Origin of the sequence: Curvibacter gracilis ATCC BAA-807 (assembly GCF_000518645.1) — a bacterium.
Taxonomy (GTDB): Bacteria; Pseudomonadota; Gammaproteobacteria; order Burkholderiales; family Burkholderiaceae_C; genus Curvibacter; species Curvibacter gracilis.
Window position 1 is genome coordinate 1 of the sequence record NZ_JADZ01000014.1, and the last position, 53733, is coordinate 53733.

Sequence of the window (53733 nt, forward strand, 5' to 3'; positions counted from 1 at the left end):
GTGAGGTTGCCCCTGAAAATCGGAGTGCATAACCGGTCTTCAAGCGGCAGATTTTTGCTGCGCCGCCAACCAGCGTTTTTCGTACTGCATAGGGCTCATGTAGCCCAATGTCGAATGTAGTCGGGAATGGTTGTAGAACCCGATCCATTCCAAAATCACCTGCCTTGCTTGAGCTCTGGTCGCGAATTTTTGACCATGAACACACGCTGTTTTCAAATGTCCCCAAAGGCTCTCGGTAGGGGCGTTATCCCAGCAATTCCCCTTGCGACTCATTGAACTGACAATGCCCCGGCCCTTGAGTGTCCGTTGGAAATCATCGCTGCAATATTGACTGCCCCTATCGCTGTGAAAGATCAGGCCCCTGGCAGGTCGGCGACGCCAACAGGCCATCAGCAACGCATCCTTGACCAGGCTAGTTTGCATGTGCGTTTGCAGGCTCCAGCCCACCACCTGACGACTGTGCAGGTCCAGCACTGCTGCCAGGTACAGCCACCCCTCGTCCGTGGCGATATACGTGATGTCGCCGCTCCACAGTTGGTTGGGTGCTGGTGGAGTGAACTGTCGCTGGACCAAATCGGCTGCCACCGGCAAACGGTGTCTGCTATCGGTGGTGACCACGAATTTGCGCTTCGTCTTAGCTCGGATGCCGTGTTGTTGCATCAGCTTGCGTACCCGGTCTTTGCCGACTCGGATGCCCCTGACTGACAGCTCCTTGTGCATGCGTGGCCAGCCATATTCACCCTTGACCTCGGCATGGATGGCTCGCATATGGGCGAGCACAGCCTCGTCGCTGTGAAACCGCGTGGGCCCATCGTGGCCACTCTTGCCAGCCCGGTCCCAACTGAAATATCCACTGGGGCTGACTTGCAGGACCTCGCACATCAGCGTGATCGGCCAGCGTTGCCTCATCGATTGAATCCAGGCGTACTTTGCAGCACATCCTGTGCAAAGTACGCCGCCGCTTTTTTTGCAATATCTCGCTCCATCTTCAGGCGTGCAACTTCTGCCTTCAGTCGGGCAATCTCTGCCTGTTCAGGGCTCACCACTGCTGCGGGCTTGCCATCTGCCGATACCCCAAGCTGCCCCTTTGCGTCTGCCCGAACCCAGTTGGTCAAGCTAGCGCTGGGCATGCCCAAGGTCTTTGCCACCACGGAGGCTGGTCGTCCGGCCTTGACTTGCCTGACAGCTTCTTGCTTGAACTCCAAGGTGTACTTGGCTCTGCTCATCACTCCAGCGTTCATCTCTTCTGTCCTTTCCCGGCATTCTCCGGGCTGAGCTATGAACTCCGAAATTCGAGGGCAACCTCATCGCTATTGCCACCGGGCACGAAACCTGATGAAGATTTCATGCGATGGCTTGCAAGAGACAATTCCGATTGGGATGAGCGATCCTGCCTGGTCAACCCAGATCGCTGTGCGCTTTGGACGGTAGACCTTGACGGGGATGGTCATTCGGAAGTTGTTCTGCTTTGGGAGCATGACAATGGGGTGACCGCGAAAGCCTACGTGCACGATTCAACCGAATGGAAAGCGCTTGGGTACCTGCATGATGGCCCCCGCACCCTGGCGGAATGGACGCGAAACATGGACGCCGAAGAGTTGAAACGCGTGCCCAAACGTTGGCCTGACCTGCAACTCGGTGCGGTGACGATCAAACTCAGCCAATGAGCCGTCCGATAGGTGCATCTCTTTGCACTTCCGTGGCCCCCAAGTGGTGACGACCCTGGGAGCAGTGGCTGGCGCACTGCGCGCAAAGCGGCATCGAGTGCTTGCAATGGTTTGCCAAGCGGCTGCGCAAATACTGGTCGGTCATTCTGGCGCGGTTGCGATGGCCCATGCACACGAGCCAACTCGAAGGGATCAACAAGCGCACCAAGGTCATCAAGCGCACGGCACAGGGCAACCGTGGCGTTGAGTGCTTCCCCCTCGAGATCAAAGCAGCATTGCCCGGAAATGCGTGAAGAAGCAAAAAAAATCCGGAGGAGCCTGCACTCGTCCGGATTCATCAATGGTCCCCTCGACAGGAATCGAACCTGTATCTAGCGCTTAGGAGGCACTCGTTCTATCCATTGAACTACGAGGAGTGGACCGCCGGGGATTGTAGGGCCTGCGGGGGGCGGATTCGGGCAACGGGCAGCTTGGGGCTCAGTCGTAGCTCAGCGTGAAGATCAGGTCGACGGCGCTTTTTTCGCCGGTCTGGGCGCGCAGGGTGAAGCGGCGGGTGAGGTCGTAGAAGATGTAGAAGGTGCCCATGGTGCCGGCCAGGCTGCGTTCGTACGACACGTAGAAGTCTTTGGACAGGCGTTTGCCCAGGGTGAGGGCGGCGCTGGTGACGCCGGTGTCGGTGTTTTTCACGCCGCTGAACGAGACCTCGTCCAGGCCCAGGGATTGGGCCAGGCCGTCTGACAGGCCTCGGCCGCCGCCCAGCAGGGCCAGGGCGGCCTGTTGCAGCAGGGCCGATTCGGCGGCGCCGTTGGCAGCGGCGCGGCCCAGCACCAGCCAGGCCAGTTTGTCGGCGTCGGCCATTTCGGGCTCGGAGAACAGGCGCACGCGGGGGGACAGCACGGTGCCGCTGATCTGCACGCCCACGCGGGTGGAGAGGTTGGGGCGGATGGCCAGGATGTCGAGCGAGGGGTTGTCGTAGGCGCCGCTGAAGCGCAGCACGCCGGTTTCGATGTTGAGCTGCTGGCCGTAGGCCTTGTAGGTGCCCTGGTCGGTGCGCAGTTCGCCGTTGATCTGGGGCTCGGTGCTGCCTGGGGCCAGGCGCAGCTTCAAGGCGCCGCGCAGCCGGGTGTTGAGGCCGCGGCCCTGCACGCGGAAGTCGTTGCCCAGGTCGAGGCTGACCTGCACGTCGGCGGCAGGCAGGGCGCTGGGGGGCTGGGGCGCCGCTGCCGAGGTCTTGCTGGCGGCCTGGCCGGCACCATGGCTGCCGGGCTGCACCAGCACGTCGGCGCCCAGGCTGGGGGCGGTTTCGTCGGGCAGGATGAACAGGGCCTGGTCGGCCTTGAGATCGCCGCTCACCTTGAGCTGGCCTTGCTCCAGGCGGGTGTTCAGCTCGCCCGACAGGGCCAGGCGGCGGTCGGCGCGGCTGGACACGCGCAGGCGGTTGGCGCGGGTCTGCAGCTGCAGCAGCAGTTGCTGGCCGTTCCATTGGGCACTGCCCTGGGCGCTCAGGCTGCCGCCGTCGCCCCCGGCGCCCGGGGCGCCGCGCAGGGTGAATTCGGCGATGTCGATCTGGTGGCCGCTGAGCACGGCGCGCAGCTTGCCGTCGCGCAGCTCCACGCCTTCGACCACCGAGCGCAGGGCCAGGTCGCTGGCGCGGATCTCGCCTTGCCATTCGGGCTTTTGCAGCGTGCCCTGGAGGGTGGCCCGGGCGTCGAGCGTGCCGCGCATGCGCCAGCCCGGCGGGGCCAGCACCGACCACACGCCCAGCTTGGGCAACTGGGCGTTCAGCGAGCCGGTCACGGGGGTGTCGGGGGGCCAGCTCAGGCCTTGCGGGCCCTTGCTGAGGCGGGTGCCAAAACGGGCCTGCAACTGGCCGGCGCGTTCGCTGTCCCATTGCACGGCGGCGCTCAGGGCGCCGTCGTCCAGGCTCAGCGTGGCCTCGGCCACGCGGGCGCCGGCGCTGCGCTGGGCCTCGGTGGCCTGCACACCCTGGGGCAGGTCGTCGGCCTGCAGGCGCAGGTCGCCGCGTTGGCGGCTCAGGCGCAGCTGGGCTTTCAGGCCGGGGTCGGCGCTGGCGCTCCAGTCAGCGTTCAGCAGCAGGTCGCCCGAGATGCCCAGGCTGGCGCTGCTGGCACCCTGGGCCAGGGCCATGAGTTGCTCGATCCAGGGCAGCGACAGGTCTTGCACCTGGCCGCTGGTCTGCCAGCGGGCCTGGCCCTTTTGCTGGGCCCAGCGGCTGTTCTGCCAGCGCAGGCTGAGGTCGGGCACGCCGGCGTGGGCGAGCCGGGCTTCGCCCGGGGCGAGCATCAGTTCGGTCAGGTCGGCCTGGGCCTGGTGGCTCAGGCTCAGGGTGGCGGGCGCGCTCAGGCGCAGGCCCCAGGGCGGGGCGGTGGCGCTGTCTTGCAGGTTCAGGCTGAGGTCGTCGAGGCGGGCGGCCCAGTTGAAGCTGGAAGGCGTGTTGCTTGGTGTGTTGCCTGGTGTGTTGCCGGTGTTGGGCCCGGCATGGGCGCTGAGCTGCAGGCGGGCCTGGCGGGCGCCTTGGCGGGCTTCGCCGCTCAGGCTCAGTTCGACCGGTGGGGTGCCCGGTGCGCTGCTGTTGCTGTTGCCCGGCAGGGTGCCTTTCAGGCGCAGCTGCAGCTGGCGCAGGGCCAGGGCAGGGCGCTGATCGGTGGCGGCCCAGTCGAGGCGGGGCAGGTCGAGCCGGGTGCTCAGGCTCAGGGCCTGGCCGCGGCGGGGGGCGGGCTGGCCTTGCCAGGCGGCCAGCATGGCGCCCCAGCCGCCTTGCCATTGGCCGTCGAACTGGCCCTGCCCCTGCTGGGGCAGCAGGGCGGTTTGAGCGCCCAGGCCGGGCAGGCGGGCCAGCCAGCGGCCCAGGGCCCCGGCATCGGCCAGTTGGGCCTGCCATTGGCCCTGGCCCTGGTCGGCGCCCAGGTGGCCTTGCAGCGAGGCGTTCAGGCCCGGGGTTTGCAGTTTCAGGTCGGCCCGGCCCTGGTGCTGGCGGGTGTGCCATTGCAAAGAGCCGTCCAGCCGGGCTTCGGCCAGTTCAAGCCGCAGTTGCTCCAGCTGCAGTTCGCCGCCCTGCCAGCGCCCCTGGGCGTGCGCCAGGCGCAGTTGCAGGGCGCTCCACAGGGCCTGGGCTTGCGCCTGCGGGCTGGCTGCCGCGGCAGGGGCGCCGAGGCGGGCTTTGGTGGTCTTGCCGGAGGACACGGCCTGGGCCTGGGCCACGGCAGTCGTGGAGGACAGGCTGGCGCGTGGCGTGCTGCGGGCGGGCGTGCTGCCGGCCTGGGGGCTGAGGTCCACCTCAAAGCCCAGGGCGTCGTTCTGGCCGCCCAGGGCGCGCAGGGCCAGGTGGCCGTTGAGCGGGGCGGGCGGGGCGGCGCTGTGCAGGCGCTGGGGCGAGACGCCTTGCAGCGTGGCCTCGGCCAGCCACGGGGTGGCGCTGTTGGCCTCCCAGCGGCCTTTCAGGCGCAGGGTGCCGCCGCCCACGCGGGCTTCCACGGGGTCGATCACCCAGGCGCGGCCTTGCTGCTGCAGGCGGGCGCTGATCTGCTCCAGCGGCAGGCGTTGCTGGTCCCAGGGGCCGGGCAGGGCGTTGCTCAGCGCCAGCCGGGCCTGCCAGGCGGGGGCCTTGCCGTCGCCGGGGTGGATGTCGACCGTGCCCGACAGGGCGGTGCTCGGGGCCTGGGGCCACAGCAGGCTGAGGTCGATGCTCTGCAGGTGGGCCTGGGCTTCGGGCAGCACCTGCTCGGCCCAGGGGCGCAGGCGGGCCTGCACCTGGGCTTGCATCTGCGCCTGCACTTGGCTCGGAACCTGGCCCGGCGGTGTCGAGCGGCCCTTGCCCGTGGGCGCCGTTCTGGCGCTGGGCAGGGTGGCCTCATCGGGGTCCAGAACGGCTTCCAGGGCGATTTCTGCGGCGGGGCCCGACAGCGTGCCCTGCAGGCCGGCGCGGGCCAGCAGTTGCGCCGGAGCCGGGGCGCCCAGGCCGGTGGGGATCTCGCCCTCCAACTGGGCCTGCAGGGCCATGGGGGCGGCGCCTTGCAGGCTGATCTGGCCGCTGTAATGGCCGGCGGCCACGGCCAGCTCGGACCACTGCAGGTGGTGCTGTTCGCCGTCGTAGTGGTAGTGGCCGTCGATGTGGCTCAGCACCAGGCCACCCTGGTCGGGCAGCTGGATCTGGCCCAGTTGCAGCGGGGTGTCGATGGTGAGGGGCAGGGTCAGCTCGGTGAGCGGCGGGCTGGGTGGGGCCTTGCCGTTGTCGCGCAGCTCCAGGCGTTCGGCGCTGAGTTCGCTCAGGGCCAGGTGGCGGCTCAGCAGGGCGCGCCAGTCCCAGCGGATGTGCAGGCCGGTGAGGGTGGCCCGGGTGCCGGGCTGGGCCCATTGGAGCTCGGCGATCTGCCCCCCTTCGCGCAAGGTGCCGCTGACGCCGCTGAACTGAAGTTGCCGGTCGGCGGGCAGCCAGCGCGGCAGCAGGTTCAGCGTGGTGGCCAGCGAGCCTTCGCTGCCGCTCCAGACCCAGGCGACAGCACCCCCGGCCAGGGGCAGCCCCAGCAGGCCTGCTGTGCACAGGGCGGCCACGCGCAGGCGGCGTGCCCAGGGCCGCGGGCCCGGGGCTGAGTGGTCTGGATCTGGGGTTGGGTGGGACCCGTTGGGGGGCTGGGCGCTCATGCTGACCTTCAGAAAGTGAAGCCCACGGCCAAGTGCAGGCGCAGGCGGCGGGTGGCAGCGCCCCAGGCCAGGTCGACCTCCAGCGGGCCCACCGGGCTGCGCCAGCGTGCGCCCACCCCCACGCCCACCTTGGCGCGCAGCTTGCTGGCCTCGTTGGCCACGGCGCCGGCGTCGATGAACACGGTGCTTTCGAATTCGGTGGCGCGGCCATTGCGCACGATGGGCTTTTGCCACTCCAGGCTGCCCACGGCCAGGTAGCGGCCAGGCTCCAGGCTGCCGTCGGCTTGCACCACGCCGATCTCGCGGTAGCCGTAGCCGCGCACCGTGGTGTCGCCCCCGGTCAGGAACAGCTGGGTGCTGGGCAGCACCACGCTGCTGCGGGCCCCCACGGCGCCGCCTTCGGCACGCCAGGCCAGGCGCGGCGCCTGGGCCGCGCTCGGGTAGGCGCTTTCGTTGAAGGGGATGAAGCCCAGCACCCGCGCGCGGCTGCGCAGGAAAGGCGAGCGCTGGCTGCCCAGGGTCAGGCCCGGGCCCACTTCAACGGCCAGGCCGTAGCCGCGGGTGGGAAAGGGGATGTTGTTGAAGTTGCGCTGCGTCCACGCATAGTTGGCCGACACGCTGGAGGCGCTCTCGGCCGGGCTGCTTTGCGTCAGGGTGTGGTCGTACTGCAGGTAGAAATTGCGGTCGTAGTGCTCGTCGGTCTTGGCCCGCCCGGTGCGCAGGGTCAGGCTGTTGACGGGGGCGGTGCTGCCGGTCTGGCGCTGCAACTGGCCCGAGGTGACCCAGCGCCAGTTGTCTTTGTCCGGCTGGCTGGTGAGTTCGCTGCTCAGGGTTTTGGTGTCGCGGTCCAGCGAGAGCTTGGACAGGGCCTTCCAGTCCAGCCAGGGCAGCTTGCGCTGGGTGAATTCGGCCGACAGGCGCCCGCCGCTGTCGGTGCTGGCGCCCACGCCCAGCACCAGCTTGTGCAGCTTGGCTTCGCGCACCTGCACGCGCACCGGCGCGGCCTGCGGATCACCGCTGGTGTCGAGCGACATGAATACGGAGTCGAAGTAGCCGCTGTCGGCCACGCGCTGCTGGGCCTTGAGCAGGTCGGCCTGGGTGTAGGTGCTGCCGGTGGGGATCTGGGCCAGGCGGCGCACCAGCTCGGCGCTGTGGTGCTGGGTGCCTTCGACCAGCACCTCGCCAAAGCGGAAGTCGGGGCCCGAGTCGAGGGTGAGGCTGAGCTCGGCCTGCTGCGTGTCAGGGTCGATGCGGGCCTGGCTGTCGACCAGGTGGCCGGTGGGGTAGCGAGTGGCGGTGAGGCGGCGCAGGGCTTCGGTCTTGGCACTGTCCCAGCCGGCCTGGGTGAAGATGCTGCCGGGGCGCAGGCCCCAGGTCTCGGTGAGGCTGCGCTGCACGGCCTCCAGCTCGGGGTTGTGGGCCACGTCGCCGCTGAGTTGCAGTTGGAAGGCGCTCACGCGCACCGGCTCGCCGGGGGTGACTTCGATCAGCACCTCCCAGGGCGTGTGCTGGGCCACAGGGGCGTCGGATGCGGGTGGGCCGCCGGCCGTGGGGCTGGCCGCCGGCTCCTGGACCGAGATCTTCACCTCGGCTGCGAAATAGCCCTGGGTGGCCAGCAGGTTGCGGGCGTTGTCCTGGGCGCTGACCAGCAGGCGGTCGAGTTCGTCGCGGTCCAGGTCTTGCAGGCCGCGGTACTGTTGCAACTCCAGGTGGCGCAGCAAGGTGTCACGCAGGGGCTCGGGGGCATGCACTTCGAGGTGGAAGGCCGGAGGGGCTGCGGTGCCGGAGGCGCTTGTGGAAGCGCCTGCAGCGGAGGTCGTCGGGGGCTGGGCATCGCCTTCGGCACGCGCGGGTCGTCCCAGGGTGGCCAGCAACAGCACCAGCACCGCGCACGTCCACCCCATCAAAAAGGCCGGCTTGAAAGCCGGCCTGCCTCGCCTGTACCAGAACATGCGCCTATTTTGACAGCATGCGCATCGCGTCTTCTAGGCCTTTGAGTGTCAAGGGGTACATGCGCTGGTTCATCAGCTGCTGGATCACCGCGATGCTCTGGCGGTATTGCCACACGCCCTGGGGCTCGGGGTTGATCCAGGCAAAGCGTGGGAAGGTGTTGGTCAGCCGCTGCAGCCACTCGGCGCCGGGCTCTTCGTTGTTGTACTCAACGCTGCCGCCCGGCTGCAGGATTTCATACGGGCTCATGGTGGCGTCGCCGATGAAGATCAGCTTGTAGTCCTTGTTGTACTTGCGCAGGATGTCCCAGGTGGCGAACTTCTCGGAGAAGCGGCGCTTGTTGTTCTTCCACATGTAGTCGTACACGCAGTTGTGGAAGTAGTAGAACTCAAGGTGCTTGAACTCGGCCTTGGCCGCCGAGAACATCTCCTCGACGCGGGCGATGTGCTCGTCCATGGTGCCGCCGACGTCCATCAGCAGCAACACTTTCACGTTGTTGTGACGTTCTGGCACCATTTTGATGTCGAGCCAGCCCGCGTTGGCGGCGGTAGAGCGGATGGTATCGGGCAGGTCGAGCTCTTCGGCCGAACCTTCACGGGCAAACTTGCGCAGGCGGCGCAGGGCCACCTTGATGTTGCGTGTGCCCAGCTCCTGGGTGTCGTCGTAGTCTTTGTAGGCGCGCTGGTCCCACACCTTGACGGCGCTCTTGTTGCGGCTTTTTTCCTGGCCGATGCGGATGCCCTGGGGGTTGTAGCCATTGGCGCCAAAGGGGCTGGTGCCGCCGGTGCCGATCCACTTGCTGCCGCCTTCGTGGCGTTCCTTCTGCTCTTCGAAGCGCTTTTTGAGCGTTTCCATGAGCTCATCCCAGCCCATCTTTTCGATCTTGGCCTTGTCTTCGGGGCTGAGCTCCAGCTCCAGGTTCTTGCGCAGCCACTCGAGGGGAACGTCTTTGGTGAAGTCGGTCAGCATCTCGACGCCTTTGAAGTAGGCGGCAAAGGCGCGGTCGAACTTGTCGTAATGCTTTTCGTCCTTGACCAGGGTGAGGCGCGACAGGTAGTAGAAGTCGTCGATTTTCCAGGCATCGTCCGATTCGGGGCCCACCACGTGGGCCTGCAAGGCCTCCAGCAGGGTGAGGAACTCTTTCACCGAAACAGGGAGTTTGGCGCTGCGCAGCGTGTAGAAGAAGTCGATCAGCATGGACGGCTCCAGGTCAGGGCACGGCAGCTCACTTGCCGCCGTGGACCACCGCAGGCGGTGGGGGTGTTTGCGGGTAGCGCTGCTTCAGCAGGTACAGCAGCTGGGCCTTGGCCTCGGGCCATTCGCCGGCGCTCATGCTGTACATCACGGTGTCGCGCACCGTGCCGTCACGGCGCAGCGCGTGGTGGCGCAGCACGCCGTCCTTGCGCGCGCCCAGGCGCTCTATGGCCTTTTGCGAGGCGTGGTTGAAGTTGTCGGTGCGCCAGCCCACCAGGGCACAGCCCAGGGTGTCGAAGGCATGGCTCATCAGCAGGTACTTGGCCGTGGTGTTGACGTGGGTGCGCTGCACCCGTCGGGCGTACCAGGTGTAGCCGATCTCGACGCGGCGGATGGCCGGCACGATGTCGTGGTAGCTGCTGGTGCCGATCAACTGGCCGCTGGCCTCCTCGATCACGGCAAAGGCGAAGCGGTTGCCGGCTTCGCGCATCTGCAGCGCGGTCTCGATGTAGGCGCGGGTCTGGCCGGGCTCGGGCACCGAGGTGACGCGGATGTTCCACAGCTCGCCATCGGCGGCGGCGGCGGCCAGGCCGGCCTCATGGGCCAGGCTCAGGGGCTCCAGGCGCACACCGTTCAGGCGCAGGGTGACGGGTTCGACAAAAGACATGGTTTCTCCGGGGCCATGCGGGCGCCGCACTGCGGGGGCAGGGCGGGCAGCTCGGGAGGGTTCAGCGGTTGCGCTGGTTCATGAAGACCAGCTTTTCGAACAGGGTCACGTCCTGCTCGTTCTTCAGCAGGGCGCCCACCAGCGGCGGCACACTGACCTTGGCGTCGGCGCTTTGCAGGGCCTCGAGCGGGATGTCTTCGGCCACCAGCAGCTTGAGCCAGTCGAGCAGCTCGGAGGTGCTGGGCTTCTTCTTGAGGCCCGGCAGGTTGCGCACGTCGTAGAAGGTCTTCATGGCCGCTGCCAGCAGCTCGGCCTTGAGCGTGGGGAAGTGCACGTCGACGATCTTCTTCATCGTGTCGGCGTCGGGGAACTTGATGTAGTGGAAGAAGCAGCGGCGCAGGAAGGCGTCGGGCAGTTCCTTTTCGTTGTTCGAGGTGATGAACACCAGCGGGCGGTTCTTGGCCTTGATCAGTTCACGGGTCTCGTAGCAGTAGAACTCCATGCGGTCGAGTTCGCGCAACAGGTCGTTGGGAAACTCGATGTCGGCCTTGTCGATTTCGTCGATCAGCAGGGCCACCGGCTGCTCGGCCGTGAAGGCTTGCCACAGCACGCCCTTGACGATGTAGTTCTCGATGTCCTTGACGCGCTCGTCGCCGAGTTGCGAGTCACGCAGGCGACTGACCGCGTCGTATTCGTACAGGCCTTGCTGGGCCTTGGTGGTTGATTTGATGTGCCATTGCAACAGTGGCAGGCCCAGCGCTTCGGCCACTTCCTCGGCCAGCATGGTCTTGCCGGTACCGGGCTCGCCCTTGACCAGCAAGGGCCGCTTGAGGGTGATGGCCGCATTCACGGCGAGCATCAGGTCTTGAGTGGCGACGTAATTTTGTGAGCCTTGGAATTTCATGGACAAGTGTTCGCTTAACAGATGTGTTGCAGAAGCGGGGCTCGATATAATCAATCGTTGATTTTTCTCAATCCCCTCGGTACCCAATCATCCATTTGATTGTGCTCGCAAAATGAACAAGATGTTGACAACGGTATTTGCCCTTGCTGTCGCTTCCGTGACCGCTTTTTCGTCGACCGTCCACGCTCAGGAGGTCAAAGCAGATGTCAACGCCAAGGTGGCGATGTGCATCGGTTGCCATGGGATTGATCGCTACCAGGCGACCTTCCCCGAGGTCTACAAGGTGCCGCGCATTGCCGGCCAGGGCGAGAAGTACATCGCCGCTGCCTTGACCGCCTACAAGAAGGGCGACCGCAAGCACCCGACCATGCGCGGCATCGCCGACTCGCTGAGCGAGCAAGACATCGCCGAGATCTCGGCCTACTACGCCCAACTGGGCCGTGTCGAAGGCGCCACGCTGCCCGACAAGCCCAGCCGCGAGCCCAACGCCCAGGTGGCCGCCCTGCTGAACAAGGGCGCTTGCGTGTCCTGCCACGGCGCCAACTTCGCCAAGCCCATCGACCCCTCGTACCCCAAGATCGCAGGCCAATACAGCGACTACCTGTATGTGGCGCTCAAGTCCTACCAGATGAGCAACAGCCCGGTGATGGGCCGCAACAACGCCGTGATGGGGGGCGTGGCCAAGCAGTTCTCGCACGCCGAACTCAAGGCCCTGGCCTCGTATGTGAGCACGCTCGACGGCGACCTGAAGACCGTGCCTGAGTCGCGCTTCCGCTGATCCAGCCTTGGGCGTTTCGCGCCCTGGTTCTGAAAACAAAAAGCCGCTGAATCGTCAGCGGCTTTTTTTTGCCTGGGTCAGGTCTGAAGACCCGCAGGTTTGTTGGTTGGGGCTCAGTCGCGTGTTGCGGCGCGTTGCACGCTGTCGATGTAGGCATGCCCATCGGGCGGGCGGCCGCTGCGCTGGCTTTCCCACAGCATGCGGCCCAGGAACTCCATGGTTTCGTGGTGGGCGCCGTGCAGGGAGTCGCGGCGTGCGGTCAGCAACTCGACCGCCTGGCGGATGCCGCGCGGCTGGTCGATGCTGCATTGCTCGCTGATTGACAGGTGCATCGAGAGGTGCAGAAAGGGGTTGGTCTCGCCTTTCTGGCTGTCGTACACGCGGGCCACGGCCGCGTCGGCATCGGCCAGGTCGGCGTGGTATTCGGGGTGCTCATCGATCCACTGACCGGCCAGGGTTTCGATGGCCTCCATGGCCAAGCCTTGGCGGGACTTGGCATAGACCGAGCAGAAGAAGCGACGGACGTCGTCTTGAGAGGGGTTGAACATGCGCCCAAGCGTATCACCCCGGGCGATGCCCCCACGCCCGCTGGGGGCCGGGCTCCATCTCCGGTGTCAGGTGCGCGGCGTGCCCACCATGCGCGAGATCGACTGGGCTGCCTGCAGCAGATGGGGCAGCATGCGGTTCTGCATGTCGAAGGCGTTGCTGCGGTTGGCCTGGCCGCTGATGTTGAGGGCGGCGATCACCCGGCCGTTGCGGTTCACCACCGGGGCGGCCATCGAGATCAGGCCTTCTTCCAGCTCCTGGTCGACCAGGCACCAGCCCTGGTCACGCGCCTGGCGAACCCTGGCCAGTACGTCTTCGACGCGCGTCAAGGTGTGTTGTGTGCGGGCTTCGAGCGTCGCGCTCGCCAGGCGGCGCTCCACCTCCTCGTCGGGCAGGCTGCCCAGCAGAATGCGGCCCATCGAGGTGCAGTAGGCCGGCAGGCGGCTGCCCACGCCCAGGTTGATGCGCATGATCTTGTGCGTGGGTACCCGCAGCACATACATGATGTCGGTGCCCTCGAGCACGGCGGCCGAGCACGACTCTTTAACCCGCTCGACCAGTCCCTCCATCACGGGCTCGGCCAGGTTCCAGATCGGCATGGACGACAGGTAGGCGAAGCCCAGGTCCAGGATGCGTGGCGTGAGGCGGAACTGGCGCCCGTCCGTCTCGACATAACCCAGGGTTTGCAGCGTCAGCAGGATGCGCCGGGCGCCGGCGCGGGTGAGCCCGCTGCGGCCGGCGACTTCGGTCAGGGTCTGGTGGGGGGCCGCCGAACTGAAGGTCCGGATGACTTCCAGCCCTCGCGCAAAAGACTGCACATAGCTGTCGCCAGGGCGTGGGGCGGCTTTCTCGTTGTCAGCTGTCATTGCCATGGTGTTGTCAATCTCCTAAAATTCATTCTACGAACCAATGTTCTTATTGTGAACAATTTACATCCCAGTTGTCATCCATGAGCCGATTGGTGTGAAATTTTTCGGTCATGGGTGCTCACATCTGATGATTTTGTCCGTCTGGCCGCTAGGGTATGCCGTTTGGGCCTGTCTATGCCACTACCGTTTGGAGATATTTAAATCATGATTGACAAGATCGCCTCGTCAGTGGCAGAGGCTTTGCAGGGGGTGCAGGACGGTGCCACCGTGCTGATCGGCGGCTTTGGCACTGCCGGCATTCCCCTTGAATTGATCGAAGGCCTGATCGACCAGGGGGCGCGTGATCTCACCGTGGTCAACAACAACGCGGGCAATGGCGACACCGGCCTGGCGGCCTTGCTGCAGGCCGGACGGGTGCGCAAGATCATCTGCAGCTTTCCACGCCAGGCCGACTCCCAGGTGTTCGATGGCCTTTACCGCCAGGGCCGCATCGAGCTGGAGTTGGTGCCCCAGGGCAATCTGGCCGAGCGCTTGCGCGCAGCGGGGGCGGGCATCGGGGCCTTCTACACCCCGACCGGTTTTGGTACCGAACTGGCCCTGAACCCGGATGGCAGCCCCAAGGAGACCCGGGTCATCAACGGCCGTGGTCACGTGCTGGAATACCCCATCCATGGCGATGTGGCGCTGATCCAGGCCGAGCGCGGCGATCGCTGGGGCAACCTCACCTACCGGCAGGCGGCGCGCAATTTCGGCCCCGTGATGGCCACTGCCGCCCGTTGTACGGTTGCCACAGTGCATGAGGTGGTCGAGTTGGGCCAACTCGACCCCGAGGCCATCGTGACCCCGGGCATCCACGTGCACCAGGTGGTGCCCGTGCCCCGCCGCGTCACCACGGCCGGCGGATTCAAAACAGCGGCCTGAGCGGAGAACCAGCCATGACCACCACCTACCAGCCCCGCAGCAAAGACGAACTGGCGCGCCGTGTGGCCGCCGACATCCACGACGGCGCCTACGTCAACCTGGGCATCGGCATGCCCACCCGCGTGGCCAACCACATTCCTCCAGGCCGCGAGGTGATCCTGCAAAGCGAGAACGGCATCCTGGGCATGGGCCCGGCGCCGGCGCCAGGGCAGGAGGACTACGACCTCATCAATGCCGGCAAGCAGCCGGTCACGCTGCTGCCCGGCGGCGCCTTCTTCCACCATGCCGACAGCTTCGCCATGATGCGCGGCGGCCACCTCGACATCTGCGTGCTCGGCGCCTTCCAGGTCTCGGCCACCGGCGACCTGGCCAATTGGAGCACCGGCGAACCGGGGGCCATCCCCGCCGTGGGCGGTGCCATGGACCTGGCCATCGGTGCCAAGCAGACCTGGGTGATGATGGATCTGCTCAGCAAATCGGGCCAGAGCAAGGTGGTGGCGCAGTGCACCTACCCCCTGACCGGCCTGGCCTGCGTGAAGCGCATCTACACCGACCTGGCCACCCTCGAATGCACCCCCCAGGGCCTGCGCCTGATCGACGCCGTCGATGGCCTGGGCCGCGAGGCGCTGCAAGAACTGATCGGCCTGCCCTTGCTCGATTGAGCCCGCCGCCCAACGGCCCCGAAACCCCAGAATTTCAACCCCGGAGACCAGAAAACCATGACACAAGCCTTTATCTGCGACGCCATCCGCACGCCCTTCGGCCGCTACGGCGGCGCGCTGTCCAGCGTGCGCACCGACGACCTGGGCGCCATCCCGCTCAGGGCCTTGATGGAGCGCAACCCCGGCGTCGACTGGGCGGCCGTGACCGACGTGATCTATGGCTGCGCCAACCAGGCCGGCGAAGACAACCGCAACGTGGCCCACATGGCCAGCCTGCTGGCGGGTCTGCCCATCGAGGTGCCGGGCGCCACCGTCAACCGCCTGTGCGGCTCGGGGCTGGACGCCATCGGCACCGCAGCGCGCGCCATCAAGTCGGGCGAAGCGCGGCTGATGATCGCCGGTGGGGTGGAAAGCATGAGCCGGGCACCGTTTGTGATGCCCAAGGCCGAAAGCGCCTTCAGCCGTGCCAACGCGGTGTACGACACCACCATCGGCTGGCGCTTCATCAACAAGCTCATGAAAGCCCAGTACGGGGTCGATTCGATGCCTGAGACGGCCGAGAACGTGGCCACCGATTTCGGCATCGAGCGCGAGGCCCAGGACCGCATGGCCCTGGCCAGCCAGATGAAGGCGGTGGCGGCGCAGAAGGCCGGCGTGTTCGATGCCGAGATCGTGCCGGTGACCATTCCCCAGAAAAAGGGCGATGCGGTGGTGGTGAGCCAGGATGAGCACCCCCGTGCCACCAGCCTGGAAGCCCTGGCCAAGCTCAAGGGCGTGGTGCGCCCCGATGGCACCGTGACCGCTGGCAACGCCAGCGGCGTCAACGATGGCGCCTGTGCGCTGCTGCTGGCCGACGAGCGCAGCGCCGCGCAACATGGCCTGACCCCGCGCGCCCGCGTGGTGGGCATGGCCACGGCCGGGGTGGCGCCGCGCATCATGGGCATCGGCCCGGCGCCGGCCACCCAGAAGGTGTTGGCCCTCACCGGTCTGAGCCTGGCGCAGCTCGATGTCATCGAGCTGAACGAAGCCTTTGCGGCGCAAGGCCTGGCGGTGCTGCGCCAATTGGGCCTGCAAGACGACGATCCCCGCGTCAACCCGAACGGTGGCGCGATTGCGCTGGGCCACCCGCTGGGCGCCAGCGGGGCGCGCCTGGCCACCACGGCGATCAACCAGCTGCACCGCAGCGGTGGCCGCTACGCGCTGTGCACAATGTGCATTGGTGTGGGGCAGGGCATCGCCGTGATCCTGGAACGCGTGTAAGGCGCGCTCAGGTCATTTCGGGGCGGGGTGGCGCGGGCTGGGTCGGCAGGCTCAGAGCCGCCGCCAGCCCGGCAGTTGCCAGTCGCGCCAGAGCGCCAGGCCCCTGAAGCCGGCCGTGCAAAACGCGCACAGCATCAGGGCCGGTGACTCGGGCACCTGGGCCTGTACCAGCCCCAGGTAAAGCCAGCCGCCGGCAAAGGCGCACACCGCGTAGGGGCGGTGGTCATGAAAGGCCTTGGGGATCTCGTTGCACACGATGTCGCGAAGCACCCCGCCGAAGACGCCCGTGATCACGCCCATCATCACCGAGATCAGCCCCGGCATGCCCAGGTCATTGGCCATGTCCACCCCCACCCCGGTGAACAAGCCCAGGCCGATGGCATCTGGGAGTTGGATGGCACGTTCGGTGGGCTCGAAGTGGCGCCGCTTCAACAGCAGCAGTGCCGCCAGGCTCAGGCCCAGGATGCCCCACACATAGCCCACGTGCCGCACCCAGAAAAACGGGCGCTGGTCCAGCAGCAGGTCGCGCAGCGTGCCGCCGCCGAATGCGGCCAGAAAGGCCACCACGCACACCCCCACCGGGTCGAGCTTCTTGCGGGCGCCTTCCAGCACGCCGGACAGGGCAAAGGCCAGGGTGGCCGCCAGTTCCAGCACATGCCGCAGCCAGGGCTCCCAAAATGAGACGGTGTTCATGGCCGGGCATTGTGCACCGGCCCATCAGGGGTGGCTGGGGCTGGCCGCTGTCATCGCCAGCGGCTAACATGCGCCGCATACCCAAGTCTTGGAGACCGAAATGACGGTGGTTGTCGTCGCCAATCCCAAAGGAGGAGTGGGCAAGTCCACTCTCAGCACCCAGGTGGCTTCCTACCTGGCCAGTCGGGGCCAGTCGGTGGCCCTGGGGGACATTGATCGCCAGCAGTCGTCACGCCTGTGGCTCAGCCTCAGGCCGGCGGCTGCCGCGCCGATCTCGGTCTGGGACGTCAAAGATGAGGACAAGGAACTCTCTCGGCCCCCCAAGGGCGTGCAGCATGCGGTGCTCGACACGCCGGCCGGCCTGCATGGCGGGCGCCTCAAAGAGGTCATCCGCCTGGCCGACAAGGTGATCGTGCCGCTGCAGCCCAGCATCTTCGACATGTACGCCACGCAGGATTTCCTGAACCAGCTGGCCGACATGAAGCGGGCGCAACGGGTGGAGATCGGCATCGTGGGCATGCGGGTGGATGAACGCACCATTGCGGCCGAGCGCCTGCATGAGTTCGTGGACCGCCTGGGCCTGCCCGTGCTGGCCACCCTGCGCGATACCCAGAACTACATCCATCTGGCTGCCAACGGGCTGGGCGTGTTCGATGTGGCGCCCGGCCGCGTGGCCAAGGACCTGGACCAGTGGCAGACCCTGTGCGAATGGTTGAACCGCGAGGCCTGACCCCTCTGCGCTGGGTTGTCGCCTGGCCGACAAGGGCGGCCCAGGGCCGCCGCTAAAGTGCTCGCATGAAAACCTTCCAGACCCTTTCCGACCTGGCCGCTTGCGTAGGCCAGGAAGTAGCCATCAGCGATTGGGTGACCATCACCCAGGAGCAGGTCAATCAGTTTGCAGAAGCCACGGGCGACCATCAGTGGATTCACATCGATGTCGAGCGGGCCAAGCAGGGGCCTTTCGGTGGCCCGATTGCCCACGGTTTTCTGACCCTGTCCTTGCTGCCCCGCTTCTTTGGCGAGACGCTGGCCGTGACCGAGGCCCGCATGGGCGTCAACTACGGGCTCAACAAGGTTCGCTTCCCGGCGCCTGTGCCGGTGGGCAGCCGCCTGCGGGCCCGTCTGCGTCTGCTGGAGGCCTCTCCGATCGACAACCAGGGCTACCAGTTTGCCTGGGAGGTGACGGTCGAGCGCGAAGGCGGCAGCAAGCCGGTGTGCGTGGCCGAGTCGCTGGCGCGCCAATACCCCTGATCCCTCGGGGCCGCATTCAGGCTGCCGGGTTGGGCGCGGCCTGGGCGCCCCCGAAGCCGTTCTGCCGCCAAGCCTCGAACACGGTCACGGCCACGGCATTCGACAGATTCAGGCTGCGTTGATCCGGTCGCATCGGCAGACGCAGGCGCTGCGCCAGCGGAAACTGCTCGCGCAACTCCGGGGCCAGGCCACGGGTCTCGGCGCCGAACACCAGCCAGTCGCCGGGTTGAAAGCTCAGCTCGAAGGCCGGGCGTGAGCCGCGGGTGGTCAGGGCAAACATGCGGTCCCGGGCGGGTTGCTCCTGGGCCAGAAAAGCCTCCCAGCTGGCATGCCGGCGCAGCTCGGCGTACTCGTGGTAATCCAGCCCGGCGCGCCGCATGTAGCGGTCTTCCATCGAAAAGCCCAGCGGCTCGATCAGGTGCAGGGTGCAGCCCGTGTTGGCCGCCAGCCGGATGACGTTGCCCGTGTTGGGCGGGATTTCGGGTTCAACGAGAACAATGTGAAACATCCCGCCATTGTCGCGCCCCCGGTGCGCCGTGGCGCAGGCTCGGGTCTTCAGCGGGGCGCAGGCGTGCGTGCCAGCACGCAGGCATGCACCTCACGTGCCCCGCCGGCCTGGCGCAGCACCCGGGCCGCGCTGTGCAGCGTGGCGCCGGTGGTCATCACATCGTCGATCAGCAGCACGCGACGGTTCTTCAGCAGCGGGGCCTGGCCTGGGTTGAGCGCAAAACTGTGGCGAAGGTTGCGCAGGCGTTGGGCGCGCGTGAGGCTGGCCTGTGCAGGGGTGTCCTGCAGTCGCCAGAGCAGATCGAGCTGCAAGCGATTCCGGGTGTCCTGGGTCTCCTGGCTCAATTGCCGGGCCAGCAGGGCCGCCTGGTTGTAGCCACGCTCGCGCAGCCGGTGGCGGGACAGCGGAATGGGCAGGATCCAGTCGGCCTGCTGCAACGCTTCGGCCACGCCGGGGGCCTGCATCATCAACTGGCCCAGCATGCCCGCCCAGGAGGGGTCGTCGTGGAACTTGAAATCGGCGATGCAGGCCGACCACGGAAAGGCATAGTCCAGCGCCGCGTGGCAACTGGACAGGGTGGGCGGGTGCAGCAGGCAGGGGCCGCAAATCGGCTGGCCCGACAGCACATGGATGGCGCAGCGGCGGCAGCGCGGCACCGGGCGCGCAAAGCGCCGCACGCATTCTTCGCACACCCGTTGTGCGGGCCAGGCCCGGCACACCGCGCACTGACTCGGAATGCGGGTCATCGCCGCCTCTAAAAGCCGCACAAGCATGGACTCAATATACTCGCGGGCGCATTGTCGAGAGCCCGCATGAACCACCCGTCACCCCCCACCATCGCCCCCTCAGCCGTGCAGCGCTGGGGCCGTGTCGCCAGCCAGGCCTCCCCCTGGTTGCATGAGGAGGTGGCCCGGCGGATGGAGGAGCGCCTGCAATGGATCGTGCTGCAGCCCAAGGCCTGGCTGGACTGGGCGCCCGCCCGTGGCGGGTTGGAGGCGCACCAGCGCCTGCTGGCGCGCTACCCCAAGGCCGCCTGCCACGTGCATGAACCCTTCGCCATCGATCAGGCCCAGGCCCGACAAAGGCATGAACCTGCCTGGTGGCAGCCGGCCCGATGGGTGGGGCCCTCGTCGCATCTGGGCTTGCCGGCGCCGGGTGGGGTGCAGATGGTCTGGTCCAACATGGCCCTGCACCTCAGTGACCAACCCCGGGCCTTGATGGATGCCTGGCATGAGTCGCTGGAGGTGGGGGGCTTTCTGATGTTCTCCTGCCTAGGCCCCGACACCTTGAAAGAGCTGCGCGCCCTGTACGCCGACGCGGGCTGGCCCGAGCCCGGGCCGGCATTCACCGACATGCATGACTGGGGCGACATGCTGGTCGAGGCCGGATTTGCCGAACCGGTCATGGACATGGAGCGCATCGTGCTCAGTTACGAGTCGCCTGAGCGACTGCTGCAGGAGTTGCGCGAGCTGGGTCGCAACCTGAATCCGGGGCGTTTTTCGGCCTGCCGCGGTCGCACCTGGCTGGCCGAATTGAAGCGCCGCTTGCAGACCCATGCGGCCCTCACCGAGCCCGCGCCGGGCCGCTTGAGCCTGACCTTTGAAATCATCTACGGCCATGCTTTCAAGCCGGCGCCACGCATCCGATTGGCGCCCGAAAGTGCTGTCTCATTGGAGCAAATGAAGACAGTGTTGCGCCAGGGCAAAAAGAATTTGCCGCCTGTTTGAGAATTATCAAACCCTGCTGGTCTCTCGGGTAAACTTGGCCCGGGTTTTCTCAGGGCATTTTCCCGTGCAACCGTTTCATCGGGGGCTTGACGCATGTCAGATCTGGCATTTCGTTTTGCTCGCACCTCGGGCGGGGAGGTCGACTGGCGACTGCGCCGCAATTGTTCCGTCACACCGGTGCAACTGGCCTGGTTCTACGGCTCGATCTGTCTGGTCTCGACGGTGATTGCGGGGCTGTGCTGGCACCTGGGAGCGAAGCTGGTGATGGTTTTCACGGGCATCGAACTGCTGGTGGTTGGTGTAGCGTTCATGGTGTTCGCACGTCATGCCACCGACGGCGAACGCATCCTCCTCAAAGAGGGGCGTTTGCTGGTGGAGTTGGAGCAGGCAGGGCGCCTGGTTCGGACAGAGTTCAAGTCCGACTGGGTGAGGGTGGAGCCCAAGGGCGGGCACCGTTCCCTGATTGAGGTGTCCGGCCAGGGGCGGACGGTCGAAGTGGGGCGCTTTGTGCGCCCCGAATTGCGTCCGGTGCTGGCCAGTGAGATTCGAAGGGCTTTGCGAACCTTGTGACCTTCGGCGCCGCGGTTCGCTGGCACGGTGGCGTCAATTACATAGAGGCAATGAAGAAGTGAACACGATGAAGAGCATTTCCAACAAGTTGGCTTCGCTGCTGCTGACCGCTGGCGCCCTGATCGGCACCGCCGCTCATGCGGTCAATGACCTGCCCGGCGGCCCGGCCGTACGACAGCTCAATCTGGCCCCTCCGGTGACCCGGATCGCCGAAGAGCAGCATTTCCTGCACTGGATGATGCTGATCATCTGCGTGGTCATCTTCGTGGCCGTGTTCAGCGTGATGTTCTATTCGATCTGGAAGCACCGCAAATCGGTCGGCTACAAGCCCGCCACCTTCCACGAGTCGACCACGGTTGAAATCATCTGGACCATCGTTCCCTTCTTGATCGTGATCGGCATGGCCCTGCCTGCCACCAAGGTGGTGGTGGCCATGAAAGACACCTCCAATGCCGACCTGACCATCAAGGCCACCGGCTACCAGTGGAAATGGGGTTACGACTACCTCAAGGGCGAAGGCGAGGGCCTGTCCTATATCTCCACCCTGGACGCCACGCAGCGCGCCATGTCCAACAACGGCGCCAAGGGTGACATCCCCGACAACTACCTGCTCAAGGTCGACAACCCGCTGGTGGTGCCGGTGGGCAAGAAGGTGCGCATCATCACCACGGCCAACGACGTGATCCACGCCTTCATGGTGCCGGCCTTCGGCATCAAGCAAGACGCCATCCCCGGCTTTGTGCGCGACACCTGGTTCCGTGCCGAGAAGGCCGGCGACTACTACGGCCAGTGCGCCGAACTGTGCGGCAAAGAGCACGCCTACATGCCCATCCACGTGAAGGTGCTGGCCGCCGCCGAGTACTCCCAGTGGGTGGAAGCCGAGAAGAAAAAGGCTGCCGCCAAGGCCGATGACCCGAGCAAGGTCTGGACGCTGGACGACATCCTCAAGCGGGGTGAAAAGGTCTATGCCTCGAACTGTGCAGCCTGCCACCAGCCCAACGGCAAGGGCGCAGGCCCGATCAAGCCGCTCGACGGCGCGGCCGTGGTGCTCGACGCCGACCACGCACGCCAGATCACAGTCCTTCTGAATGGCCAGAACAACGGTGCCATGCCTTCCTGGAAGCAGCTGTCGGACACCGACATCGCCGCTGTGGTGACCTACACCAAGAACAATTGGTCCAACAAGACGGGTCAGCTGGTGCAGCCTGCTGAAGTGCTCGCACTGCGCGGCAAGTAATCCGACGTCGCCCCTCCAGATTAAGACAAGGAAACATCATGAGTGCAGTTCTCGACCACCACGATCATGCGCACGACGATCACAGCCATGGCGCCCCGGCCGGCTGGCGGCGCTGGGTTTTTGCGACCAACCACAAGGACATCGGCACCCTGTACCTGCTGTTCAGCTTCACCATGCTGATGATCGGCGGTGTGCTGGCCCTGGGCATCCGCGCTGAGCTGTTCCAGCCCGGCCTGCAGCTGATGAACCCCGAGCTGTTCAACCAGCTCACCACCATGCACGGTCTGATCATGGTGTTCGGCGCGATCATGCCGGCCTTCGTGGGCTTCGCCAACTGGATGCTGCCGTTGCAGATCGGCGCCTCCGACATGGCCTTTGCCCGCATGAACAACTTCAGCTTCTGGCTGATGATCCCGGCCGCCCTGATGCTGGCCGGCTCGTTCTTCATGCCCGGTGGTGCGCCTGCTGCCGGCTGGACGCTGTACGCCCCGCTCACCCTGCAGATGGGCCCCTCGATGGACGCCGGCATCTTTGCCATGCACATCCTGGGTGCGTCGTCGATCATGGGCTCGATCAACATCATCGTGACGGTGCTGAACATGCGCGCCCCCGGCATGACCCTGATGAAGATGCCGATGTTCGCCTGGACCTGGCTGATCACGGCCTACCTGCTGATCGCCGTGATGCCCGTGCTGGCCGGCGCCATCACCATGACCCTGACCGACCGCCACTTCGGCACCAGCTTCTTCAACCCGGCTGGCGGCGGTGACCCGGTGATGTACCAGCACATCTTCTGGTTCTTCGGCCACCCCGAGGTGTACATCATGATCTTGCCGGCCTTCGGCATCATCAGCCAGATCGTGCCGGCCTTTGCCCGCAAGAAGCTGTTCGGTTATGCCTCGATGGTGTACGCCACCTCGTCGATCGCCATCCTGTCCTTCATCGTGTGGGCCCACCACATGTTCACCACCGGCATGCCGGTGACCGGCCAGCTGTTCTTCATGTACGCCACCATGCTGATCGCCGTGCCCACCGCCGTGAAGATCTTCAACTGGATCGCGACCATGTGGCAGGGTTCGATGACCTTCGAGACCCCGATGCTGTTCTCGGTGGGCTTCATCTTCGTGTTCACCATGGGCGGTTTCACCGGCCTGATGCTGGCCATGGCGCCGATCGACATCCAACTGCAAGACACCTACTACGTGGTGGCCCACTTCCACTACGTGCTGGTGGCCGGTTCGCTGTTCGCGCTGTTTGCAGGCTTTTACTACTGGTCGCCCAAGTGGACCGGTTTCATGTACAACGAGACCCGCGGCAAGATCCACTTCTGGTGGTCGCTGATCGCGTTCAACGTCACCTTCTTCCCGATGCACTTCCTGGGCTTGGCTGGCATGCCCCGTCGCTACGCCGACTACCCGATGCAGTTCGCCGACTTCAATGCCGTGGCTTCGGTCGGTGCCTTTGCCTTCGGTCTGGCCCAGGTGTACTTCTTTGTGTTCATCGTGCTGCCGGTGATGCTGGGCAAGGGCGACAAGGCCCCGCAAAAGCCCTGGGAAGCCGCAGAAGGCCTGGAGTGGGAAGTGCCCTCGCCGGCGCCGTTCCACACCTTTGAAAACCCGCCCAAGCTCGATGCCACCGCTTCGCGCGTGATCGGTTGAGCATATTCACTGACTGACCCGCACCATGACCCCCGAACAAAAGAAGAACAACCTGCGCCTGGGCCTGATCCTGGCTTCTGTGGCCGCGGTGTTCTTCATCGGGTTCATGGCCAAGATGGTCTTGCTCTCGCACTGAACGGACTCGCATGAGCCGCCTTGAAAACACCCGCATGGTTGGCAAGCTGGCCGTCGTGGTGGCAGGCATGTTCGCCTTCGGCTATGCCCTGGTGCCCATGTACAAGGCCATCTGCGAGGCCACGGGCATCAACATCCTGGCCTTGGTCGAGCGCGAGGTGCCGGGTGGCGGGCCCACCGGGCGCAACGTCAAGCTGCCGGCCAACACCCAGGTGGATACCAGCCGCACCATCACGGTCGAGTTCGATGCCAACTCGCGCGGGCCCTGGCAGTTCAAGCCGGCCCAGCGTTCGCTGCAGGTTCACCCAGGTGAGTTGACCACGGTCATGTACGAGTTTCAGAACGTGCAGGACCGCCGCATGTCGGCCCAGGCCATCCCCAGCTATGCACCGCGGCAGGCAGCACCCTACTTCAACAAGGTGGAGTGCTTCTGCTTCAACCAGTACACCCTGGAGCCCGGTGAAAAGAAGCAGTGGCCGGTGGCTTTCGTGATCGATCCCAAGCTGTCCAAGGACGTGAACACCATCACCTTGTCCTACACCTTCTTCGAGGTGGGGGGCAAGACGCCGCCGGCACCCGAGGGTCAGGCGGCCCAGGTTTCTTTGATGCCTGCAGCGGCTGTTCAGGCTGTGGGGGCCGGGTCATGAACCAGCCCCTCGGTACACCGTCGCCGCGGCAACGCAAAGGGTCCTGGCTGCGCACCGTCCAGGCGGTGGCGTGGTCTTTCGTGGGCATTCGCAAGAACAGCGACTACCAGGAAGACACCGCCAAGCTCAACATCTTCCACATCCTTGCCGTCGGTCTGGCTGGGGCTGTCCTGTTTGTGCTGGGCTTGATTGCCCTGGTGCATTGGGTGGTTCAGTGACCGACATGGCTTGTTCCAGAAATTCAATCAGAGTTAGAGAGAGACAGGAGCAAAAATGAGTTCGACAACGCATGGTGGAGCCCCTTATTACTTCGTTCCTCACGAGTCACGGCATCCCGTGCTGGGGGCGATCGGCCTGTTCTTTGTGATCCTTGGCGCGTCCAACTGGATCAATGGCGGCGATTGGGGTCAATACTCCCTGGCCTTCGGCTTGTTGTGGTGGTTTGTGGTGCTGTATCAGTGGTTCCGCGACGCCATCGCTGAGAGCGAGGGCGGCCAGTACGGACACAAGATCGACCTGTCCTACCGCTGGAGCATGACCTGGTTCATCTTCTCCGAGGTGATGCTGTTCGGCGCGTTCTTCTCCGCCCTGTGGTGGGCCCGCGCCCACTCGGTGCCGGCGCTGGGCAACCTTGAAAATGCATTGTTGTGGCCCGGGTTCCAGGCCGCTTGGCCGGGCACCGTCGCCGGCGCCACCGCATCGCCGGCCGGCACCATCGATGCCTTCCAGACCATGACCCCGTTCTGGCTGCCCACGATCAACACCGCGCTGCTGCTCACCTCGGGTGTCACGCTGACCATCGCTCACCACGCCATGCAGGCCGGCCAGCGCAGCAAGACGATCGCGTTCATGTGGACCACCGTGCTGCTGGGCGTGGTCTTCCTGTTCGTGCAGGGCTATGAATACATGCACGCCTACAGCGAGATGAACCTCAAGCTCAGCTCGGGCGTCTACGGCTCCACCTTCTACATGCTGACCGGTTTCCACGGTTTCCACGTGTTCGTGGGGGCCCTGATGCTGTTCTTCATCACCCTGCGCCTGCAAAAAGGCCACTTCACGCCCGAGCGCCACTTCGGCTTTGAGGGCGCTGCCTGGTACTGGCACTTTGTGGACGTGGTCTGGCTGGGCCTGTACGTGCTGGTCTACTGGATGTGACAAGCCCTCAAGCTGACAAAGAAGCGCCGCAAGGCGCTTTTTTGTCGCCGCTCGGGCTCTGAGCACCCACTGCGTGCTGGGTGTTTGACCGGGCCGGCGTGGTCAGGCACAGGGCGCGCTGCGCCTATGATGCTCAACGGCCGGCAGGGATGCCGGTCGGCTGAATCCAGCCCATTTTCCAACTGATCAGAATGCATGCGAACAGCAGCACCGAAAAGCCGACGCGAAACGCCAGCGCCCGTGCCATGTTCGGTTTCTCGCCCGGCTGGCGCTTGCCTTTGAGCATGAAGAACAAGGCCGTTCCCAGGCTGAGCAAAATGGCGGCAAAAGCCAGAATGACGAGGTATTTCATGAAGGCGATTATCCCGTGAAGCGTTCCGGCGCGTGGCCCCGCAGCTTAGGCAAAACCCAGCTCGACAAGCGCTTTGTCCTGATCACGGCTGCGGCGCTGTTGGGCGTGCTGCTGACGCTGGCCCTGGGCCGCTGGCAACTGGGCCGCGCCGCAGAAAAAGAACAGCTGCACCAGGCCATGGTGAGCCAGGCGGCCTTGGCACCCCTGAGCTGGCAGGACTGGCTGAAGGCCAGCCGTGCCGGGCAAGACCTGAACTACCGCCGCGTGATGCTGCGCGGCCAGTGGCTGGCGCAGCACACCCTCTACCTCGACAACCGCCAGATGAATGGGCACCCCGGCTTTTTTGTGGTGACGCCCCTGGCCTTGCCCGGCAAGGCGGGCGTGGTGCTGGTGCAGCGGGGCTGGGTGCCGCGCAACTTCCAGGACAGGGCCCGCGTCCCAGAGGTGCAAACGCCTTCGGGCGAGGTCAGCCTGCTGGGGCGTGTGGCGCCCCCCCCGGCCCGCCTGCTGGAGCTGGGGACGGCCGCTGCCACCGAGGGGTCTTCCCGCATCCGGCAGAATCTCGACCTGAATGCTTTCAGCGAAGAGATCGGGCTGCGCCTGCAAGCGGGCTCCATGGTTCAGATCGATGCCAGTTCGGACGGCCTGCAGCGCGACTGGTTTGAACCCGGTGCCGGCACCGAGAAACACTACGGTTACGCTTTTCAATGGTTCGGCCTCAGCGCCCTGATTGCCACTCTTTATGTCTGGTTCCAAATTGTCCGACGCAAACCCCGCCCGTCCTGATCTGTCGCCTCTGCCGCATCCGCAGCACCTGCCCGATTCGCCGCTGGGCATGACGGTGCATTCGATGCCCACGCCCGAGCAGATGGCCGGCGCGGAGGGTGCGCGCACACGCCTGGGCCGCCTGAAGATGCTGGCCGTGCTGCTGGTCTGTGCGGCGCCCGTGCTGGCCTCCTACCTCACCTACTATGTGATCCGCCCCAGCGCCCACAAGAGCTATGGCGAGCTGATCGAGCCCCAGCGCGAGCTGCCCGCTCTCACGGCCCAAGGCCTGGAGGGGCAGGCTGTGCCCTTGCCCTCGCTCAAGGGGCAATGGCTGTTGATCAGTGTGGCGGGCGGTGCCTGTGACGAGGCCTGCGAAAAACACCTGTACCTGCAACGCCAGCTGCGCGAGAGCCTGGGCAAGGACAAAGACCGGCTCGACTGGGTCTGGCTGGTGCCTGACCAGGCCCCAGTGCGTCCGGCGCTGTTGCCCGCCCTGGGCCAGGCCACCGTGTTGCGCGTGCCCCCCGAGGGCCTGAACGCCTGGCTCAGCCCCGCGGCCGGCCAGGCCCTGGCCGACCACCTGTACCTGGTCGACCCGATGGGCCATTGGATGATGCGTTTCCCGGCGCGGCTCGACCTGGCCGGCGCCGCCAAGGCCAAGCGTGATCTGGAGCGCCTGATGCGCGCCTCCGCCGGCTGGGATGAGGCGGGGCGCTGAGACCATGAACACGCTTGCGCCCGCTTACGACCTGTCACCCCTGCTGCAGGTGATGCTGATGGGTGCGCTGGTCGCGTCCGGCCCCTTGCTGTGGTGGTGGCTGCGCCACCGCGGCAGCCACCCGCAGGGGCGATTGCAGGCCCTGACCCTGGTCACCCTGTTTCTCACCTTCGATCTGGTCTTGTTCGGCGCCTTCACCCGCCTCACCGATTCAGGTCTGGGCTGCCCTGATTGGCCGGGCTGCTACGGGCACGCCAGTCCCCTGGGGGCGCAGGCGCCGATTGCCCAGGCCCAGCAGGCCATGCCCACCGGCCCCGTCACCCACGGCAAGGCCTGGGTGGAGATGGTGCACCGCTACCTCGCCACCGGCGTGGGCGCCTTGATCGTGGCCCAGTTGGCCCTGGCCTGGCGCCGCCGGCGCGAGATGCGCCGCCAGGGGCGGCGTGGCCCGGGTCTGGGCTGGCCTGTGCTCACCCTGCTCTGGGTCTGTCTGCAAGGCGCTTTCGGGGCCCTGACCGTGACCATGAAACTGTTCCCGGCCATTGTCACCCTGCACCTCGCGGGTGGTCTGATCTTGCTGGTGCTGCTGGCCGTGCAGGTGGCGCGCAACGGCCTGGCCGAAGGCACGCTGCGACCCGTCGCGGTGTCCTCAGGTCTTTACCTGCTCACGGCGGCTGCGGCCCTGCTGCTGACGGCCCAGGTGCTGCTGGGCGGCTGGGTCAGCACCAATTACGCGGTGCTGGCCTGCAGCAGTTTCCCCCAGTGCCAGGGCCAATGGTGGCCCGAGATGGACTGGACGGGCGGCTTTGAACTGTGGCGCCCGCTGGGGCAGTTGGCCAATGGCGAGCAGCTCACCTTTGCGGCCCTCACGGCGATCCATGTGGCCCACCGGCTGGCCGCTGGCGTGGTGTTGCTCTGCCTGGGCGTGCTGAGCTGGCGTCTGTGGCAGGTTCCCGCCTTGCGGGGGCAGGCCCGCTGGCTGGCCGCCCTGTTGCTGTTGCAGGCCCTGACGGGCCTGAGCAACGTGGTGCTGGGCTGGCCGTTGGTGGCCGCCGTGGCCCACACCGGCGGTGCCGCCGCCCTGGCCCTGGTGTTGACGCGGGTGCTGACCCTCAGCAGCCCCCGTGGTGCCTATTCCTCTTCTGTATCCCTGAGCGCATCGAGACTGTCTGCATGAGTGTCGCCCCTTCTGTTTCCTACCCCTCCCTGGCGCGGCAGTTCTATGCGCTGACCAAACCCCGGGTGGTTCAACTGATCGTGTTCTGTGCCTTGATCGGCATGGTCCTGGCCGTGCCCGGCGTGCCCAGCCTGTCGGATGTGGGCCTGGCCGCAGTGGCCTCGCTGGGCATCTGGCTGGTGGCGGGCGCGGCGGCGGCCTTCAATTGCCTGGTTGAAAAAGGCATCGATGCCAAGATGAAGCGCACCGCCTGGCGCCCCACCGCCAAGGGTGAGTTGAGCGACCGCCAGTCGCTGGTGTTCTCGGCCCTGCTGTGCACGGCCGGCTCGGTGCTGCTGTATGTGTGGGTCAACCCGATCACCATGTGGCTGACCTTTGCCACGTTTGTGGGCTATGCGGTGGTCTACACCGTGATCCTGAAGCCGCTCACGCCGCAGAACATCGTCATCGGCGGGGCCTCGGGCGCCATGCCCCCGGTGCTCGGCTGGGCCGCCATGACGGGCGATGTGAGTCCTGAGGCGCTGATCCTGTTCCTGATCATCTTCCTCTGGACGCCGCCCCATTTCTGGGCCCTGGCCCTCTACCGGGTCGAGGACTACCGCAAGGCCGGCCTGCCCATGCTGCCTGTCACCCATGGCAATGAGTTCACCCGGCTGCAGGTGTTGCTGTACACCTTTGTGCTGTTTGCGGGTTGTCTGATGCCTTTTGTCTACGGCATGAGCTCCTGGTTCTACCTGGTCGCGGCCGTGCTGCTCAGTGGGGGCTTCATTGCCTATGCCTTCCGCCTGTGGCGCTCCTATTCGGATGATCTGGCGCGCCGCACCTTCCGTTTTTCTCTGATCCACCTGAGCCTGCTGTTTGCAGCCCTGTTGATCGACCACTACCTGTTCTGATGCCATGAAGAAACGACAAGCGCTCCAATGGGGCTTCACCGTGCTGGGGGCGGCCCTGGCCGCCAGCCTGATGACGGCCTGTGCCCCGGCCAAGACCGAGTTCAAGTCGGTGGACATCACCGGCGCCGAGTACGCGCGCGACTTCAAGCTGCCCGACCAGAACGGCCAGGTGCGCACCCTGGCCGACTTCAAGGGCAAGGCGGTGGTGGTCTTTTTTGGCTACACCCAATGCCCGGACGTCTGCCCGACCACCATGTCGGAGATGGCCGAGGTCAAGCGTCAACTGGGTGCCGATGGGGAGCGCCTGCAGGCCATTTTCGTGACCGTCGACCCGGCACGCGACACCGCCGAACTGCTCAAGGCCTACATGGGCAATTTCGACCCCACCTTCATCGCGCTGCGGCCCGAAACGCCAGAGCAACTGGCCGCGCTCGCCAAAGACTTCAAGATCTACTACAAGAAGGTCGAGGGCAAGACCGAGTCCAGCTACACCATGGACCACTCGGCCGGCAGCTACATCTACGACCCGCAAGGGCGGCTGCGTCTGTTTGCGCGTTACGGATCGGGCCCGCAGGCCCTGTTGTCCGATCTGCAGGCCTTGTTGCGCGCCTCCTGATCGGTGGGATCAGGCAGGTTGCTGCCGCAGCGCGGGCCTCAATCGGCCTGGATGCGCTGCTTCTGGATCACCTCGCCCATGCTGCGGGTGTCCGCCTTGACCCGGTTGGCCAGGCCCTCGGCCGAGGTACCGGCCACCTGCCAGCCCATCTGGAACAGCTTGTCGCGCACCTCGGGGGTTCGCGCAATCCCGCTCAGCAGGTCTGACAGCCGGGCCACGATAGTCGCTGGCAGGCTGGCCGGGGCAGCCACGGCGTTCCAGATCTCCAGGTTGAACCCCGTCACACCCGACTCGGCCAGGCTGGGCACTTCGGGGGCCAGCGAGCTGCGGGTGGACGACGTCACGCCGATGGCCCGCAGCTTGCCCGCCTTCACCTGGGCCAGTGCCAGGCCCGGCGGCAACAGCGCAAGCTGAACCTGGGCGCCCAGCATGGCCGTGATCACCTGCGGGTTGCCCGGGTAGGGCACGTGCACCGCCCCCAGGTGGGCGCGGGCCTTCAACATCTCCATGCCCAGGTGCGCCACCGTGCCCACCCCGGGCGAGCCATAGCTCCATTGCTCGCCTGCTTTGCGCGCGGCCTCCAGCACCGCTTGTGGGGTGGCGCCGGGCAGGCTGGCGGGCGCGGCCAGGATCAAGGGGGCCGTGGCAATCAGGCTCACCGGCGCCAGGTCCTTGAGCGGGTCGTAATGGATCTTCGGGTTGAGCAGCCGGGCAATCGTCATATTGCCGTTGATCATCAGGCCCAGGGTGTGGTTGTCGGTGGCATGGGCCACCGTCTCGGCGGCAATGTTGCCACCGGCCCCCACCCGGTTCTCCACGATCACCGGCTGCCCCAGCGCCTTGGACAGGGGCTCGGCCAGGGTGCGGGCCATCAGGTCGGGCGACGATCCGCCAGGAAAGCCCACCACGATGCGCAGCGTCTTGTTGGGCCAGTTGGCCGGGGTCTGGGCCAGGGCGGGCAGGGTCAGGCCGCCCAAAGTCAGGCCCAGGGCCTGGCGGCGTGAAATGGAAGTTGGCATGGCAGCGGCTCCGCGCATCACAATTCAGTACAAGGGCCCTCAGTGTGCCCCATGACGGGGCACCGTCGACCCAGCCGGCCCGCACCGTGGGCCCAAAAACAAAAAGCCGGACGGATCCGGCTTTTTGGGGGGCAGGTGGCTGGGCGCTCTTCAGGCGAACTCGGCCAGCGCCTTCTTCATTTTCTTCATCGCCGCCACTTCGATCTGGCGGATGCGCTCGGCGCTCACCTTGTACTCGGCAGCCAGCTCGTGCAGGGTCATGCCGCCCGAGCCGTCGTCATTGACCTTGAGCCAGCGCTCTTCCACGATGCGGCGACTGCGTTCGTCCAGGCCATTGAGCGCGCTGGCAATGCCATCGCTGGCCAGCACATCACGCTGGCGTGATTCGATCATGGCGGTGGGCTCATGGGCCGCATCGGCCAGGTAGGCGATGGGGCCAAAGGCCTGGTCCGAGTCTTCGGACGGGCTCGGGTCCAGCAGCACATCGCCACCCGCCATGCGGGTCTCCATCTCCATGACCTCTTCGCGCTTCACGTTGAGCTGCTGGGCCACCACGTCGATCTCGTGTTCGCTCAGCGTGTCGCGGTGCGTGCTGCCTTCGTCCATGGCGTCGGCCTTGAAGCCTTGCTTCATGGAGCGCAGGTTGAAGAACAGCTTGCGCTGGGCCTTGGTGGTGGCCACCTTGACCATGCGCCAGTTCTTCAGGATGTACTCGTGGATTTCGGCCTTGATCCAGTGCAGCGCGTAGCTGACCAGACGCACGCCCTGATCCGGGTCGAAGCGCTTGACGGCCTTCATCAGGCCCACATTGCCTTCCTGGATCAGGTCGCCTTGCGGCAGGCCATAGCCCAGGTACTGGCGCGACACCGACACCACCAGGCGCAGGTGCGACAACACCAGCCGGCCGGCGGCCTCGACGTTGTTGTCGTCGCGCAGCTGGCGGGCGTACTTTTGTTCTTCTTCGAGGGTGAGCATGGGCAGGCGGTTGACGGCCGAGATGTAGGCGTCAAGATTGCCCAGGGCAGGCACCATGGACCACGGGTTGGCCGGGGTGATGGCAGTGGCTGCAGCGGTCATTGAAGTTTGGATTTTCATACCAGAAATCCTTTCCATGGCGGAATATTAGCACTCTCTGTGATTGAGTGCTAAATCGAAAGTTCCCGCCCTGTTGAGCGACTGGGCATCCTTCGTAAATGGGGTGAAAAATCGCCTGTTCAAGGGATGGCCGTGGTGCGGATCCCTGGGTTCTTCCGGCATCCTTCCCCCAATGATGAGCTTGCAGACGGCCGAAAATGGGCCTAAGTCATTGATTTTAAAAGGGGCCAGAGCCCTTTGGCCTTGGCTTCCACCTTGCAGGTGGTCCTGTGCTGATGCTCGTCGTTCAGAAAGCACTCAAAATCGGACGTTCCCAAACCCATGTGCCATGGGGTCTGGAAAGGCCAGGCCGGGCGATTGGCCACCCGACGCAAGCCCAGCTCATCACATTGGCGAAAGAACCTCGTGCAGCAACCCAAGTTCAGCCTGCTGGCATGCCCGCAAAAAGGCGTGGAGATGGTGTTTGCCGACACCGACCACCGCTTTGGCAGGCACACCCACGACCAGTTCGGCATCGGGCTCATCGTGCGTGGCGCCCAGAAGTCGTCCAGCCAGAGTGGGCAGGTGGAGGCCACCGCAGGCGACATCATCACCGTCAATCCTGAAGAGGTGCACGATGGCTCCCCACTGGGCGAGGGGGGCCGCGCCTGGCGCATGGTCTATCTGGACGCCGCGGTCATGCAAGGCCGGATTGCACAGCTCCATGAGGCCGGCATCCCGGCCCGCATGGAGTTCCAGCAGCCGCAGATCCGCGACGCGGCCTTGGCACGGCGGTTTGAACAGCATGTCGAAGCCGCCATGGACTCCTCGCCTGGCTGGACGCTGGCGCTCGACGAGAGCCTTCTGCTGTTGCTCAAGGACTTGCTCAGACCGGCAGCCTGCCCTCCGTCGCGCCTGCACCAGAGTGGCATCGCTCGGGTCAAGACCTGGATCGATGGGCAGCCCGCCCACCCCTGGAGCCTGGCCGAATTGGCCCGGCAGGCCGAGCTCAGTCAGTTTCAATTCATCCGCCACTTCGACCGTGCCACCGGTCTGACCCCTCATGCCTACATCCTGCAAAGGCGCATCCAACTGGCCCGCCGCATGATCCGGCAGGGCGGGGGGCTGGGCGATGTCGCAGCGGCCTGTGGTTTTGCCGACCAGAGTCATATGACACGCCACTTCGTGCGCAGCTTCGGTCTGTCGCCCGGTACCTATGCCCGGGCTGTTTCCGGCACGGCGCGGCGCCGCAATTTCGTTCAAGACCCGGGGTGTTGACGCCATCCATGATGGCCTCCTTCTGCCGGCCATCCCTGTCACAGAGATGGTTGGGCCGCTTCACCCACCGCAAGAGGACATCTGTGAACGCTGAATTCCTGATCACATCGCTGCTCGTCGTGGCATCCCCTGGCACCGGGGCCTTGGTGACACTGAGCGCCGGCCTGTCGCATGGCACGCGGGCCGCCCTGGTGGCGGCACTCGGCTGCACCCTGGGCATCATTCCTCACATGCTGCTCGCCATCACGGGCCTGGCCACGATCCTGCACACCAGCCCCTTCTTGTTCGAGTTGATCAAGTACGTGGGGGTGTTGTACCTGTTGCGCATGGCTTGGCTGGTGCTGAGGGACCGCAGCCTGCTTTCCGTGGCGGGCGAAGTGAGGCGACGCAGCCACCTGGAGGTGATCCGCCACGCGGTGTTGGTCAACCTGCTGAACCCCAAGCTGACGATCTTCTTCTTCGCCTTTCTGCCGCAGTTCATTGCACAGGAGGATGCTTCACCCCTGCTGTCCATGGTTTGTCTTTCGTTGGTGTTCATGGCGATGACCTTGGCGGTGTTCGGTGCCTACGGTTGTTTTGCTGCCGCCGTGCGCGACAGGGTGCTGGCCAGCCAGGTGGCCATGCGCTGGCTGCGCCGCAGCTTTGCCGCCGCCTTCGTCGCCTTGGGCGCCAAGCTGGCCCTGGCACAGCGCTGAGTTCCTGACAACCCGGCTGTTGCCGACCGGGCCGAGCGCAAAGGTTTCCAGAACCCCCAGGTCCAGCCCCGCCCTTGGGCATACTTCGAAGCCCCGCAGCGAAACCGGCAACCGGGCCATGCGCTTCGCCTGCGGACCCACGCCGCCACACCGCACCCGCCATGTTCACCTTTGCTCTTGATCCCCAGGCCTTGTTCCTTGAGCGCAGCCGACAGTTCGCAGGCTGGGGCATCCCCTGGCCGGTGATCCGCCGCATGCAGGCGCGAATCGCGGATTGCTGGGACGAAGGCCCTGGCGGTTGGGCGCACGAATGGATTCAGGAGGCTGAAGCGGCAGAGCGTCAACAGCGATTCATGCTGGCCGCCCTTCTCTATGGCGCGGCACGTTTTCCGTCCATCACCAGCCCCCTGCGGGCGCAGGCTCTGCAGTGCCAGATGGCCTGTTTCGAGCGGGGCATGCAGGGCCTGCCCGTGCAGGTGGAGCGGCGGCTGGTTGGGCTGCCCGCTCACCCTGCGATCACGGTGCCCGTGCATCTGTATGCCCCCCGGGCCGGGGGCGAGCGGCCTCTGGTGCTGCTCTCGGGTGGGGTCGACACAGGCAAGGTGGAGTTGCATCGTCTGGCCTGTCTGCTGACCCGCTTGGGCCGCTTCCGGGTCGCGGCCGTCGACATGCCGGGCACGGCTGAGAGCGGCATGGCGCTGACCGCCGATGCGCATCTCATCTACCAAGGGCTGCTGGGCGCGCTGGCACCCACTGGGCGCAGGGCCGTGTTGGGAGTGAGTTTCGGCGGGCATTGGGCGGCCAAGCTGGCCTTGCTGGAGGCGGTGGATGCGGCCGTCAACTTGGGAGGACCCACGGTGGTGTTCGAGTCAGGCAGCGCCTTTATGCGCAGCCTTCCCAACGGCATGCCGGGCATCATCGCCAACGCCCTGGGGCTGACGGGCATGCCGGGCGAGACCGCGATGGCCGAGCTCATGCAGCCGTTCTCTCTGCGGGCCCAGGGCCTGCTGGAGCGCCCCCGGTGTGCACCGATGCTGGTCATCAACGGCGAGCATGACCAGTACATTCCGCAGCAAGACAGCACGGTGCTGGCGCGTCATGCCAACAACCGGGTCTGGCTCATGCGGGGGATGAGCCATTGCGCGGCGGAAGGGCTGATCCGGATACTGCCCGCCGTCGTGGCCTGGTTGCGCGTGCAATTGCTGGGTGAGCCGCTGGGTGCACGCCTGGCCCTGTCCCTGGCAGAGTGCTTGCTGCCGCCTCGGTTGGCCAGCCACTGATCCCGGCCCGGCATCCCGTATCCGGCGCGAGGCCGCGGTTCTGTCCCCGCCAGGCTTGGACAAACTTGTGGACAAGCCGTGCCCTGTGCGTTGAATCAGTGTCTAAGTGCTTGATTTGAAAGAGATGTGCTTGCGCTGCCTGTTTTTTGGGCAGCGCGAGAGAGACAGGCTTCAGCGCGCTGACTTCAGCACGTCCCGGTACATGGGCGCGAGGATGGCCAGCAGCCGGTTCTGGGTGCGAAAAGGCACGCCTTGCTCGTCCATGGCCTGTTGCAGGTCTTCGACCAGGGCGTTGAAGTGCGCCATGGTGAGGGCCAGGTCCTCATGGGCATCTTTCATGGAGTTGCCTTCGTAGTGGCAGGGCCCACCCGTGAGTTCACACAGCTGATCCGTGATCTGGCCCTGCAGACCCTTGAGTTTGATGCCCTTGAACTTGTCGGCGATGCGCGGGTTGGCTGCCGAGCGCTTGAGCATGCCGGCCACCACGGCGTCGATGCCGGCGCGCTCCCCCAAGGCCTGGTACAGCCCGGCATCGGCGGGCCGGGCGGGCACGTAGCGGTCGGGTTCGGCGCTGGTGGCGGAAGCGGCCAGCAGCAGCAAGCTGGCCAGGGCAAGGGGCAGAAATCGTGGGGGCATGGGGGTGTCCTGAGAGGTGGCTGCAGGACCGGCTCAGTAGCTGACCTGGCCCGACAGGTACCAGCCGCGTTGCCGGCGCTGCTCGGTCACGCCGGGCACGATGCGGCCCAGGTCCACGTAGGCGGCGGTCAGCGACACATGGCGTTGCGGAGCCCAGGCGATGAACAGGTCTTTCCAGTCGTCCTGGCGCAAGGCATTGCCCAGGCCGGCAGCGCGCCCCAGGGCTTCCAGGTTGTTGGGCATGAAGCGGTACTCCGCGCCCACGGCCAGGTCCTTGCGCAGCAGGTAGGCCACGCTCAGTTCGGGGTTCAGGCTGGCACTGTTGCGCCCCGGGGCGGCCGAGCCGAAGCCCAGCAGCCCGCCCTGGTTGGCCTGGGTGTAGCGCAGCGTGGCGTTGAGCAGCAGCCCCTGGGCCAGCCACAGCTTGGTGGCCGAGACATACACATCGGTGCCCGAATTGCGCACGCCCAGGAAGTTGAACACCGGCTGCAGCGAGCCGGCCTGGGTGTGTTTGTACTGCAGGCCCAGCGCCACCTGGGGCATCAGGGTGTCGCTGTCCAGGATGGCATCACCGGCCAGCCGCAGCTTGGCGCCCAGCACGTCCATCTTGAGGTGCGGGCCGGGTTGCACATCAAAGCCCAGCGCATTGAGGGCGGTGGCCGGCCCGGCTGACAGGTCCTGCTGCCCGACCGACAACTCCAGCTGATTGCGCAGGTTCAGCGTCAGGCCATAGGTCTTCAGGCCGTAGTCGTGGGTGGCCAGGTGGTTGACGTTGGCGCTCAGCCCGATTTCACCGTCGGTGGCCTGGGTGCCGATCACGGCCCAGGGCACGATGCCGCCACCGGCCGCCCCCTCCACGGTCGAGACCCCGCCGGTCAACAGCAGCTTGCCCGATTCCGCCTGGGCGCCCCCCAGCAGCGCCAGCGACAGCAACAGGCCGAGGGCGGCTTTCAGATGCGGGCGGAGGTCTGGCATGTCGGTGCAAGGCGCTCAGGGCAGGGCCGAGGGGTTGGCGAAATAGGCCGAGGAGTAGGTCTTGAACTGCCCGCCATCGTTGGTGATGTTGGTCTGGGTGACTTCGCCAGGGCTGAAGACCACGCCCACGCCCCCGGCCGCCACCATTTCGTTGGCATGGGTCAGGAAGTAGCGAACCCGGTTGTCGCGCCAGGGAGACTTCGTGCTGGCAGTGGCTGCGGGCACGCCCATGGGGGTCTGCCACCACAGCAAGGGGCGGCCCAGGCCTTGGAAGTAGCTGTTGGCCAGCGAGAAATGCTCGGTGAAGTTCGGTGAGGTGGTGTTGGTCTCATCCCAGTACCAGCCACTGCCCGAGCGCACGCAACTGCCCACGCTGGATTGGGCCTCGAAGCAGCCGGCATCCCGGTCCAGCGTCTGCATCACCACGAAGTCGGCTTGCCCGGCCCCGAGCTTCTGCATGTAGCTCACTTCGGTGGCGCGCAGGCCCGAGAACAGCGAGGGCGGAAACCCCACATAGGCGTTCGGGGCGTACTGCCGCGCTGTCTGAAGCAGGCAGGAGGCCATGCCGACCACCGTGTTGGGCAGGCTGGCGCAGTCGGGGTTGGTGTTGACGTAGACAAACATCTTCGTCGGGTCCGGATTGGCCTGTTGGGTGTAGCCCCAGAAGTCCGGTTCGAAGTTGACCAGGGCGGGCTTGCCATAAGTGGCCAGTTGCTGGAACAACAGCCGGGTGTTGTCCCAGTAATCCTTCATGAAACTGGTGTCGGTCAACCCGGTCAGCACCCCGTCGCCGCGGGTGGCCATCTGGTAGAGGGTGAACATCGGGATCGCCCCCATCTGGTCGGCATTCTGCGCCACGATCTGCACATAGGCCCCCGACGGGCTGTTCCAACTCGGCCAGGAGCCGGTGCCGGCACCGACCAGGTACTGGTCATAGATGTCGGGGGTGATCTGCTGGGTCTGGATCGGCGACTTGTCGATCGATCCCAGGCCCACCAGCAGCCGCTGGCTGCGACCCAAGGCCTTGGCCAGCACGCCAGCGCGTTGGGCCAATGCGGCTTGCTGGATCAGGGTGTGGCCATCGGTGCTGCTCGTGCTGCCCGAGCCGCTGCTGCTGCCACTTCCGCTGCTGCTGCCGCTGCCGGAACTTGAACTGCCCGATCCGGAACTGGTGCTGGACGAGCCCCCACCCCCGCCGCCACAACTGGCTGCAAACAGGGCGGCCGTCAGGGCGATCAGACGGAGGGCTTGGATGGAATGGCGTGTTGGCAAAGACATAGCCTCCAGTCTACTGAAAGCTACCGCACAGTGGCATGACAAGCGCATCATTGCCACCCTGGTCAAGTGTGCTTTCTGTGTCCCAAGCGCGCCACAATCCGAGCGCCGACCAGGAGCCTGCCGATGTCTGACACCCACCCCCATGATTCTTCTCCCGCTGTCGATTTGAACGCCAAGCCCTTGTGGTGCATCACCACCACCGTGGGTCAGGCCTCCGATGCCAGCGCGCTGGCAAGCCAGGTCCTGGCGCAGCGCCTGGCCGCCTGTGTGCAGGTGGAGGCCTTGCAGTCGCATTACCGCTGGCAGGGCCAGACCCTGGCCGAGCCGGAATGGCGCCTCACGCTCAAGACGACCGCCGAGGCCGGTCCGGCCCTGCTGGCCTGGTTGAAGCAGCACCATCCCTACGACCTGCCCCAGCTGTGCTGGTCCACCTGGCAGGCCTCGGCCGATTACGCCCAATGGGTGCATGACAACGTGAGCCCATGAGAGGACAGGGCGGTTCGCCCCACATACCCACCTGAAATGCAAAAGGCCCGCCGATGGGCGGGCCTTGGGGCCTGGCGGCGGTGCCTGCGCCTCAGGACAGCAGCGCCTGGGCAAACTCGCGGGCGTTGAAGGTCTCGAGGTCTTCCAGCTTCTCGCCCACGCCGATGAAGTACACCGGCACCGGGCGCTCCTGGGCGATGGCGGCCAGCACCCCGCCCTTGGCGGTGCCGTCGAGCTTGGTCACGATCAGGCCGGTCAGTTTCAGCGCGTCGTCAAACGAGCGCACCTGGGCCAGGGCGTTCTGGCCGGTGTTGCCGTCGATCACCAGCAGCACCTCGTGTGGCGCCGTGGCGTCGGCCTTGTTCACCACGCGGCGGATCTTCTTGAGCTCTTCCATCAGGTGCAACTGGGTGGGCAGGCGCCCGGCCGTGTCCACCAGCACCACGTCCTTGCCACGGGCCTTGCCGGCGGTCACGGCATCAAAGCTCACGGCCGCCGGGTCACCACCTTCCTGGCTGACGATCTCGACCGTGTTGCGGTCGGCCCACACGCCCAGCTGCTCGCGGGCGGCGGCGCGGAAGGTGTCGGCCGCGGCCAGCAGCACGGCGGCGCCTTCGTTGGCCAGGTGCTTGGTCAGCTTGCCGATCGAGGTGGTCTTGCCCGCGCCATTGACGCCGGCCACCATGATCACGGTGGGCGTGAATTCGCCGATCACCAGTTGCTTTTCGAGCGGACGCAGCAGATCGGTGATCGCATCGGCCAGCAAGGCCTTCACCGCGGCCGGGTCGGTGGTCTTGCTTTCCTTCACGCGGCGCTTGAGGTCGTTGAGCAGGTGCTCGGTGGCTTTCACCCCGGTGTCGGCCATCAGCAGGGCGGTTTCGAGCTCTTCGTAGAGCGCATCGTCGATCTGGGTGCCGGTGAACACCGTGGCCAGGGTCGAGCCGGTCTTGCGCAGGCCGGCCTTCAGCTTGTCCAGCCAGCCTTGGCGCGCTGGTGCCGGGGCTGGTGCTGGCACGGGCTCAGGGGCCCTTGCGACGGGAGCAGGGGCTGGTGCCGGCGTCTTCACCGCCGGTGTCAGAACCGGGGCAGGAGCAGGAGCAAGAGCAGGTGCAGGCGCCGCAACTGGTGCCGGCGCCTCGACCCTCGGGGCTGCCTGGATCGGGGCCGGGGCAGGGATGGCTGGTGCAGGTGCAGGGCTAGGGGCCGTGGCAGGGGCAGAGACAGGCGGTACGGCGGGGGCCTCGACGGCCGGTGGCTCGGCCGAGGGTTCGACCGGTGCGGCCGGCTTGCCGCCAAAAGCGTTGCGCAGCCAGCTCAGGCCACCTCCGCCCGTGCTGGCCGGGGCCGGGGGCGCGGAGGCCGCCGGTGCAGGGGTTTCAGGGGCGGCTGCGGGCGCAGGCGCCGAAGCGGCAGGTGCGCTGGCAGGTTCTGCCGGGGCAGGAGCAGGGGATTTTTTCTTGAAAAAGCTGAACATTGCAGGGTTCTTAGAATCCCATCATTCTATGAAACGCACACCCACCCTTCTGGCCGCATTGATCTGCGCCTTGGCGGCCCCTGTTCTGGCGCAGTCCACACAGCCCTCTGCCCCGTCCCAGACGCCGCTTTCCGCGTCTGCCCCAGCAACGGCACCAGCACCGGCCCAAGCACCGGCACGATGGGCCAACGGGGTGCACCAATACACCCTGGCCAATGGCATGACGCTGATCGTCAAGCCCGATCACCGTGCCCCCACGGTGGCCCACATGCTGTGGGTGCGGGTGGGGTCGATGGACGAGGTCGACGGCACCAGTGGCGTGGCCCATGCCCTTGAGCACATGATGTTCAAGGGCACGCCCAGCCTGCCCCCGGGTGAGTTCTCGCGGCGTGTCGCCGCCCTGGGCGGGCGCGAGAACGCCTTCACCACGCGCGACTACACGGGCTACTACCAGCAGATTCCGGCCGCCCGCCTGGAAGACGTGATGAAGCTCGAAGCCGACCGCTTTGCCCACAACCAGTGGGTCGACGACGAGTTCAAGCGCGAAATCGAGGTCATCAAGGAAGAGCGCCGCATGCGCACCGACGACAACCCGCGGGCCCGCCTCTACGAGGCCTTGAACGCCGCGGCCTTTGTGGCTTCGCCCTACCACCGGCCCGTGGTGGGCTGGATGAGCGATCTGGACGCCATGACGCCCGACGACGCCCGCAGCTTCTGGCGCACCTGGTACACCCCCACCAATGCCGCGGTGGTGATTGCCGGCGACATCGAGCCCGAGCAGGCGCTGGCGCTGGCCAAGCGCCATTACGAGCCGATTGCCGCCCACGCCTTGCCCTTGCGCAAGCCACGCACCGAGCCAGAACAACTGGGCCTGCGCCGTTTCGACTTCAAGGCCCCGGCCGAGCAGGCCTATGTGACCCTGGCCTTCAAGGTGCCCAAGCTCGAATCCCCCGATCAAACCTCTTCCACTGACGACGACGTGCTGGCCCTGACCGTGCTGGCCGCCGTGCTCGACGGCTACCCTGGCGCCCGCCTGGAGCGGGGCCTGACCCAGGGCGAGCGCCGCGTGGCCGACAGCGCCGGGGCCTACAACGGCCTCATGGGCCGGGGCCCGCAGATGTTCGTGCTCGATGGCGTGCCAGCGGCCGGCCAGACCCCCGAGGCGGTCGAGGCTGCCTTGCGGGCCCAGGTGCGCCTGGTGGCCGAGCAGGGCGTCAGCGAGGCCGAGTTGCGCCGCGTCAAGGCCCAATGGGTGGCCAGCGAGGTCTACAAGCTCGACTCGGTGTTCAACCAGGCCAACGAACTGGGTCGCTACTGGGTGCAGGGCCAACCCCTGGATGCGGGCGAACGCCTGATCCAGCGCCTGCGCGGCGTCACCGCGGCCCAGGTGCAGTCGGTGGCGGCGCGCTATTTCGGCGATGACCAGCTCACCGTGGGCATTCTGCGGCCCCAGCCGCTGGACCCGCAGCGCCCGCGCAAGGCGGCGCCTGCCGGGCGCCATGGCTCCTGATGCGAGGTCTTCGCCCGATGTCTGCCGCTTTGTTCTCTGCCCTTTCTCTCCCTACCCTGGGCCAGGCCTTCGGCCTGCGCGCTTCCACAGGTGATTTCATGACTCTTCCCGTTTCGACGCCGCAGCGGCGCCTGCCACTGGCCCGGCGTGCCGGTCTGGCGCTGGCCCTGCTGCTGGCCGCCGTGGCCGCCCAGGCCGCGCTGCCCATCCAGCACTGGACCCAGCCCAGCGGGGCCCGTGTGGCCCTGGTGGAAAGCCCCGCCATCCCGATGCTCGATGTGCAGATCGACTTCGATGCCGGCTCGCGCCGGGACCCGGCCCGCCAGGCCGGCCTGGCCTCGGTCAGCGCGCTCATGAGCGCCCGGGGCGTGCAGGCCCATGGCAGCGCCCCCGCCTTCGACGAAAACGCCCTCAGCGAGGCCTGGGCCGATCTGGGCGCCAGCTTTGGCGGCAGTGCCAGCAGCGACCGCCTCACATTCGGTCTGCGCACCTTGACCGAGCCGGATCTGCTGGACCGCGCCGTGGCCCTGGCGGCGCGGCAACTGGCCGAACCGGCCTTGCCCGAGGCGGTGTGGCGCCGCGAGCGCGAGCGCCTGGTGGCCTCGCTCAAGGAGGAGGACACCCGCCCCGGCACCCAGGCCGCCAAGGCCTTTGCCCGCGCGGTCTATGGGGACCACCCCTATGGCTACGAGATGAGTGCCGCCACGCTGGCCACCATCCAGGTCAGCGACCTGCGCAGCTACCTGAAGCGCTCGGTGCGCGCCTGCGACGCCCGCGTCAGCCTGGTCGGTGCCGTCAACCGCGAGCAGGCCGATGCCCTGGTCTCCCGCTTGCTGGCCCTGCTGCCGGCCGGGCCCTGCCAGCCGCAGCCGGCCGTGCCCCAGGTGGCGCCCCTGACCCAGGCCGAAACCCTGAGCCTGCCCTTCGATTCGGCCCAGGCCCATGTGTTCATCGGCCAGCCCGGCATCCGCCGCGCCGACCCCGACTACTTTGCCCTGCTGGTGGGCAACTACATCCTGGGCGGTGGCGGCTTTGTGTCGCGCCTGACCAGCGAGGTGCGCGAAAAGCGCGGCCTGAGCTACAGCGTCTACAGCTACTTTGCCCCGGGCCTGCATGCCGGGGCCTTCACCATCGGCCTGCAGACCCGCCCCGACCAGGCCGCCGAGGCCGTGAAGGTGGCGCGTGAGGTGCTCAGCCGCTATGTGGCCGAAGGGCCCACCGAGGCCGAACTCAAGGCCGCCAAGGACAACCTGGTGGGCGGCTTTGCGCTGCGCATCGACAGCAACAAGAAGCTGCTCGACAACGTGGCCAACATGGCGCTGCACGAGCTTCCGTGGGACTACCTGGACACCTGGACGCAACAGGTCGACAAGGTCAGCGTGCAAGACATCCGGGCGGCTTTTGAGCGCCACGTGCAGCCCGATCGCCTGGTCACCGTGACCGTAGGAGCCCGCCCATGACCCGTTCGCCCATGCCCCGCCCAGCCAAGACCCCCGCCGTGACGCCAGGCAAGGCCCCGGTGCGCCCGAAGGTCAGCAAGGCCCCGGGTGAGATCCGCATCATCGGCGGCCTCTGGAAGCGCACCCGCCTGGCCGTGCCCGACCGCCCGGGCCTGCGCCCCACGCCGGACCGCGTGCGCGAAACCCTGTTCAACTGGCTGGGCCAGGACCTGGGTGGCTGGCGCTGCTTCGATGCTTTTGCCGGCACCGGCGCCCTGGGCTTCGAGGCCGCCTCGCGCGGGGCGCGCGAGGTCTGGTTGATGGAGCAGGACAGCACCCTGGTGCAGCACCTGCAGGCCAGTTCGATCCGCCTCAAGGCCAGCCAGGTGCGGGTGCAACGCGGCGATGGCGTGGCCCAGCTGGTGCAGCAACGCGGTGCCGGCCTGGACCTGGTGCTGTTGGACCCCCCCTTTGCCTCCGATCTGTTCGAGCCCGCCTTGCGGGCCGGGGCGCAGGCCCTGCAAGCCGAAGGCTTTCTGTACCTGGAGGCCCCCCGCGCCTGGACGGCCGAGGAACTCCTGCCCCTGGGCCTGCAGCCCTACCGCTACCTCAAGGCGGGGGCGGTGCACGCCCACCTGTTGAAACGGGGCAGCCCGGCGGTCTGATCCAGGCGGCCGCACCGGCGGTATCGGCTTGTGGCAAGGTGGTGTCAGCGGCGTTCCAGGGGCCATGCATAATGCGCGCAAACAATGCACCAGCCCCCATCTGCAGGAGACGCACCGCCATGGCCCAGAACGTGATCGCCATCTACCCGGGTACTTTCGACCCCATGACCCTGGGGCACGAAGACGTGGTGCGACGTGCCACCCAGCTGTTTGACCACGTGATCGTGGCGGTGGCGGCGGGGCACCACAAAAAGACCCTGTTCAGCCTGCAAGAGCGCGTCGACATGGTGCGCTCGGCCGTGGAGCCCTTCCCTCAGGTCGAGGTGGCCACCTTCGGGGGCCTGCTGCGCGATTTTGTGGTGGCGCGCGGCGGCAAGGCCATGGTGCGCGGCCTGCGTGCCGTCACCGACTTCGACTACGAGTTCCAGCTCGCCGGCATGAATCGCAGCCTGATGCCCGACGTCGAGACCGTCTTCCTCACCCCCAGCGACAAGTACCAATTCATCTCGAGCACCTTTGTGCGCGAGATCGCCGTGCTCGGTGGCGAGGTCGACAAGTTCGTTTCACCCCTGGTGCAGGAGCGCCTGGCCGAGAAGGTGCGCAGCCTGGGCCGCGACTGAGCCGGGCGCGGCAGCGTCGCCCTGTCAGGGGCGATGCCAGCGCGCGATCCAGTCTTTCAACAAGGCGTTGACCTGGGGCGCGCGCTCCATCGTCAGCATGTGGCCGCAGCGCGGGATCAGCGCCATGTGCGCATCAGCGATGGCCTCGGCCATCTCGTAGGAGCATTCAGGCGGGGTCAAGAGGTCGTTGGCACCACACGCCACCAGCGTCGGGCACTGGATGCGGGCCAGGTGAGGGCGCGCGTCGGGGCGGTCCATCACGGCTTCGTTCTGTCGCGCCAGCGCTTCGCCGCCGGCCGACTGGATGAAGCGCCAGTAGCGCGCCCGCAGGTCGGGCCGGGCGGCACCATCGGCATGAAAGGCCAGGGCGACGTTGGGCTCGATCACCTCGCGCAGCCGGCCCGCGCGGAATTTGCCCACCGCCGCGCTGCGCAGTTCACGCATGGCCTCGGTCTCGGGGCGTGCATTGCTGCCCAGCAGGGCCAGCCCCGTGATGCGTTCTGGCGCCTGGCGCAGGGCCTCCAGCGCGATCATGCCCCCCATCGAGGTGCCGCACAGGGCCAGGGGGCCGCTGTGTTCGCGCAGCACGGCGGCCGCCATGGCGCGGATGCTGGGGTGGCGGAAATGCACCAGGCTGATGGCCCAGCGCAAGTCGTGAGGCAGGGCGTGGGGCAGGGCGCGGGTCTGGTCGGCCCACAGGTCGGCGTCAGCGGCCAGGCCGGGCAGAAAAATCAGGGTACTCATGGGCGTGCAGGCAACTTCAAAGCCACGGAAGCTGCCGATCATGCCTCAGCGTACGCCAGCGTGCTGGCGCCCTGACCGCTGCGTCAGTCGATGCCCGTTTGGGGCTCGCTCGAGAGCCAGCGCCCGCGTGGCCGGCCCGCCGCCTGCATGCCGTTGGCGGCCCAGGGCCAGGACACCCGGCTCCAGGGGGCCTGGCCGGTTTCGGCCGGCAGGGCCTGCACCGACGGGGCCAGGTGGCCCAGCGGGTGGCTGCGGCGGATCAGCAGGTCGACGCAGTCCTGCCCATCGTTGTTGCCGTCGTCCGGCGGAAAGCGCAGGCGCGTGGTGTCGCGGATGATGGGCTGGTCGTGGTTCGGGTCCAGAGAGGATGAAGCGTCCATGCAGAAGTCCAGTGTGCTTGACGAGCCACGCGGGTCGTGGGCTATCGCTTCTACGAAGGGTATTCTTGGGTGGACGAGAGGTTGGTCGGTGGTGGCGCAGCCCGCCTGTCGGCGTCGGCGCCTCCTGCTTGTAGGCGCCGGCCCACAGCTTGCCGACCGCTTGCTCATGCCGGGCTGGCGCGTGCGGGCAGGTAGGCGGTGATGCGACTTCCCTGGCCCGGGGTGGACTCCACCACCAGACGCCCGCCGGTGGCTTCCACCCGGTGGCGCATGCCCTCCAGCCCATGCGAACCGGCCCCGATCTGCTCGGGGTTGAAGCCGATGCCGTCATCGCTCACCGTCAGCAGCGCGTGGGTGCCCGTGTTCTGCAGCCACACCGACGCCTGCCGCGCACGGGCGTACTTGCCGATGTTGGTCAGGGCTTCCTGCACCAGCCGGTACAGGGTCAGTTGCGACGACTCATCCAGATCCACCTCTTCCAGCCGGGTGTCGAGCACCAGGTCGGAACGCTCCGAAAACTCCCGCGTGAGGATCTCCAGCGAGGGCAGCAGGCCCAGGTTGGACAGCGACGAGGGGCGCAGGTCTTCGACGATGCGGCGCTTCAGGGCGATGCCCCGGTTCAGGGTTTCGGTCAGGTGCTGGAGGCGCTGCAGCGCCTCCGGTGCGTGGTCGCCCAGGCGCGACTTGATGCGCGCCACATCCAGCTTGGCGGCGGTCAGCAAAGAGCCCAGCTCATCGTGAAGTTCGCGCGCCAGGTGGCCACGTTCGTCCTCGCGCACCTGCTGCAGATAGGTGGCCAACCTGGCCAGAGAGGCCGTGCGGTCGCGCACCAGGTTTTCCAGGCGGTCGCGTTCCTGCTTGAGGATTTGCTGCTCGCGCTGGCCTGCCTGCTTCAGGGCGTTGGATTGGCGCAGGTACAGGTAGAAGGACAGCAGGCCCACCAGCGCCGTCAGGGCGATGCCCAGGCGGGACACCAGCAGCGAGCGCAGGATCTGCTGCTCGCCCAGCTCGGTCTGGCGGCTGCTTTCTTCGATCAGGGCGGCCGATTGCTCCCGGATGGCGTCCATGTGCTCCTTGCCGACATCGGTGTGCATCACGAATTTCCAGGCGTCTTCCTTGCCCTGCTTGCGCAGCTTCAGGCTCAGGTCCATCTCGGCGAGCTTGCGCGACACATGGCGTGACAGGGCGACCAGGGCCGCTGGGTCGACGGGGTGGGCCTGATCGCTCTGCCGCAGTTGGTCCAGGGTCTGGTTCACCTCCGTCACGGCGCTGTTGTAGGGCGCCAGATAGCGCTCGTCGCCGCTGAGCAGGTAGCCGCGCAGACCGGTTTCGGCGTCCAGCATCAGGGCCAGCAGCTTGTGCAGCGTGGCGCGGGTCTCCTGGGTGGCTGCAATGCGCCGCACGGCACCGGCCGAGCGCTCGTAGCCCATTTCGTTGATGCCGATCAGGCTCAGGGTGGCCAGCAGGGCCAGCGGCAGGCAGATCCACTGTCGCGTGATCTTCAGAGGCTGGCCGCTGCTGGGGCGCTGCTTCAGCCAGACCGGCAAGGAGGCAAACCTGGTCATGGAAAACTCCGGGCGTGGTGGGCCATGGGCAGCCCCCTAATCCCTGTGCATGGGTGGGAAGCTGGTGAAACTTTTTTCAGGGCTTGTGGTTTCGGTTATTGTCAGCGCATTTGTGGGATATGACTCACAAATGATGAAAGACGATAACGATGATCAGAATAGGCATAGTGGATGACCACGCCATCGTGCGCTCGGGTTTGCGCAACTTCTTTGCCGACCATGTCGACCTGCGCGTGGTGGGCGAGGCCGGCAACGGGCGCGAGGCGATCGACCTGGTGCGCACCACCGAGATGGACGTGCTGCTGATGGACCTGGCCATGCCGGGCCAGTCGGGGCTGGATGCACTGGCCATGATCCGGGCCAAGGCGCCCGATGTGGGCATCCTGATCCTCTCGGGCTACCCCGAGGAGCACTACGCCATGAACCTGATCCGTCAGGGGGCCAGTGGCTACCTCAACAAGGAGTGCGACCCCGCCGAGATCGTCGAGGCGGTGCGCACCATTGCACTGGGCAAGCGCTACATCACCCGCACCGTGGCCGATCTGCTGGCCCAGCAACTGGGTCGCAAGGACGATGTGCCGGTGCACGAGCAGCTCTCGGAGCGCGAGTTCCAGGTGTTTCTCAAGCTGGCCCGGGGCGAGACGGCCGGCGACGTGGCCAAGTCACTCTCGCTGAGCGTGAAGACGGTCAGCACCTACCGCACCCGCCTGATGGAGAAGATGGGCCTGGCCTCCAACAGCGATCTGACCTATTACGCGCTCAAGAACCGATTGATCGATTGAGGTGCCGCTCAGGCATCTGAGGAGGCCTGCAGCGTGCAGAAATCGATCAGGGCGTCGATCTCGTTGGACTTGTCGAACACCGCATCCACGCCCAGGCTGGCGCAGCGCAGCCGGATGTCGGGCGTGGCGTAGTTGGTCAGCACGATCAGGCGCTGGTGCGGCTGGCGCTGTTGGCAGGCCGAGATCACGCCCAGGCCGCTGCCCTCCTTGAGAAACAGGTCCACGATGGCCAGGTCCCACTCGTTCGGGTACTGGTGCAGCCATTCGGTGCCCTGGTGCTCGGTCTCTGCGAAGCCCACGGCGCGCACATCGGCCAGCTCTTCCAGTGTGCCCACCAGGTTCTCGCGGATCGTGGCGTTGTCTTCGACGATGTAGGTTCGGAGTTCCAAGTGACGACCTTGTCCACCTGCCAGGACCCGCCACAACCCAGACCAACGGGTTTGGATCGCGCATGTGCGGTAAGTTCAGGTCGGTGAATTGTGCCAGTCACCTCGGTTTGAGGATGTCAGACCATTCCTACACGGTCGTGCCGCACACCGGGCAGTTCGGGTGGTGTGACAGGTTCATGCGCGTCCACTCCATGGTGCGCGCATCCAGCATCAGCAGCTTGCCGGTCAAGGGGGTGCCGGCCTGGCTGAGCAGCTTCAAGGCCTCGGCGGCCTGCAGGCTGCCCACAATGCCGACCAAGGGCGCAAACACGCCCAGGGTGGCGCAGCGGGTTTCCTCGGGGGCTTCGGCGGGGTCGAACACACAGGCGTAGCAGGCGCTGCCGGCCTGGCGCGGGTCGAACACGCTGATCTGGGCATCGAAGCGGATGGCGGCCCCCGACACCAGGGGGCGGCGATGCCGCACGCAGGCGGCGTTGACCATCTGGCGCGTGGCGTAGTTGTCGCTGCAGTCCAGCACCACATCGGCCTCGGGCAAAAGGCGGTCCAGCAGGGCCGCGTCGGCGCGCTGGCGCAGCGCATCCACCCGCACCTCGGGGTTGCGTGCCAGCACGGCCTGGCGCGCCGAGTCGACCTTGGCCTGCCCGACCCGGCTCTGGGTGTGGGCGATCTGGCGTTGCAGATTGGTCAGGTCCACCTCGTCATCGTCGATCAGCGTGAGGCGGCCCACCCCGGCGGCGCCCAGGTACAAGGCGGCGGGCGAGCCCAGGCCGCCCGCACCCACCACCACGGCGTGCGCAGCCAGCAGACGCTCCTGCCCCTCGATGCCGATCTCGTCGAGCAGGATGTGGCGGGAATAGCGGAGCAGCTGGTCGTCGTTCATGAAAAAAAAGCGCCCCGCAGGGCGCTGGTGATCCCTGTTGTGCAGGGCTCAGTTGTTGGTCTTTTCTTCCTTGCGCTCGGTCTGGGTCTTGCTGACCATCACCGGGCGGCCCTTGAGCTGGTTCAGGGCCTGCACCAGCGGGAAGTCCTTGTCGCTGCCCAGCTCGGGCAGCTTGCGGTCGGCCACAGGCTTCTTGGCCTCTTCTTCGAGGCGCTTGCGGGCCTCGTCGCGGGCCTTTTCGCGCTCAGGGTCGGGCTTTTCTTCGCCCTGGCCGCTGTTCAGGTGCTTCTCCAGATCGGCCTCACGCATGCGCAGGGCGGCAAACGGGCTGCCCTCTTCGGTGTCGTCCACCATCACCTCGGGCACGATGCCCTTGGCCTGGATCGAGCGGCCGCTGGGGGTGTAGTAGCGGGCGGTGGTCAGCTTCAGGCCGGTGTCGGGGCCCAGGGGGCGCACGGTCTGGACCGAGCCCTTGCCGAAGGTCTGGCTGCCCATGATGGTGGCGCGTTTGTGGTCTTGCAGGGCACCGGCCACGATCTCGCTGGCCGAGGCCGAGCCTTCGTTGACCAGCACCACCAGCGGCACGCTCTTGAGGGCGGCGGGCAGCTTCTTGAGCGGATCGGGGCCGCTGCGGCGTTGGTAGAACTCGGGCGAGGCCTTGAAGGTGAACTTGCTTTCCGCCAGCTGGCCGTTGGTGGAGACCACCGTCACGTTCTCGGGCAGGAAGGCGCTGGACACGGCCACGGCGGCATCGAGCAGACCGCCCGGGTCGTTGCGCAGGTCGAGCACCAGGCCCTTCAGATTCGGCTCTTGCTTGTAGATTTCGTCGATCTTCTTCACGAAGTCGTCCACCGTGCGTTCCTGGAACTGGCTCAGGCGGATCCAGGCGTAGCCGGGTTCGATCACCTTGCCGCGCACCGACTGGGTGCGGATCTGCTCGCGCACGATGGTCACCGGGAAGGTGCGGTTCTCGTCCTTGCGGAACACGGTCAGCAGCACCTTGGTGTTGGGCTCGCCGCGCATGCGCTTCACGGCGTCGTTCAGGGCCAGGCCCTTCACGGCGGTGTCGTCGATCTTGGTGATCAGGTCATTGGTCTTGAGGCCCGCGCGGTAGGCGGGCGAGCCCTCGATGGGCGAGACGATCTTGATCAGACCGTCTTCCTGGGTGATTTCGATGCCCACGCCCACGAACTGGCCCGAGGTGCCTTCGCGGAATTCCTTGTAGGACTTCTTGTCGAAGTACTGCGAGTGCGGGTCCAGGCTGGCCACCATGCCCGAGATGGCGTCGGTGATGAGCTTCTTTTCGTCCACCGGTTCGACGTAATCGGTCTTCACCATGTCGAACACCGCGGCCAACTGCTGCAGTTCTTCGAGTGGAAGCGGGGAAATGCTGCCCCGTGCCACGGTTTGCAGCGAGACCGTGGTCAGCGCGCCGGCCACCACGCCAATGGAAATCCAGCCTGCGATACGGAGTTTTTCACCCATGAAATCACCTTTTTGCGACGCAATATACACCTAGGATGGGCCGCGTCAGGCCAGGTTCCGCAGTCCCCTTCATTCACCCGGGGAATCTGCGCTGTCGGGGGCTGGCTTTACCCCGTCTTTACCGGGGCGCCTGGAGCACGCGCTCAGGCCTTGCCTTGCGAGGCCACGGCCGCAGCGGCCTTGGCAGCGGCTTCGGCATCGCCCAGGTAGTAGTGGCGGATCGGCTTCAGATCGGCGTCCAGTTCGTACACCAGCGGGATGCCGTTGGGGATGTTCACGCCCACGATGTCGTCATCGCCGATGTTGTCCAGGTACTTGACCAGGGCACGGATCGAGTTGCCGTGGGCGGCCACCACCACACGCTTGCCGCTCTTGATGGCGGGGGCGATGGATTCGTTCCAGAACGGCAGCACGCGGGCCACGGTGTCCTTCAGGCATTCGGTCAGCGGCACTTCTTCAGGCTTGAGGCGGCCGTAGCGCACATCGCCGCGCTCAGAGCGCGGGTCGGTGGCTTCCAGGGCCGGCGGCGGGGTGTCGTAGCTGCGGCGCCACACCAGCACCTGGGCGTCACCGTACTGCTTGGCCATGTCGGCCTTGTTGAGGCCTTGCAGGGCGCCGTAGTGACGCTCGTTCAGGCGCCAGCTGTGCACCACCGGCAGCCAGGTGCGGTCCATCTCGTCCAGGGTGTGCCACAGGGTGCGGGTGGCCCGCTTGAGCACGCTGGTGTAGGCCAGGTCGAAGTCGTAGCCTTCGGCCTTGAGCAGGCGTCCGGCGTTCTTGGCCTGCTCCACCCCGGTCGGGGTCAGGTCCACATCGGTCCAGCCGGTGAAGCGGTTTTCAAGGTTCCAGGTGGATTCACCATGGCGGACGAGAACGAGTTTGTACATGCGAAGCCCTCAATTTTTCCAGTGCGAAACCCAGCATTCTAAAATTGTCGGGTTTGCCAACCCAAGGAACCCCGTGAAATTCATTACCGACAACTGGATGCTGATCGTCATTGCCCTGAGTTCAGGCGTGATGCTGCTGTGGCCCACCCTCAAGGGCGCCTCGGCTGTGGGCCTGTCCACCGCCGATGCCGTGCAGCTCATCAACCGCGAAAAAGCCGTGGTGGTGGATGTCAGCGACGCGGCCGACTATGCCCAGGGCCATGTGAACGGCGCGCGCAGCGTGCCGCTGGACCAACTGGAGGCGCGCCTGCCCGAGGTGGTCAAGAACAAGGCCCTGCCGGTGATCTTCGTGTGCGCCAGCGGTTCGCGCGGCGGCCCGGCCGTCAAGACCGCCCAAAAACTGGGTTACCAGCAGGCCCAAGCCCTGAGCGGCGGGCTCAAAGCCTGGAAAGAGGCTAACCTGCCGGTTGAAAAGGCCTGAACCGGGCCCATGTCCTGTATCTACCCAGCAAGGAAATTGTCCCCATGCAGCCCGTGAAGATGTACACCACTGCCGTCTGCCCTTATTGCATCCGCGCCAAGCAGATCCTCAAGGCCAAGGGCGTGACCGAGATCGAAGAGATCCGCATCGATGCCGACCCCGCCCAGCGCGACCACATGATGCAGATCACCGGCCGGCGCACCGTGCCCCAGATCTTCATCGGCGACACCCATGTGGGGGGCTGCGACGATCTGATGGCCCTGGACGGCCGCGGCGGCCTGCTGCCCCTGCTGGGCGCCTGAGCGCCTGAACGCGCTGCCGCAAAAGCGCCTTTTTCTGCTGAGATAATGGCGCTTGAGTGCCCGCTGCGGTAACGCTTCCGCGGCGGGTTTTCTTTTAATGGGCACCGACCCTGGACTGCAGGCGGTGTCTTGTTTTTGTGAACCGAGAAACCTCATGGCCGAGCAACAAGATCCCGTTTTCCAGATCCAGCGCGTTTACCTCAAGGACCTGTCGCTTGAGCAGCCGAATTCCCCCGCCATCCTGCTCGAACAAGAGCAGCCCAGCGTCGACATCCAGCTCGGCGTGGACGCCACCCCGGTGGCCGACGGCATCGTCGAAGTGACCGTGACCGCCACCGTGCAGACCAAGATCAAGGACCGCACCGTGTTCCTGGTCGAGGCCAAGCAAGCCGGCATCTTCGAGATCCGCAACCTGCCCGAAGACCAGATGGGCGCCATCCTGGGCATCGCCTGCCCGCAGATCGTGTACCCCTACCTGCGCGGCAACGTGGCCGACATCATCCAGCGCGGCGGCTTCCCGCCCGTGCACCTGGCTGAAATCAACTTCCAGGCCATGTACGAACAGCAGCAAGCCCAGGCCGCCGGCCAGGTGGCTCAGTAAACAGCTGTTGCGCCCGGCCTGCCTTGGCAGGGCCGGGTGCCTGTTGCGTCCGATATGAAAATAGTCGTCGCCGGAGCCGGTGCCTGGGGCACGGCCCTGGCCATTGGCGCTTGTGCTGCACCGGCCGCCCACCAGGTCACCCTGTGGGGCCGTGATGCGGCCCAGGTGGCCGCCATGCAGGCCTCGCGCCGCAACCAGCGCTACCTGCCGCTGGCCCAACTGCCCGAATCCTTGAGCCTGAGCGCCGCGCCGCTGACCGCCCTGGCGGCCGGCAGCGATCTGGTGATCATTGCCACCCCCATGGCCGCCTTGCGCGCCACCCTGGCCAGCCTGTCGGAGCTCACCGTGCCGGTGGCCTGGCTGTGCAAGGGCTTCGAGCGTGTGGCGGATGCCGATGCAGGCCAAGGTCTGCACGGCCTGCTGGCCCATGAAATCGCCGAGCAGGTGGCCCCGCGTCTGGCGGTGGGCACCCTGAGCGGCCCCAGCTTTGCGCGCGAGGTGGCCGAGGCCAAGCCCACCGCCCTGGTGGCAGCCAGCCATCAGGCGGCTGTGCGCCACGCCCTGGTCGAGGCCCTGCACGGCCCCAGCCTGCGCGTGTACGCCAACGACGACCTGATCGGTGT

Annotated in this window: 59 protein-coding genes and 1 tRNA gene (1 of these 60 only partly in view); 34 read left to right on the plus strand and 26 right to left on the minus strand. The window is 66.3% G+C overall.

Translation table 11 applies throughout. The features are described 5' to 3' along the window. Positions 1–39 precede the first annotated feature (39 nt). A protein-coding gene (locus L880_RS0112065; RefSeq protein WP_425389181.1) for an IS3 family transposase occupies positions 40–1226 on the minus strand; the annotation gives its coding sequence in 2 pieces (ribosomal slippage) (positions 40–971 and positions 971–1226; 1188 coding nt in all). Between the two features lie 120 nt (positions 1227–1346). Here L880_RS0112065 and L880_RS35615 point away from each other — a divergent pair. After that, positions 1347–1667, plus strand: coding sequence for a hypothetical protein (locus tag L880_RS35615; protein ID WP_157462830.1), 321 nt, complete (start codon positions 1347–1349; stop codon positions 1665–1667). Between the two features lie 68 nt (positions 1668–1735). Next, complete coding sequence (locus L880_RS0112080) at positions 1736–1960, plus strand: transposase (protein ID WP_084461261.1); 225 nt, start codon at positions 1736–1738, stop codon at positions 1958–1960. A 48-nt stretch (positions 1961–2008) separates the two neighbouring features. Here the strand turns inward: L880_RS0112080 and L880_RS0112085 are convergent. The 6 genes from L880_RS0112085 to L880_RS0112110 all read right to left on the minus strand — a co-directional run bounded on the left by L880_RS0112085 (position 2009) and on the right by L880_RS0112110 (position 11044). Then, positions 2009–2083, minus strand: a tRNA-Arg gene (locus tag L880_RS0112085). A 61-nt stretch (positions 2084–2144) separates the two neighbouring features. After that, positions 2145–6329 (minus strand): translocation/assembly module TamB domain-containing protein, encoded by a 4185-nt coding sequence (locus L880_RS0112090; RefSeq protein ID WP_157462832.1) that lies wholly within the window; start codon positions 6327–6329, stop codon positions 2145–2147. An 8-nt stretch (positions 6330–6337) separates the two neighbouring features. Continuing rightward, positions 6338–8233 carry an autotransporter assembly complex protein TamA gene (locus L880_RS0112095; RefSeq protein WP_027475898.1) on the minus strand — a complete coding sequence of 632 codons (1896 nt, stop codon included), beginning with the start codon at positions 8231–8233 and terminating at the stop codon, positions 6338–6340. 52 nt (positions 8234–8285) lie between these two features. Continuing rightward, positions 8286–9476, minus strand: coding sequence for a vWA domain-containing protein (locus L880_RS0112100; RefSeq protein WP_027475899.1), 1191 nt, complete (start codon positions 9474–9476; stop codon positions 8286–8288). Between the two features lie 28 nt (positions 9477–9504). Further along, complete coding sequence (locus L880_RS0112105) at positions 9505–10140, minus strand: GNAT family N-acetyltransferase (RefSeq protein ID WP_027475900.1); 636 nt, start codon at positions 10138–10140, stop codon at positions 9505–9507. Positions 10141–10201: 61 nt separating this feature from the next. After that, positions 10202–11044, minus strand: a complete 843-nt coding sequence (locus tag L880_RS0112110) for an AAA family ATPase (protein WP_019574056.1) — start codon at positions 11042–11044, stop codon at positions 10202–10204. Positions 11045–11156: 112 nt separating this feature from the next. Here L880_RS0112110 and L880_RS0112115 point away from each other — a divergent pair, with 112 nt between their 5' ends. After that, the gene (locus L880_RS0112115) at positions 11157–11822 is read left to right on the plus strand and encodes a c-type cytochrome (RefSeq protein WP_019574055.1); all 666 of its coding nucleotides are present in this window, start codon (positions 11157–11159) and stop codon (positions 11820–11822) included. A gap of 113 nt (positions 11823–11935) precedes the next feature. On the opposite strand, the gene L880_RS0112120 is transcribed toward L880_RS0112115, so the two are convergent. Both L880_RS0112120 and L880_RS0112125 read right to left on the minus strand, forming a co-directional pair. Then, complete coding sequence (locus tag L880_RS0112120) at positions 11936–12370, minus strand: DUF1841 family protein (RefSeq protein WP_027475901.1); 435 nt, start codon at positions 12368–12370, stop codon at positions 11936–11938. A gap of 66 nt (positions 12371–12436) precedes the next feature. Beyond that, complete coding sequence (locus L880_RS0112125) at positions 12437–13234, minus strand: IclR family transcriptional regulator domain-containing protein (protein ID WP_027475902.1); 798 nt, start codon at positions 13232–13234, stop codon at positions 12437–12439. A 207-nt stretch (positions 13235–13441) separates the two neighbouring features. Between L880_RS0112125 and L880_RS0112130 the strand changes: the two genes are divergently transcribed. Genes L880_RS0112130 through pcaF form a run of 3 tightly spaced genes read left to right on the plus strand, consistent with a single transcriptional unit; the run spans position 13442 to position 16080 of the window. Next, positions 13442–14158: a 3-oxoacid CoA-transferase subunit A gene (locus tag L880_RS0112130; protein WP_027475903.1), complete on the plus strand. Its 717-nt coding sequence runs from the start codon at positions 13442–13444 to the stop codon at positions 14156–14158. A gap of 14 nt (positions 14159–14172) precedes the next feature. After that, entirely contained in the window at positions 14173–14820 is a 648-nt protein-coding gene (locus L880_RS0112135; RefSeq protein ID WP_027475904.1) for a 3-oxoacid CoA-transferase subunit B, read from the plus strand. Positions 14821–14877: 57 nt separating this feature from the next. Then, positions 14878–16080 (plus strand): 3-oxoadipyl-CoA thiolase, encoded by a 1203-nt coding sequence (gene pcaF / locus L880_RS0112140; protein ID WP_027475905.1) that lies wholly within the window; start codon positions 14878–14880, stop codon positions 16078–16080. Positions 16081–16131: 51 nt separating this feature from the next. Here pcaF and L880_RS0112145 read toward each other — a convergent pair whose 3' ends face one another. Further along, positions 16132–16773 carry a trimeric intracellular cation channel family protein gene (locus tag L880_RS0112145; protein ID WP_027475906.1) on the minus strand — a complete coding sequence of 214 codons (642 nt, stop codon included), beginning with the start codon at positions 16771–16773 and terminating at the stop codon, positions 16132–16134. A gap of 100 nt (positions 16774–16873) precedes the next feature. Here L880_RS0112145 and L880_RS0112150 point away from each other — a divergent pair, with 100 nt between their 5' ends. Together L880_RS0112150 and L880_RS0112155 are read left to right on the plus strand one after the other, a co-directional pair. Further along, the gene (locus L880_RS0112150; protein ID WP_027475907.1) at positions 16874–17503 is read left to right on the plus strand and encodes a ParA family protein; all 630 of its coding nucleotides are present in this window, start codon (positions 16874–16876) and stop codon (positions 17501–17503) included. A 65-nt stretch (positions 17504–17568) separates the two neighbouring features. Next, positions 17569–18024 (plus strand): MaoC family dehydratase, encoded by a 456-nt coding sequence (locus L880_RS0112155; RefSeq protein ID WP_019574047.1) that lies wholly within the window; start codon positions 17569–17571, stop codon positions 18022–18024. A 16-nt stretch (positions 18025–18040) separates the two neighbouring features. Here the strand turns inward: L880_RS0112155 and trmL are convergent, their stop codons facing one another. Next, a complete protein-coding gene (gene trmL, locus L880_RS0112160; protein ID WP_027475908.1) occupies positions 18041–18532 on the minus strand; it encodes a tRNA (uridine(34)/cytosine(34)/5-carboxymethylaminomethyluridine(34)-2'-O)-methyltransferase TrmL in 492 nt (163 codons plus the stop codon). Between the two features lie 47 nt (positions 18533–18579). Further along, positions 18580–19278: a ComF family protein gene (locus L880_RS0112165; protein WP_245615117.1), complete on the minus strand. Its 699-nt coding sequence runs from the start codon at positions 19276–19278 to the stop codon at positions 18580–18582. 66 nt (positions 19279–19344) lie between these two features. Here L880_RS0112165 and L880_RS0112170 point away from each other — a divergent pair, with 66 nt between their 5' ends. From L880_RS0112170 to L880_RS0112205, 8 genes are all read left to right on the plus strand, one after another. Next, positions 19345–20259, plus strand: a complete 915-nt coding sequence (locus L880_RS0112170; protein ID WP_027475910.1) for a methyltransferase domain-containing protein — start codon at positions 19345–19347, stop codon at positions 20257–20259. A gap of 93 nt (positions 20260–20352) precedes the next feature. Continuing rightward, positions 20353–20829: a DUF2244 domain-containing protein gene (locus L880_RS0112175; protein WP_027475911.1), complete on the plus strand. Its 477-nt coding sequence runs from the start codon at positions 20353–20355 to the stop codon at positions 20827–20829. A 67-nt stretch (positions 20830–20896) separates the two neighbouring features. After that, the gene (gene coxB / locus L880_RS0112180; protein WP_027475912.1) at positions 20897–22066 is read left to right on the plus strand and encodes a cytochrome c oxidase subunit II; all 1170 of its coding nucleotides are present in this window, start codon (positions 20897–20899) and stop codon (positions 22064–22066) included. 38 nt (positions 22067–22104) lie between these two features. Further along, complete coding sequence (gene ctaD / locus L880_RS0112185; protein WP_027475913.1) at positions 22105–23724, plus strand: cytochrome c oxidase subunit I; 1620 nt, start codon at positions 22105–22107, stop codon at positions 23722–23724. Between the two features lie 25 nt (positions 23725–23749). Beyond that, the gene (locus L880_RS36150) at positions 23750–23860 is read left to right on the plus strand and encodes a cytochrome oxidase small assembly protein (RefSeq protein WP_211245312.1); all 111 of its coding nucleotides are present in this window, start codon (positions 23750–23752) and stop codon (positions 23858–23860) included. 10 nt (positions 23861–23870) lie between these two features. Then, positions 23871–24506: a cytochrome c oxidase assembly protein gene (locus L880_RS0112195; protein ID WP_027475914.1), complete on the plus strand. Its 636-nt coding sequence runs from the start codon at positions 23871–23873 to the stop codon at positions 24504–24506. Next, on the plus strand, positions 24503–24724 hold the full coding sequence (locus L880_RS0112200; protein ID WP_027475915.1) for a DUF2970 domain-containing protein: 222 nt from the start codon (positions 24503–24505) through the stop codon (positions 24722–24724). Before L880_RS0112195 ends, L880_RS0112200 begins: the two co-directional genes overlap by 4 nt. 55 nt (positions 24725–24779) lie before the next feature. After that, positions 24780–25661: a cytochrome c oxidase subunit 3 gene (locus L880_RS0112205; protein ID WP_027475916.1), complete on the plus strand. Its 882-nt coding sequence runs from the start codon at positions 24780–24782 to the stop codon at positions 25659–25661. Positions 25662–25794: 133 nt separating this feature from the next. On the opposite strand, the gene L880_RS0112210 is transcribed toward L880_RS0112205, so the two are convergent. After that, positions 25795–26013, minus strand: coding sequence for a twin transmembrane helix small protein (locus L880_RS0112210; RefSeq protein WP_027475917.1), 219 nt, complete (start codon positions 26011–26013; stop codon positions 25795–25797). A gap of 15 nt (positions 26014–26028) precedes the next feature. On the opposite strand from L880_RS0112210, the gene L880_RS0112215 reads away from it, so the two are divergent. From L880_RS0112215 to L880_RS0112235, 5 genes are read left to right on the plus strand one after another with little or no spacing between them, the layout of a single operon-like run. Further along, positions 26029–26799, plus strand: a complete 771-nt coding sequence (locus L880_RS0112215; protein ID WP_051443270.1) for an SURF1 family protein — start codon at positions 26029–26031, stop codon at positions 26797–26799. After that, positions 26756–27499, plus strand: coding sequence for a hypothetical protein (locus L880_RS0112220; protein ID WP_027475919.1), 744 nt, complete (start codon positions 26756–26758; stop codon positions 27497–27499). Before L880_RS0112215 ends, L880_RS0112220 begins: the two co-directional genes overlap by 44 nt. 4 nt (positions 27500–27503) lie before the next feature. Further along, entirely contained in the window at positions 27504–28676 is a 1173-nt protein-coding gene (locus L880_RS0112225) for a COX15/CtaA family protein (protein ID WP_027475920.1), read from the plus strand. After that, the gene (cyoE, locus tag L880_RS0112230; RefSeq protein WP_027475921.1) at positions 28673–29569 is read left to right on the plus strand and encodes a heme o synthase; all 897 of its coding nucleotides are present in this window, start codon (positions 28673–28675) and stop codon (positions 29567–29569) included. Before L880_RS0112225 ends, cyoE begins: the two co-directional genes overlap by 4 nt. Positions 29570–29573: 4 nt before the next feature. Beyond that, on the plus strand, positions 29574–30185 hold the full coding sequence (locus L880_RS0112235) for an SCO family protein (RefSeq protein WP_019574031.1): 612 nt from the start codon (positions 29574–29576) through the stop codon (positions 30183–30185). Positions 30186–30223: 38 nt separating this feature from the next. On the opposite strand, the gene L880_RS0112240 is transcribed toward L880_RS0112235, so the two are convergent. Together L880_RS0112240 and rpoH are read right to left on the minus strand one after the other, a co-directional pair. After that, on the minus strand, positions 30224–31204 hold the full coding sequence (locus L880_RS0112240; protein WP_027475922.1) for a Bug family tripartite tricarboxylate transporter substrate binding protein: 981 nt from the start codon (positions 31202–31204) through the stop codon (positions 30224–30226). Positions 31205–31354: 150 nt separating this feature from the next. Beyond that, the gene (rpoH, locus tag L880_RS0112245; RefSeq protein ID WP_027475923.1) at positions 31355–32299 is read right to left on the minus strand and encodes an RNA polymerase sigma factor RpoH; all 945 of its coding nucleotides are present in this window, start codon (positions 32297–32299) and stop codon (positions 31355–31357) included. A gap of 405 nt (positions 32300–32704) precedes the next feature. On the opposite strand from rpoH, the gene L880_RS32300 reads away from it, so the two are divergent. From L880_RS32300 to L880_RS0112260, 3 genes are all read left to right on the plus strand, one after another. Beyond that, positions 32705–33556 carry an AraC family transcriptional regulator gene (locus L880_RS32300; RefSeq protein WP_425389179.1) on the plus strand — a complete coding sequence of 284 codons (852 nt, stop codon included), beginning with the start codon at positions 32705–32707 and terminating at the stop codon, positions 33554–33556. Positions 33557–33639: 83 nt separating this feature from the next. Continuing rightward, positions 33640–34251 carry a LysE family translocator gene (locus L880_RS0112255; protein WP_027475924.1) on the plus strand — a complete coding sequence of 204 codons (612 nt, stop codon included), beginning with the start codon at positions 33640–33642 and terminating at the stop codon, positions 34249–34251. A 161-nt stretch (positions 34252–34412) separates the two neighbouring features. Continuing rightward, complete coding sequence (locus L880_RS0112260) at positions 34413–35531, plus strand: alpha/beta hydrolase (RefSeq protein WP_027475925.1); 1119 nt, start codon at positions 34413–34415, stop codon at positions 35529–35531. Positions 35532–35702: 171 nt separating this feature from the next. Here L880_RS0112260 and L880_RS0112265 read toward each other — a convergent pair whose 3' ends face one another. The 3 genes from L880_RS0112265 to L880_RS0112275 are packed head-to-tail and all read right to left on the minus strand — an operon-like array spanning position 35703 to position 38420. Further along, positions 35703–36167: a group I truncated hemoglobin gene (locus L880_RS0112265; protein ID WP_027475926.1), complete on the minus strand. Its 465-nt coding sequence runs from the start codon at positions 36165–36167 to the stop codon at positions 35703–35705. Positions 36168–36200: 33 nt separating this feature from the next. Next, positions 36201–37142, minus strand: a complete 942-nt coding sequence (locus L880_RS0112270) for a DUF3034 family protein (protein ID WP_043329342.1) — start codon at positions 37140–37142, stop codon at positions 36201–36203. Between the two features lie 15 nt (positions 37143–37157). Next, the gene (locus L880_RS0112275) at positions 37158–38420 is read right to left on the minus strand and encodes a hypothetical protein (protein ID WP_051443271.1); all 1263 of its coding nucleotides are present in this window, start codon (positions 38418–38420) and stop codon (positions 37158–37160) included. A gap of 123 nt (positions 38421–38543) precedes the next feature. On the opposite strand from L880_RS0112275, the gene cutA reads away from it, so the two are divergent. Next, positions 38544–38906: a divalent-cation tolerance protein CutA gene (cutA, locus tag L880_RS0112280; RefSeq protein WP_084461267.1), complete on the plus strand. Its 363-nt coding sequence runs from the start codon at positions 38544–38546 to the stop codon at positions 38904–38906. 91 nt (positions 38907–38997) lie between these two features. Here cutA and ftsY read toward each other — a convergent pair whose 3' ends face one another. Next, entirely contained in the window at positions 38998–40380 is a 1383-nt protein-coding gene (gene ftsY / locus L880_RS0112285) for a signal recognition particle-docking protein FtsY (RefSeq protein ID WP_027475930.1), read from the minus strand. A gap of 28 nt (positions 40381–40408) precedes the next feature. On the opposite strand from ftsY, the gene L880_RS0112290 reads away from it, so the two are divergent. From L880_RS0112290 to coaD, 4 genes are all read left to right on the plus strand, one after another. Then, complete coding sequence (locus L880_RS0112290; protein ID WP_245615119.1) at positions 40409–41890, plus strand: M16 family metallopeptidase; 1482 nt, start codon at positions 40409–40411, stop codon at positions 41888–41890. Between the two features lie 98 nt (positions 41891–41988). Next, positions 41989–43350, plus strand: a complete 1362-nt coding sequence (locus L880_RS0112295) for a M16 family metallopeptidase (protein ID WP_051443283.1) — start codon at positions 41989–41991, stop codon at positions 43348–43350. Continuing rightward, positions 43347–43994, plus strand: a complete 648-nt coding sequence (gene rsmD / locus L880_RS0112300; RefSeq protein ID WP_245615121.1) for a 16S rRNA (guanine(966)-N(2))-methyltransferase RsmD — start codon at positions 43347–43349, stop codon at positions 43992–43994. Before L880_RS0112295 ends, rsmD begins: the two co-directional genes overlap by 4 nt. 119 nt (positions 43995–44113) lie before the next feature. Continuing rightward, positions 44114–44614 carry a pantetheine-phosphate adenylyltransferase gene (gene coaD, locus L880_RS0112305; RefSeq protein ID WP_027475934.1) on the plus strand — a complete coding sequence of 167 codons (501 nt, stop codon included), beginning with the start codon at positions 44114–44116 and terminating at the stop codon, positions 44612–44614. 24 nt (positions 44615–44638) lie between these two features. On the opposite strand, the gene L880_RS0112310 is transcribed toward coaD, so the two are convergent. From L880_RS0112310 to L880_RS0112320, 3 genes are all read right to left on the minus strand, one after another. Further along, a complete protein-coding gene (locus L880_RS0112310; RefSeq protein WP_027475935.1) occupies positions 44639–45358 on the minus strand; it encodes an alpha/beta fold hydrolase in 720 nt (239 codons plus the stop codon). A gap of 83 nt (positions 45359–45441) precedes the next feature. Further along, a complete protein-coding gene (locus tag L880_RS0112315) occupies positions 45442–45738 on the minus strand; it encodes a hypothetical protein (protein WP_027475936.1) in 297 nt (98 codons plus the stop codon). A 164-nt stretch (positions 45739–45902) separates the two neighbouring features. Then, the gene (locus tag L880_RS0112320; protein WP_245615123.1) at positions 45903–47303 is read right to left on the minus strand and encodes a sensor histidine kinase; all 1401 of its coding nucleotides are present in this window, start codon (positions 47301–47303) and stop codon (positions 45903–45905) included. Positions 47304–47452: 149 nt separating this feature from the next. On the opposite strand from L880_RS0112320, the gene L880_RS0112325 reads away from it, so the two are divergent. Then, positions 47453–48085: a response regulator gene (locus tag L880_RS0112325; protein WP_027475938.1), complete on the plus strand. Its 633-nt coding sequence runs from the start codon at positions 47453–47455 to the stop codon at positions 48083–48085. A gap of 8 nt (positions 48086–48093) precedes the next feature. Here L880_RS0112325 and L880_RS32305 read toward each other — a convergent pair whose 3' ends face one another. From L880_RS32305 to gpmA, 4 genes are all read right to left on the minus strand, one after another. Then, positions 48094–48474, minus strand: a complete 381-nt coding sequence (locus L880_RS32305) for a response regulator (protein WP_043329345.1) — start codon at positions 48472–48474, stop codon at positions 48094–48096. Positions 48475–48601: 127 nt separating this feature from the next. Continuing rightward, positions 48602–49354 carry a HesA/MoeB/ThiF family protein gene (locus L880_RS0112335; RefSeq protein WP_027475939.1) on the minus strand — a complete coding sequence of 251 codons (753 nt, stop codon included), beginning with the start codon at positions 49352–49354 and terminating at the stop codon, positions 48602–48604. 48 nt (positions 49355–49402) lie between these two features. After that, positions 49403–50839 carry a S41 family peptidase gene (locus L880_RS0112340; protein WP_027475940.1) on the minus strand — a complete coding sequence of 479 codons (1437 nt, stop codon included), beginning with the start codon at positions 50837–50839 and terminating at the stop codon, positions 49403–49405. A gap of 143 nt (positions 50840–50982) precedes the next feature. Next, complete coding sequence (gene gpmA / locus L880_RS0112345; protein ID WP_027475941.1) at positions 50983–51726, minus strand: 2,3-diphosphoglycerate-dependent phosphoglycerate mutase; 744 nt, start codon at positions 51724–51726, stop codon at positions 50983–50985. A gap of 73 nt (positions 51727–51799) precedes the next feature. On the opposite strand from gpmA, the gene L880_RS0112350 reads away from it, so the two are divergent. The 4 genes from L880_RS0112350 to L880_RS0112365 form a co-directional block, all read left to right on the plus strand. Further along, positions 51800–52207 (plus strand): rhodanese-like domain-containing protein, encoded by a 408-nt coding sequence (locus L880_RS0112350; protein WP_027475942.1) that lies wholly within the window; start codon positions 51800–51802, stop codon positions 52205–52207. Positions 52208–52251: 44 nt separating this feature from the next. Next, positions 52252–52509 carry a glutaredoxin 3 gene (gene grxC, locus L880_RS0112355; RefSeq protein ID WP_019574009.1) on the plus strand — a complete coding sequence of 86 codons (258 nt, stop codon included), beginning with the start codon at positions 52252–52254 and terminating at the stop codon, positions 52507–52509. 154 nt (positions 52510–52663) lie between these two features. Beyond that, positions 52664–53110 carry a protein-export chaperone SecB gene (gene secB, locus L880_RS0112360; protein ID WP_019574008.1) on the plus strand — a complete coding sequence of 149 codons (447 nt, stop codon included), beginning with the start codon at positions 52664–52666 and terminating at the stop codon, positions 53108–53110. Between the two features lie 54 nt (positions 53111–53164). Then, positions 53165–53733: the 5' portion of an NAD(P)H-dependent glycerol-3-phosphate dehydrogenase gene (locus L880_RS0112365; protein ID WP_027475943.1), read on the plus strand. Its footprint extends 451 nt past the window's final position; only the first 569 of its 1020 coding nucleotides appear in the window; its start codon is at positions 53165–53167; the stop codon falls past the right edge of the window.

Bases quoted from the DNA above. Each gene is read 5' to 3' on its own strand.
- L880_RS35615 (WP_157462830.1), top strand. From the start codon at position 1,347: ATGCGATGGCTTGCAAGAGACAATTCCGATTGGGATGAGCGATCCTGC.
- L880_RS0112090 (WP_157462832.1), bottom strand. From the start codon at position 6,329: ATGAGCGCCCAGCCCCCCAACGGGTCCCACCCAACCCCAGATCCAGAC.
- L880_RS0112095 (WP_027475898.1), bottom strand. From the start codon at position 8,233: ATGGGGTGGACGTGCGCGGTGCTGGTGCTGTTGCTGGCCACCCTGGGA.
- L880_RS0112100 (WP_027475899.1), bottom strand. From the start codon at position 9,476: ATGCTGATCGACTTCTTCTACACGCTGCGCAGCGCCAAACTCCCTGTT.
- L880_RS0112105 (WP_027475900.1), bottom strand. From the start codon at position 10,140: ATGTCTTTTGTCGAACCCGTCACCCTGCGCCTGAACGGTGTGCGCCTG.
- L880_RS0112110 (WP_019574056.1), bottom strand. From the start codon at position 11,044: ATGAAATTCCAAGGCTCACAAAATTACGTCGCCACTCAAGACCTGATG.
- L880_RS0112115 (WP_019574055.1), top strand. From the start codon at position 11,157: ATGAACAAGATGTTGACAACGGTATTTGCCCTTGCTGTCGCTTCCGTG.
- L880_RS0112120 (WP_027475901.1), bottom strand. From the start codon at position 12,370: ATGTTCAACCCCTCTCAAGACGACGTCCGTCGCTTCTTCTGCTCGGTC.
- L880_RS0112125 (WP_027475902.1), bottom strand. From the start codon at position 13,234: ATGACAGCTGACAACGAGAAAGCCGCCCCACGCCCTGGCGACAGCTAT.
- L880_RS0112130 (WP_027475903.1), top strand. From the start codon at position 13,442: ATGATTGACAAGATCGCCTCGTCAGTGGCAGAGGCTTTGCAGGGGGTG.
- L880_RS0112135 (WP_027475904.1), top strand. From the start codon at position 14,173: ATGACCACCACCTACCAGCCCCGCAGCAAAGACGAACTGGCGCGCCGT.
- pcaF (WP_027475905.1), top strand. From the start codon at position 14,878: ATGACACAAGCCTTTATCTGCGACGCCATCCGCACGCCCTTCGGCCGC.
- L880_RS0112145 (WP_027475906.1), bottom strand. From the start codon at position 16,773: ATGAACACCGTCTCATTTTGGGAGCCCTGGCTGCGGCATGTGCTGGAA.
- L880_RS0112150 (WP_027475907.1), top strand. From the start codon at position 16,874: ATGACGGTGGTTGTCGTCGCCAATCCCAAAGGAGGAGTGGGCAAGTCC.
- L880_RS0112155 (WP_019574047.1), top strand. From the start codon at position 17,569: ATGAAAACCTTCCAGACCCTTTCCGACCTGGCCGCTTGCGTAGGCCAG.
- trmL (WP_027475908.1), bottom strand. From the start codon at position 18,532: ATGTTTCACATTGTTCTCGTTGAACCCGAAATCCCGCCCAACACGGGC.
- L880_RS0112165 (WP_245615117.1), bottom strand. From the start codon at position 19,278: ATGACCCGCATTCCGAGTCAGTGCGCGGTGTGCCGGGCCTGGCCCGCA.
- L880_RS0112170 (WP_027475910.1), top strand. From the start codon at position 19,345: ATGAACCACCCGTCACCCCCCACCATCGCCCCCTCAGCCGTGCAGCGC.
- L880_RS0112175 (WP_027475911.1), top strand. From the start codon at position 20,353: ATGTCAGATCTGGCATTTCGTTTTGCTCGCACCTCGGGCGGGGAGGTC.
- coxB (WP_027475912.1), top strand. From the start codon at position 20,897: ATGAAGAGCATTTCCAACAAGTTGGCTTCGCTGCTGCTGACCGCTGGC.
- ctaD (WP_027475913.1), top strand. From the start codon at position 22,105: ATGAGTGCAGTTCTCGACCACCACGATCATGCGCACGACGATCACAGC.
- L880_RS36150 (WP_211245312.1), top strand. From the start codon at position 23,750: ATGACCCCCGAACAAAAGAAGAACAACCTGCGCCTGGGCCTGATCCTG.
- L880_RS0112195 (WP_027475914.1), top strand. From the start codon at position 23,871: ATGAGCCGCCTTGAAAACACCCGCATGGTTGGCAAGCTGGCCGTCGTG.
- L880_RS0112200 (WP_027475915.1), top strand. From the start codon at position 24,503: ATGAACCAGCCCCTCGGTACACCGTCGCCGCGGCAACGCAAAGGGTCC.
- L880_RS0112205 (WP_027475916.1), top strand. From the start codon at position 24,780: ATGAGTTCGACAACGCATGGTGGAGCCCCTTATTACTTCGTTCCTCAC.
- L880_RS0112210 (WP_027475917.1), bottom strand. From the start codon at position 26,013: ATGAAATACCTCGTCATTCTGGCTTTTGCCGCCATTTTGCTCAGCCTG.
- L880_RS0112220 (WP_027475919.1), top strand. From the start codon at position 26,756: ATGTCTGGTTCCAAATTGTCCGACGCAAACCCCGCCCGTCCTGATCTG.
- L880_RS0112225 (WP_027475920.1), top strand. From the start codon at position 27,504: ATGAACACGCTTGCGCCCGCTTACGACCTGTCACCCCTGCTGCAGGTG.
- cyoE (WP_027475921.1), top strand. From the start codon at position 28,673: ATGAGTGTCGCCCCTTCTGTTTCCTACCCCTCCCTGGCGCGGCAGTTC.
- L880_RS0112235 (WP_019574031.1), top strand. From the start codon at position 29,574: ATGAAGAAACGACAAGCGCTCCAATGGGGCTTCACCGTGCTGGGGGCG.
- L880_RS0112240 (WP_027475922.1), bottom strand. From the start codon at position 31,204: ATGCCAACTTCCATTTCACGCCGCCAGGCCCTGGGCCTGACTTTGGGC.
- rpoH (WP_027475923.1), bottom strand. From the start codon at position 32,299: ATGAAAATCCAAACTTCAATGACCGCTGCAGCCACTGCCATCACCCCG.
- L880_RS0112260 (WP_027475925.1), top strand. From the start codon at position 34,413: ATGTTCACCTTTGCTCTTGATCCCCAGGCCTTGTTCCTTGAGCGCAGC.
- L880_RS0112265 (WP_027475926.1), bottom strand. From the start codon at position 36,167: ATGCCCCCACGATTTCTGCCCCTTGCCCTGGCCAGCTTGCTGCTGCTG.
- L880_RS0112270 (WP_043329342.1), bottom strand. From the start codon at position 37,142: ATGCCAGACCTCCGCCCGCATCTGAAAGCCGCCCTCGGCCTGTTGCTG.
- L880_RS0112275 (WP_051443271.1), bottom strand. From the start codon at position 38,420: ATGTCTTTGCCAACACGCCATTCCATCCAAGCCCTCCGTCTGATCGCC.
- cutA (WP_084461267.1), top strand. From the start codon at position 38,544: ATGTCTGACACCCACCCCCATGATTCTTCTCCCGCTGTCGATTTGAAC.
- ftsY (WP_027475930.1), bottom strand. From the start codon at position 40,380: ATGTTCAGCTTTTTCAAGAAAAAATCCCCTGCTCCTGCCCCGGCAGAA.
- L880_RS0112290 (WP_245615119.1), top strand. From the start codon at position 40,409: ATGAAACGCACACCCACCCTTCTGGCCGCATTGATCTGCGCCTTGGCG.
- L880_RS0112295 (WP_051443283.1), top strand. From the start codon at position 41,989: ATGACTCTTCCCGTTTCGACGCCGCAGCGGCGCCTGCCACTGGCCCGG.
- rsmD (WP_245615121.1), top strand. From the start codon at position 43,347: ATGACCCGTTCGCCCATGCCCCGCCCAGCCAAGACCCCCGCCGTGACG.
- coaD (WP_027475934.1), top strand. From the start codon at position 44,114: ATGGCCCAGAACGTGATCGCCATCTACCCGGGTACTTTCGACCCCATG.
- L880_RS0112310 (WP_027475935.1), bottom strand. From the start codon at position 45,358: ATGAGTACCCTGATTTTTCTGCCCGGCCTGGCCGCTGACGCCGACCTG.
- L880_RS0112315 (WP_027475936.1), bottom strand. From the start codon at position 45,738: ATGGACGCTTCATCCTCTCTGGACCCGAACCACGACCAGCCCATCATC.
- L880_RS0112320 (WP_245615123.1), bottom strand. From the start codon at position 47,303: ATGACCAGGTTTGCCTCCTTGCCGGTCTGGCTGAAGCAGCGCCCCAGC.
- L880_RS0112325 (WP_027475938.1), top strand. From the start codon at position 47,453: ATGATCAGAATAGGCATAGTGGATGACCACGCCATCGTGCGCTCGGGT.
- L880_RS0112335 (WP_027475939.1), bottom strand. From the start codon at position 49,354: ATGAACGACGACCAGCTGCTCCGCTATTCCCGCCACATCCTGCTCGAC.
- L880_RS0112340 (WP_027475940.1), bottom strand. From the start codon at position 50,839: ATGGGTGAAAAACTCCGTATCGCAGGCTGGATTTCCATTGGCGTGGTG.
- gpmA (WP_027475941.1), bottom strand. From the start codon at position 51,726: ATGTACAAACTCGTTCTCGTCCGCCATGGTGAATCCACCTGGAACCTT.
- grxC (WP_019574009.1), top strand. From the start codon at position 52,252: ATGCAGCCCGTGAAGATGTACACCACTGCCGTCTGCCCTTATTGCATC.
- secB (WP_019574008.1), top strand. From the start codon at position 52,664: ATGGCCGAGCAACAAGATCCCGTTTTCCAGATCCAGCGCGTTTACCTC.